We start from the raw sequence: 57671 nt of genomic DNA, 5'->3' as shown, positions 1-57671 counted from the left end.
CAGGGATATCTTTGTAAAGATGACTGTCAGAAAGAAAATCCAGTAATTCCCATCCATTTACATTTGGCATGGCGAGATCGGTAACGATCAGGTCGGGAACACCACCCTGGGAAAGATAAGCCATCGCAGCAAGTCCGTCAGGAGCAGAAACAACGTTGAAATGTTTCTTGTAAACAGCTTCCAGCAGGAACCGGATGGGTGTGTTGTCGTCAATTATAAGTACTGTTTGTTTCATTGCCTTCTAATTATTTTTTCTTTTTTTACAATTCCCGGTTCAGACATCACATCTTTACCAAGGGTTAGAAGGTTTTTTTACTGGATAAGGCTACAAATGAAAACTAACAGTTTTTCAGGGGATGATGGTGAGGATCGGGTTATTCAATAATCTGCTGCTCAAAAATACTTCATAATAATGATATTCTAATATGAAGCCGCAGTTAATTTATTCACATTTACGGGTGTAAAAATAGTAACAACTAGCTGAAAAGGCATACTTAATTTCGTGAAAAGCGGTTTTTTCGCAGTAAACGCGCAAAAAAACCAAATGAATGGCAGAAATCACCCTTTCCCCGGTGAAGAAGCTGATTGCTCCATATTATAATATGGTACATAGACCCTTTCCGGGGCGGAAAAATCCTGTTTCCATCAAAAAGATGGCGTTTACCAATAAAAATGTCCCATTGGCGAAAAAAAATTATGTGATTTGTAAATTGCTTTCTACTTTTGCGCTGAAATCGGATACACTAAATTTTGACCAGGCAGGCATTCCGCCGCTTACCCCAAATTCACCCGGTTTCCTCGTGAATTTTTTAACCTGATCCTTCGCAAAGCCTGCATACATTAATTGTACTGCAATTTTCTAACGTTAATTATCGTGTTTCTCTGCCGCGCTGCGAACATACCTGAGCGTTCCCGGCATAGCAGATCAACAAAGCACTACATCATGATCCTTTAAAGTTCAAGTCCGGCAATAACCGGTTTTTTTAAGGGCTTATGATTGATAAAAATAAATAATTGATATGGATGTAGTATATTATATCAAGGCTTTGATGAAGAAGAAATGGTTGATCATCATCGGTACCATTCTGGCTGTAGTGGCGGCGTTCTTCTTTACGATGAACAAATCCCGGCTCTACGTATCCAACGCGCAGATGTCCACCGGCTTTACGATCAAGGACCAGATCACCCTTCGCGACGAGAACGTAAGCCTGTACGAGGCGGACGTAAAGTTCGAGAACGTAATCCAGAGCATCACTTCTCCCATAGTGATCGGCCAGCTGTCTTACACCCTGCTGCTGCACGATCTTACCAGCAACCGCCCTTTCCGCTACCTCACGGAAAAAGAGCTGAAAAGCGACGAGTATAAAGCTTTCAACAAAGAAACGGCGCTCCGCATATGCGAGCAAAAACTGGATTCCATCCAGGTGCTTACTTCCTACAACCCCGAAGAACGCAAGGTGTTAGAGTACATGAAGCTCTGCAAATATGATTATGAATCTATCCGGAAAGCACTGCAGGTAAAACGCCTGCAACGGACAGACTATATTGATATCACTTACCGGTCCGAAAACCCGGAGCAGTCCGCCTTTGTGGTAAATACGCTCTACCGGGAATTCACCCGTTACTACAGAAGCCTCCGCTCCGAAAGGACCGTGGAGAACGTGGGAACTTTCGAAGAACTGGTGCAGAAAAAGAAAGACGAGCTGGACCAGAAAGTGGAAGCGCTCAGGATGTACAAGTCATCGGAAGGGCTGTTGAATATTGAAGCAGCCAGCGGATCCGAGCTGAGCCTCATCAGCCAGCTGGAAAAATCTCACCTGGACGAATCGGCGAATAACAATACGATCCGTTCCTCCCTTCAGACGGTGGAGGAGCAACTACGGATCATCAGCCAGGGCAAGCCTGCTTACACCAACAACGAGGAGATCGTGAACATCCGCAAGCAGATCAACAAGCTGAATGACGAATATATCCGCACCGGCAGCAACGACCATGACCTGGAACAGCAGATCAAGACCCTGCGCAAGCAATACCAGGCCGCCATGGCCAGCACCGGTTCCACATCCGGCACGCAGGTAACGAAAGAAGAACTGCAGCAGAAAAAGATACAGCTGGAATCCGAGCTGAACGCTTCGGACATGAACCTGCAAAACCTGAAAAGGAAGATCGGTTCCCTCAGAAGCTCCGTAGGCTCCTATGCCAACAAGGAAGCCAACGTAGGCACTCTGCAGCAGGAAGTGCTGCTGGCGCAGGACGAGTACAACAAACTCAAGGAAAAGCTCAACTCCGCCATCGACAACCGCACCGTGCCCACCGATAACTTCCGGCAAACGCTGAAAGGCCAGCCCGCCTTTGAGCCGGAATCTTCCAAACGGCTCCTCATCATGGGCGCTGCCGGCATCGCCGTGTTCTTCCTTTCCGCAATGTCTATCCTGCTCAAGGAGTTCTTCGATTCGTCGCTCAAATCGCCTTCCATCTTTGAAAAAAATATCGACATCAACCTGATCAGCACCATCAACCGGGCTGACCTGCATAAATACAGCATCCTGGAAGCATTGCAGCGCAGTCCCGGTGATACGGACGCTTCACTCCGTAAACGGCAGAACACCTTCCGGGAAATGCTGCGCAAACTGCGGTATGAGATCGAGGCCAGCGGCAAATCTGTTTTCCTCTTTACCAGCACCGAGCCCAACCAGGGAAAAACAACGCTGGTGCAGGCCGTGGCCTATAGCCTGAGCCTGAGCAACAAACGGGTGCTGGTGATAGATACCAACTTCTGTAATAATGACCTCACCGTGCAGCTGGAAGCCAAACCTACACTGGAAAAATTCTCCATTGAGCCGGAGCATTTCAGCATAGACAAAGTGCGCGACCTGGTCACTACCTATTCCATAGATAACATTGAAGTATTCGGATGCCAGGGCGGGGACTATACCCCCACCGAGATACTCCCCAAAAATCACTTGCTCAACTACCTGCCCCAACTGAAGGAGTATTACGACTTCATCCTGATGGAAGGCGCGCCGCTGAATGATTATACTGACACCAAGGAGCTGGCCGAGTATGCGGAAAAAGTGATCGTTGTATTCTCTTCCCATGCGTCCCTGAAGCAAACCGATAAAGAATCCATCCAGTTCCTGAACAGCCTGGATGACAAGCTCCTGGGAGCGGTATTGAACAAGGTAAGCGAAGACTACCTCGAACTATAAATGGAACAGCAGATCAATATAACAAGCCGGCTACGCCGGACAGCACAGTTCATCTTTGATTTCGGCGGAGGACCTTCCGGCCGGAATGCATGGGTGGACTATGCCAAGGGCATCGCGATCATTTTCGTGGTGTACCGGCATGTTATATTCGGGCTGATGTACAGCGGAGCATCTATCAATTCCATGATGATGGACGCCAACGAAATGTTGTACGGGTTCCGGATGCCGCTTTTCTTTTTCCTGTCCGGCCTGTTCTATGCCGGCAGCGTAAAAAAACGGGGCGGCAGAAATTACCTGGTATCAAAGGTCAACACCCTGTTATATCCTTACCTGATCTGGTGCGTGATCCAGCTTACTTTGCAGATACTGTTCTCCGACTTTACAAATGCCAAGCATACCTTCGCCAGTTATATTAATATTCTCATCCATCCCCGGACCATGCTGCAGCTATGGTATCTCTTTGCGCTGTTCAATGTGTCCATTCTCTACCTGGCAACGGACCGCCTGCTGAAGCTCGGGCCCTACGGGCAGATATTGTTCGGGCTCATCCTGCTTGCGCTGAAGCCGCTGGCCGGCGACATCAGCACCCTGTCTGATGTAATGATGCACTATATCTATTTCTGCATCGGCCATCTCTCCGCCCCTTTCTTCTTCAGGGAAAGCGTGCAGGCCAGGCTCACTTCCCCCGGGAAGCTCCTGCTGCTGCTGCCGGTGTTCCTGGTTGTACAGTACCTGTGTATGATCTATGCGGACATGAACATCTTCCTTTACTCTACCTTGGCGATGTTCGGCGGGCTGATCGTGATCATGCTGTCTTTCATTCTCGCAAAAACCGACCGGCTGAAATTCCTTCGTACGCTCGGCAGCTATTCACTATATATTTTCCTGCTGCATATCAGCATCGTATTCCTGATCCGGGCGGGATTCGTTTCCACCGGCATCATTTCAAACACACCACTGGCTACTTTTCTGCTGGTGACATGCGGCATTTTCTTTTCGATCGTGCTGTACAGGATCTGTCTTTTACTACACCTCCGGTTCTTGTTCGTAGGGCCGCTGAAGGAAACAAATAAAATAGTATCTCCCTCATGAAACCGAACATGATGAAAAAAGAAAAAAAGATCATCAGCGAAGGGCTGCACGAAGCACTGGTTCTCATTTTCGTGGGAATAGTCCTTGTTTTTCTTTTAATCAAAACGGTATTTCTCTAACGGTCAATGTCCAACGCACTTAAATATACCATCCGCTTCACTACTTACCTGCTCTGGGCATTGATGATCCCGGGAGTGGCTTATCTCGCGTCGCTGGACTTCAAGATCAGCGTTGCCCTCGTTGGCGGCATCGTGGGATTGGGAGTTGTTGCGCTGTGCCTGCTGAATTTCAAGCTCGGCTATTATATATATATCACCATCACGTTGATACTGCCCATGCTGGAAAAACTGTACGGCACGCAGATCAGCGGAGGCGTGGTCATGGACCTGCTGCTGCTCTGCACGCTGGCCGGTTCCATTTTTGACCAGCGCAAAACCGGTATTAAAAAGATCCAGTGGGGAAAAGATCCCTACCTGATATGCACGTACCTGTACATCCTGGCGCTGATGATACAGATTGCCAATCCTTACGGCGCCAACATCTTTGCATGGCTTTTCTTTATGCGCGTAGTGCTCAGGGCGTATATTTTTCTTTACCTGGGATTGCGCGTGTTCAGCAACCGGGAGGACGTTAAAACCTTTTTCAAGTACTGGCTGACGATCTGTACGCTGGCAGCGATATATGCCTGCATACAGCAGCACTATGCGCTGTTGCCGTTTGAAAGAGCTTTTGCGGCCAAATATCCGGAGCTGTTCAAAACAACGATCATCCTGGCCGGGATCAGGATATTCTCCTTTATGTCAGACGCCGCGGCGTTCGGCATTATCATGGCCTGCAACATTGTGGTCATTGCCATCCTGCTGACGGCGAAGTTCGCAACGATCGGGATTTCACGGAAACTGTTGTTGCTCGTATCGCTGGCGCTGCACTTCCTGGCGCTGGGGTATTCCGGCACCCGCACAGGGTACGTGATGGTGCCCGTGGGCATGATGCTGTTCTTCCTGGCGAACATGCAAAAAAGAAATACGATCCTGATCGCGATGGGCGCCAGCCTCGTAGCGCTGGTGATCCTGTTCGGCCCGTTCCATGGCAACCCTACGATCGTTCGCGTGAGAACGGCTTTCCTGGGTAAAAAGCAGGATGCTTCCATGGACGTGCGGGATGAGAACCGCCATAAAGTGCAACCTTACATTTATTCCCATCCGATCGGCGGCGGCGTAATGACTACCGGCGTCAATTCCCTGAAGTTCCACCGCGGGCATCAGAATGCCAACGTGCAGACTGACAACGGCTATCTCCGTGCTGCGCTGGAAACAGGCTGGCTGGGAGTACTGATGCTGGTAGCGCAATTTTTCTTTCTTATCCGGATGGGCGTCCGCAACTTTTTCCGGCTGGAAAATGAGCTGGACAAGCTGTTCATGATAGGCATTGCCGCCGCGATCTTCGAAATATCACTGGCTCAATATACGCAGGAAGCGTCTACCCTGATAGAGTCCTCTATCATGTACAACGCCTTCATCGCGATTCTGTTAAAAATGAAATATCTATACACCTTAAATGCGTAACAAATGAAAAGAATTCTTGCCGCCATCCTCTTCATGGCAATATATTCTACCTCCTGGGCGCAGATGTCGGACACATCTGTTTTACTGAAGCTGCCGGCAGACCGGTACTCGGTGGCCCGCTTCAAGGAAAAGCTGGTAGAACTGGCTTTGAAGCATCCCAGCATCACGGAGTTCTCCGTCAGGAAGGAAATGAACAAATATGACAAACGGATCGCTACTTCCGCGTGGCTGGACCGGTTTACCGCAGCGGGCAACCTGAACGAGTTTACCATCAACAAGAACAGTGCTCCTGACCGGTACAACTTCTTTCCCCGTTATAACTTCGGCGTACAGCTCCCGCTCGGTCACCTCATCTCCATACCGAACAACATCAAGCGCACAAAGGCCGAAGGCCGCCTGCTGGACAAGCAACGGGAGAGCGACCAGCTGGCCATCAAGGCAAAAGTGCTGCAGCTGTATGAAGAATATGCCGCCAACAAGATCCTGTTCGAGCTGCACATTCCCATCCAGGAAGATGCTTTGCTGAGTTTTACCGAAATAGAAAGCAAATTCAAAAAAGGTACGGACGGCGTTACCATCGATCAGTACAAGGAAGCCTACAATCTTTACAACGGAGCAATTACCAAAAAAGTACTGCTTGAAAGGGATCTTCGCAAGTCAAAATTACAGCTGGAAGAAATAGTTGGAATGACTTTGGAAGAAGTAATGCTCCAAATCTAGTTCCATCATGAAACTGAAACTTATCAGCCTCCTTTGCCTGTTGCTGACCTGGTTCAACGCCAGCAGCCAGCAATATGGTCCGATGACCCGGACAGACCTGCACGTCAACAAGTACCGGACTTTCCAGGCGCTGGTGTATATACCGGAAATGAAGGACGCCCGTCAGAAATTCCCGCTGATCCTCTGCTTTCACGGCAGAAGCATCGCGGGTAAGGACCCGTCCAAAATCTTTCGCGAGGGCGTAACGCGCCAGATGAAGGAAGGCCGCAAAATTGAAGCAGTCAACAAGGCAGACGGCAAAAAATATCAATTCATTGTAGTGGCGCCGCTGGTGGAAAGCTGGTCTTTCCGCCCCCAGGACCTCAACACCGTACTGGACGACATCATCAAAAAATATCCCGTAGATGTGGACCGCGTTTACCTGACCGGCTACAGCGCAGGCGGGTGGGCCGTTGAATCCGCCAAAACGCACGACGCCACCCTTTCCGCGCGCATTGCGGCATGCATCACCATGTCTCCCGCCATGATAGACGCAGATCACATTAAAGGGTTCAAGCTGGCGGCCGATGCGAATATCCATACCTGGTATTTCACCGGAAAAAAGGAAGCGCATTTCAACGCCAACACCAAGCAGTTCATAGACAGCACCAACAAGTACAAAACCGGACTTACAAAGCTGACCGAGTTTGACGGAGGGCACTGCTGCTGGCATAGCTTCTACGATCCTTCCTACCGGGAAAACGGTATGAACATCTACGAATGGTTGCTGCAATTCAAAAGAAAGAAATAAAAGCATTTCGCATGAACAGGCGTAAAGCGATCCGCAATATTGCATTATTCACCGGGGCCGGAGCCGCCGCTGCCGGCGGTTTTGGCTACTTCAAATTCTTCAGCAGGCCCAACCTGGCTTTGCTGGAGAACGAAAAAGACCTGATCTCGGCGCTGGCGGATACCATCATCCCGGATACCGATACCCCCGGTGCAAAAGCCTGCGGGACCGGTGATTTTATTACCCTGATGCTGAAAGACTGCACTCCCCGGAACGCACAGAACCGTTTCCTGGACGGCCTTCTTGATGTAAAAGCTTATGCGGACGATAAATACGGGAAGCCGTTTGAAGCGTGCAGCATGGCGGAGCGGGGGGCTATCGTATCTCATTTTGAAAAAAGAGACCGCCCCTACCCTTCCATCGCCGGGAAAATATCCAAACGGCTGATCGGAGATCCCTTTTTCGTGACCCTGAAGCGGTATACCATCCTGGGATATTGCACCTCGCAGGGCGGCGCTACCAAAGCAATGGCCTATGACTATATTCCAGGTTCCTACCAGGGCTGTATTCCCCTGCAGCCCGGCCAGAAATGCTGGAGCACGTCCTGATCCCTTAAACAATTGTAATGACAGCTATCTACCTTCTGTTCTTCCTGAGCGCATTCATACTTTTCTATAACTATGCCGGTTACGGCATACTGCTGCTGCTGCTTACGCGCATCAAAAAACGGTTCTCCCCCGCTTCAGCGCCGGACGCATCGTTTGAGCCGCATGTATCGCTGGTAGTAGCTGCCTATAATGAAGAAGCAGATATGCCCGCCAAGATCGCCAATACCCTTGCGCTGGACTACCCGGCGCACAAGCTCGAGATCATTTTCATTACGGACGGGTCTACCGACAATACGCCGGCTATCATTGCCCGCGAAAAAAGGATCAGGCTGCTGCACGAAGACATCCGCAGCGGCAAAACCGCCGCCATCAACCGCGCCATGCAGCATGTGACCGCTCCGGTCGTTATTTTTTGCGACGCCAATACCATGCTGAACAGGGAAGCCGTCCGCAACATCGTTAAGCATTACGCGGACGACAGCGTGGGCGGCGTGGCCGGTGAAAAAAGAGTGATGAGCAGGGACACCGCCGGCGCAGCGGCCACGGAGAACCTTTACTGGAAATATGAATCCTTTCTCAAGAAGCTGGATGCGGACCTTTATTCCGTGGTAGGCGCTGCCGGCGAGCTGTTCTCCGTGCGCACGCAGCTGTACAGGCCGGTAGAAGAACAGGTGATACTGGACGATTTTGTGATCTCGCTGCGCGTTAATATGCAGGGCTACCGCATTGCCTATGCGCCGGACGCCTATGCGCTGGAAGCTCCTTCTTTTTCTATAACGGAAGAGCATAAACGGAAAGTGAGGATTTCGGCGGGAGGGTTTCAGTCCATCGTAATGCTGAAAGGCCTGCTAAACTTTTTCAAATACCCCGTACTGTCTTTCCAGTACATCTCCCATCGTGTACTCCGCTGGACGCTTTGTCCATTGAGCCTGCCCGTGCTTTTCGTTACCAATGCGGCGCTGGCTGTTCTTACCCCTTATGTTATTTTCAAATGGCTGCTGGTGGCGCAGGTGCTTTTTTATGTGCTGGCCATGGTGGGATACGCGCAGGCGCTCCGTCAAAAGAAATCAAAACTTTCTTATATCCCGTTTTACTTTCTCTTCATGAATGTGGCGGTGTACCAGGGTTTTTCGCGGTATATGAAGAAATCCCAGTCCGCCGTATGGGAGAGGTCTAAACGTAGTTAATTCCACAAAATCTGATCAAAATGAATTTAAATCCAGCGATCGGCGTAACGACCGTCAATAATATCACAAACAGCAGGTATATCCCTTATATACACAGTTTCCGCGGCATAGCCATGATGTTCATTGTTGGAGCGCATATTCTCGTAAAATGGCCCAGCCAGTCCGGCTGGAATCATGTAATGGAATCAATCTGGCAAAATTCTACCCTGCTATTCCTTTTTATTTCAGGATATTTATTTCAGCATCTTTCCCATAAGTTCGAGTACAAGGATTACCTTTCAAAGAAATTCCGGTTTGTTATTACGCCCTATCTGATTTTGTCGGTTCCAATTATCCTTTACAGGATTTTATACCAGGATATACCTGGCTTTGCCATAGATGACCGCCCTGATTTTGCGACCTGGTCAAAGCTGGAGCAGGCGGCTTATTATCTTTTCCATGGAGCGCATCTTCAGCCATTGTGGTTCATTCCCATGATCACACTATACTATCTTTCGGCGCCGTTATTCCTTTATATTGACCGCCATCCGCGGCTTTATTATATATTGATCCCATTGTTTGCGCTTTCCCTCATAATTCCCAGAAGTGTACTGAGTGACATCCTTATCATGTCTTTACATTTTCTGCCTGTTTATCTTTTCGGGATGTTTATCAGCCATTTCAAAGACGCTTTCGACCGGTTCGCGGAAAAATATAAAATCCTGATCACCATTTTGCCCTTCGTGTTCCTTGTTGGTACATATTTCTGTCCACCCGAAATGTACGACCGCTTCAGTTTCACGCACAAAGTACTGTTCTGTCTTTTCTTCCTTTACTGGCTGAACCGCTGGCAAAACTACATACCGAAATGGATTGACACACTGGCTACACTTAGCTTCGGCGTGTTCTTTCTCCACTATTTCTTTGTCTTATTTGTAAGGGGGTTGGGGTACAAGTTCCTGCACCAGGAAATACCGGGGAATGTTTTTACATGGACCGCTTCTTATGTTCTTGTAATGGTATTGACGATGCTGGCCGTACTACTGGCGAAGAAGGTACTTGGTAAATGGAGCCGTTATATAATTGGTGCATAATTTTACAGGCCAAATTCCATCTCCGCATTTTTTAAAGTATTTAGAAGAAATATATTATATTTATAAAAGTTGGGGAGAACCCTGGAAGGTTCTTCAGTTTGTAGCCAAAGAAATATACCCTTGCATTTTATTCGCTATTTAACAAGAGAATTAAAATATTCAGTCAGATTTTTGTTGCCGATTTTTTTGTAAAAACCCTTTTGAATTAATTGTCCTATATCATGAAGCAGCTTTATGTCATTCTTTGTGCCCTGCTCCTGCAGTCTCTTTCAATTTTCGCCCAATCCGCTCTACAGGTGAAGCAAGACACTGTCAAAGTCCGCAATGCCGAACTAATCATCGAGAACAACTCCCGCAACGTACAAGGCGTCCTTCACAACGCTGGCAATGGCCAGGTAACATTTCAACGGCTTCAGCTGGAGAAAATTGGCGACACCGCAATTGCCATTACCGGACATGATACGCTTAATATAAGGCTTGGTGCAGGAAGTACAGGCGGAAGTCAGGAACTGCATCTTTCCGTCCGTGCCATTGACGCCACCCAGCAACAATTGAAGTGGTGGAAGGCCCCGCAGGACCTTTACACCGCTCCGAAGGTAGGTGTAATTGGCGGCAGTCAGGGCAAGGGAGCGTATACCAGCACTTATGCAAACTCTATCATAGGCCGGCTGGAAGGTTACCTGCAGCAGGTGGCTTCCGGCGCGGTGGTGACCAATTATTGCCAGAATGGCTACAATACACGCCGGTTAATGCCCGATGGGTCCAATCAGTGGGTAGATGTTACACGTAATATTACAAAAGCACTATCAGATGGTAATAAGATCATCATTCTTGTAACGCCGAGCAATGATGCCGATCCGAATAACCCCTGGGGCGGCGCCACTACGCTTACGGAAACGATGTCAAATATCGCCGCGATTGATGATGCCTGCAACCGGGCAGGCGCTACGCTGTTCGTTTTCAGCGGATTTCCGAGGCATGATTTTGCGATGGCTGCCCGTATTCAGCAACTGGATCTCAGTTATCTTTTACTTGAAAAATTTGGTAGCCGCTGCGCATTTGTCTACAAGCTACTGGAAGATCCCGCTAATCCTTATCAAATCAATCCAACTCTTCATACAGGTGACAAAGCACATTTAAACGACCAGGGCGCGCTTATTGCGTATATCCCAATGCGTGATGTATTGGTGGGCCATTTCACATCAAACACACTTATCTCGAAGTATGTGCTGCAAAGGACGCCGTCCTTGAGCACGGAATTTACAGACTTCCAGGTACTTGCCACCCCGGATGTAAACTTTTATAATCTTTCGCTGGACAATTATTTTTATCGTGTACGATACTTTCATCATGACGGTGTATACTCTCCCTGGAGCAATATTGTACAAGGTATCGGATCGGTTTCCGGGCAGTTCCCTGTTGTAAATGCCGGTGCGGACCAGACGATAAACCTGCCTGCGCCACTGACGCTTTCCGCTACGGCCAGTGATCCGGTCGGAACAATTACCAGCTACCAATGGATAAAACTCTCCGGCGGTACGGCCACCATTGCAACACCGGGCAACGCCCAAACCGCCGTAACGAACCTTGCGCCGGGAGTATATGTTTTCCGTTGTACCGTCACCAACAACAGCGGGCTTCAATCGTCTGACGATGTACAGGTGACCGTTACAGGGTTGACGATTGCTAAAACCGCCCGCTTCAACTTCAGTCTGACATCCAAACCGGTTAGCGGCTACAACAATCTCTATGGACATCCGCATAGCGCCGTTCACACGGCCACCGATGCTACTACTGGCATAGGTCTGAATACCGTGGCAACTTCCGCATGGGAACCGAATGGTTCCTCCAGTGCATTGGATAACCTCAATGTTGTGAATGACGGCGGCGGATATATTGTGGATCAGGCTACGTTGGCAAATGTATTCTTTACAGGAAGTGAAACAGCCGTCGATAACCTCCGGATCACGGGGCTTACTGCGGGACGACTATGCCGTATATTGGTAACAGGGAATGCAGTGTCCTCTCCGCGTACGACAAGGGTGATGATAGACAGCGAAGTAAAGCAGTTTAACGCTACCGGTAACAGCAGCAAGGCCGCGATATTTGATTACTTCACAGTTCCCGCGGGGGGAGAGATCAATATAGCCATATACGCGGATGAAACAAGCGGATCGCCGTTTGGTGTGGTTTCGGCGGTGGTGGTGGATGAATACCAGGATGATAATTCCAATCCTGATAATGAGCTGCCGACGGTAAATGCCGGCAGCGATCAGTCGATTACGCTTCCGACTGTACCGACGTTGACCGCTACCGCCAGCGATCCGGATGGTACTATTTCGAGCTATAGCTGGACGAAGATCTCCGGAGGCAGCGCTGTTATCACGTCCCCCAATAATGCATCAACAACAATTTCAGATCTTTCAGCAGGCGTCTACGTATTCCGTTGTACGGTCATGGACAACGACGGAGGGACCGCTTATGACGACGTGCAATTGACTGTAACCGCACCAGCCGTGGCAAGGACCGGCAGTTTTAACTTCAGTCTTACCAGTAACCCCGTTACAGGATTTGTAAATCTATATGGTGCGCCGCATACCACTGTATTATCCGGTACAAGCGCTTCCGGAATAGGAATAAATACAATATCCACTTCCGCCTATGCACCAAACGGATCGGTGAGTTCGCTGGATAATATTGCTGTAGAGGATGATGGTGGAGGATTTATTGTTCCGCAGAATGTATTAAGAAGCATCATTTTCACGGCAACGTCCATTCCAACGGATAACTTGCAGATCACCGGCCTTACGCCCGGCAGATACTGTAAAATAATGCTGACGGCAAACGCTTTCTCTACACCCCGAAACAACAGGGTGCGCGTAAACGGGGTCGTTAAGCAATTTAACGCCACAAAGAATAGTAGTAAAGGCGCCATCTTTGATTTCGTGCTGGTGCCGGCAGGAGGAACGATCAATATTGCATTTTACGCGGAGAACACAACCTCCTTCGCGGGGCTGGCTTCTGCTGTAGTCGTAGAGGAATATGCAGAAGAGTAATTATAACATTTCAAAATCGGGGAGTATTCCCCCCGATTTTGAAATGTTGAAAATGCGAATTTTCTATAGTTAGTTGAACAACAATGATAATTTATTATTATTCAACATATGAATAAACCGATACAGTCAAAGCGCTTATCTCCGTTTTACTGCAATTCACCAACAAAAAAACGCCATTTGCCAAATTTCTCATGCCAGCATAATATTTTTCTCTAATTTGCACTGAATTTAGTTTTTAGTCCCTAAAAAGGACCTCTCACCTTACCATCTCCTCTGCAAAGCTGTTCGGCTATCAGCCGCATATTTTTAGCCACGTATATCCAACGTAAAACTTGCTCAGCATGCCGTTATTGTCATTTGACAATATAAGTCACGCTATGAATGTCCGAACACCTTGATACATACATATATGAAACAATTCTACCTATTACTTAAATTGTTCCTTCTGCTCAGCGTGCACACGGCCTGGGCACAGGTATTGGATCCGAATGATCCCGTTGTGGTTTACAATCCCGCCGCCCCTCCCACAGAGCCTGTTTACGGGCAGATAGGGAAATGGGTGAAGACCAACCGGGTTAACTGGAACACGAGCTCCTACAAGGCATACATTTACAAGGGTATGCAGTTCCGCCTGAAATGGCCGGCCAACTATGATCCCAATAAAAAGTACCCCATGATCATTTTTTTCCATGGTCTGGGTGAAAAGGGTTCCAAGTATGACAACGAATACCAGCTGTATCACGGCGGGCAGACACATATGAACAAGGTGGATAATGGCAGCTTTGACGGATTTCTTTTTTATCCCCAGAATACTTCCGGCTATTTCGGCCCTTCTTTTTCCAACGCTATCGACGAACTGATCAATAACTTTTTCAGGCCCCAGCTGAATGTTGACCCTTACCACATCATTGCGGAAGGGTTATCTGCCGGTGGTACGGCAACCTGGGACTTCATGGTAACCAAGCCAAAGCTGGTAGCAGCTTTAGGTCCTATCAGCGCTGCGAATGGTAATTTGACCAATTCCATCAATACCTGGAAATATACGCCTATATGGTGGTTCCAGGGCGGCTCCGATCCCAATCCTGCGCCGGCGATCGCACAAGGTGTCTATGACAATGCAGTAAATGCAGGCGCCAATATCAAGCTGACCATTTATCCCGGTCAGGGTCACGGCGTATGGGGACTTGCATGGGGAGAATCCGACTTCTTTCCCTTTGCCATGCGGGCCTATAAATCCAATCCCTGGCCTTTATTCGGCAGAACTGAATTTTGCCCCGGCGACCCGGTGAATGTTACATTGGGCCTGACCGCAGGATTCAATCAATATGAATGGAGAAAAGACGGCGAAATCATTTCCGGTGCTACCTCCAATACATATACCGCTACGAGCTTCGGTAGTTATGACGCGCGCATTTACAATGGCACGGTATGGTCCGACTGGTCACACACACCTGTTGTGATCAAGCTGAAAGATCCGACTGTAAGTCCGGATATCGCTGTTTCCGGTCTCATGAGTAATGTGCTGCCCACCCCTGCAGGTTCCGATAGCGTAGTGCTTGAAATTCCGACGGGTTATTCTTCTTACCTCTGGAAGAAAACGAGCGATCCCGCCACCCTTAGCACCACTAACAAGCTGACCGTTCGCCAGCCCGGTGATTATGTGGTAAAAGTTACGGAACAATTCGGCTGCTCCAGCGACTTCTCCGCTCCGTTCAAGGTAATTGACGCGAGCGGCGCAAACGGACCTGATGCGCTGACCAGCCTTATTGCCACTACAATGGGCAGAACACAAATAGTGCTGAACTGGAGTGACAAACCCAATCCGGCGAACAATGAAACGTTCTTTGAAGTTTATCGTTCCAATGCAGCTGAAAGCGGTTACAAGCTCATCGCGAAAGTAAATGCCGATGTGCTGACCTATACTGACAACGGCCTCAGCGCCAACACTGCATATTATTATAAGGTGCGGCCTGTGAACAACAATGGCGCCGCCACTGTTGGCGCGGCAGTAACAGCTACCACGCTTGCAGATGGTACCCCTCCTACCGCGCCCGGCAACCTGACGATAACAGGCGTTAGCAGAAATACTGTAGCCCTGTCATGGACGGCTTCTTACGACGAAGTGGGTGTTGACAAATACGAAATCTATATCAACGGCATCCGTGCATATACCATCAATGGCGATCAGACATCTTTCCTCGCCGCAAGCCTCAACTACAGGCAGGTATATTCTTTTGTGGTAAAAGCAAAAGACGCTACCGGCAATACTTCCATCGCCAGCAACCAGGTAAGCGCCGCCACTGTGAACAGTGGCCTGAATTATAAATTCTATACCGGTACCTGGAGCACATTGCCCGACTTCAATACGTTAACACCTGTTAAAACAGGCAACACGCCGACCGCTGACATCAGCGTGCGGACGCAAAACGACCGCTTTGCATTCCTGTGGGAAGGATACATCAACATTCCAGTAACCGGGAACTACACATTTGAAACTTACTCCGATGACGGCAGCAAGCTGTACATTGGTCAATACAGCCATACCGCCACCGCTGTGGTGAACAACGACGGTGCGCACGGCAACCAGTACCGCGAAGGCACTATTCACCTGACAGCCGGCGCTCACCCGATCGCCATTACCTACTTTGAAGCTACGGGTGGAGAGAACATGCAGGTATACTGGAAGAACACTGCTCATGGTGTTACCAATCGCCAGCTGATCCCCGCACAGTACTTTGTGGATACCATTACGCTGCCGGATACAGCTCCTGTTGCTCCGACCGCCATCAATGTTCAGGCAGTATCGCATAACAAGCTCAATGTATCCTGGACAGATAACAGCAGCAATGAGTCTGGCTTTGAGGTATATCGCTCCGCCACTTCAAATGGTGCATACAGCATCGTTGCTACTGTTGGCGCCAACACGGCCAGCTTTACCGACAGTGCTTTAAACCCGCAGACTACTTATTATTACCGCGTACGGGCCATCAACAATTATGGCAATTCCGGTTTTGCACTTACGGAATATGACGGGTTGAAGTATGATTACTACGAAGCGACCAGCTATACATCGCTGCCTGATTTCAACGCTATCACGCCGAAGAAATCCGGTACTGTTGCCACGGTTGATATTACGCCGAGAGACCGCAATACCCAGTTCGCGATGAAATTCGAAGGCTGGATCTATCTGCCAACAGCCGGCAACTATACTTTCTACACCACTTCAGATGCAGGCAGCAAGCTCTACATCGATGGATTTACAAACAACGAGCTGGTGGTAAGCAATGACCACCTGAGCGGATCAGTTGAAAAATCAGGTACGCGCAATCTGACAGCAGGTTATCACAAACTGATCGTTACCTATTTTGAAGCAACAGGCAGCCGTTCCCTGGCCGCGAGGTATGCAGGCCCTGGAATATCCAAGCAGGTCATTCCTGCAAGCGCGCTGCTCAACCCCTACATAAAAGGTACAACGCTTGCTGCTCCAACAACTCCGGCCGCGCCGTCAGCTCTGGAAGGTTCTGCGCTTTCTCCTTCCGTTATCCGGATGAAGTGGGCAGACAATGCCGGTAACGAAACAGCATATGAGGTATACCGCTCAACTGCCGTAAATACAACCTATGCATTATTAAAATCGCTTCCGGCAAATGCTGGAGATACCGCGGTATTCATTGATTCCACCGTATCTGCCAACATCACTTATTACTATAAGGTAAGGGCTGCCAATGAAGGCGGAAACAGTGCTTACTCCAATGAAGTTGCCATCACAGCAGGCAATAACGCGCCGGAAATCGTGGAATTGAACAACAGGGGCATGCGGTATGAAACAACGCTGGAAGTGCAGGTGTCCGCAAGCGATGAAGACGGTGATGCGCTCACACTCACTGCTTCCAATGTACCGGCATTTGCGACCTTTACAGACAACGGCGATGGTACCGGTAAATTTACTTTCTCACCTGGCACCACCAACCTTGGTACCTACGCAGGTATCACCGTTACCGCTAATGACGGGCATAATGGCAGCGCCGCAACATCGTTTACACTGACGGTGGACGATAACTTCCAGCCGGTGCTCGGCAATGTTTCCGGCATATCACTGGCGGAAAACACCGCAGATACCATCCACATGACCGTTACCGACCAGAATGCCGGCGACATCATTACATGGACTGCTACCGGCCTGCCGGCCTTCGCAACACTCGTATCTGACGGCAATACCGCATATATCAGCCTGGCTCCCGGTTATACGGATAACGGCGTTTACAATGTGACCGTAAAGGTAGATGACGGAAAAGGTGGTGAAGACGCTAAAACGTTCGCATTAAATGTGACGGATGTTGACCCGAATTTCAAGTTGCAGATCAACTTTAACGAAGCTGCATGGCAGTCAGCCGCCCAATGGAACAATCTGAACAAGAAACCGGTACAGGGAGATGTTTTTGCAAACCTGCTGGACGTGCAGAACCAGAATACGGGCATGTCGCTCAGCATTGAAACGCCATGGCAGAATATCAACAATACCTATAATACCAATAACTTCGGATATTCTACCGGTAACAATTCGGGCATTTACCCTGACGTGGTGACCGCCAGCAACTGGTTTACACAGAATGCCATACAGGTAATGAAGCTGTCCGGCGTGGATACGAATTACCAGTATACCTTTACGTTCTTCGGAAGCCGTAACGGAATTGGAGATAACCGCCTTTCTATTTACCGGCTGAATGATACCGCTTCCGCAACGCTCAATACTTCCAACAACCAAAGCACAACGGTAACCCTGCACAACATCAGGGCCAATGCCAATGGCGAAATCAAAATGGAACTGGCGCCTGTTACAGAATATGCATACCTCGCCAGCGTAGTGATCCAGGCAACGTACTATGACGGAAAAGCGCCTGCCAAAGCCGGGGACCTGCATGCCAGCGTGCTGCCGGCCGGTGTGAAGCTTAGCTGGACCGACAGGGCGTTTAACGAAGACGGATACCGTATTTTCCGCAGCGCGGCTGCGAGCGAATTCTCCCTGCTCGCCACCGTTAACGCTAATGATACAGTATATACTGATGCGGACGTGACCGGCAACACCACTTATCGATATTTTATTGAGACCTTCAATACCAGCGGGTCCAGCCTGTCAGATACCATCAGCACAACACTCCCGAACAGAGCACCGCTGCTGAATGCTATCGCAGATGTAAGCATGAAGACGGACAGCGTGGTCACTATCCAGCTTTCAGCGACCGATGACACATCAGATGTCATTACATTAACGGCCAGCAATCTTCCATCTTTTGCCGTGCTGCATGATAATGGCGATGGTACCGGAACATTAACACTGTCTCCCGGAAGCAGCCACACCGGCAAGTTTGACATTACAGTTACCGCTTCGGATAACAATGGCTTACAAAGCGACCGCACGTTCTCTGTACAGGTAGCAGACAAGAACATGACTGCTATTTATGTGAACTTCAACAGAACATACCCGGTGGCAACTCCATGGAACAGCTTCAACAGCTTGCCCAGCGCGGGTGCAAATATCTCTAATCTCAAGGATGGCCTGGGTAACTCCACCGGTGCTACGATCACGATCGTTGACGCAATGACAGGAGACAATGAATTTGGTGCCGTAACGGGAGACAATACCGGTGTATTCCCCGATGACGTGATGCGCACTGCGTTCTACGATCAGACCGCCACCTCAAAGAGGATCAGGATCAGCAATCTGAACGCGGCCTATAAATACAACCTTGTATTCTTTGGCAGCCGCGGACAGGTAGCTGATAACAGGAATACCACCTATAGTGTTGGTGCTCAATCCGTAACGCTAAACGCTGCAAGCAACACATCCAATACTGTACAGCTTAATGGCATCAGTCCGGATGGAAGCGGCAATATAGAATTCAGCATAGTACGTGCATCTGGCTCTACCTATGCTTACCTGAATGCAATGGTCATCCAGTCTTATATCGATAACGGAATTCCGTTGTCACCAGACAACCTTTCCATATCAGGCAATGCACAGACAAGCCTTAAACTGACATGGGCCGACAAGGCAAGCAACGAAACAGGCTACGAGATCTATCGTTCCGCTTCCCGCAACGGCACCTATGCGCTTATACAGACGGTGGCAGCCAATACAACAACGTATACGGATGCTGGTCTTTCCAGCAATACCATCTACTATTACAAGGTAAGGGCTGTTGCAGATACGTTGTATTCCGACTACAGCAATATTGCTTCCGGCGGTACGCTGGCATATGCGGCATACTTCAATTTCAATACAGCCAACCCTGCCCCTTCACCGTGGAACAATACCAACACCCTGCCATATGAAGGACAGACGATGACGAATCCGCTGGATGCAACAGGTTCTCCTGTAAGCTTCTCATGGACAATTGAACAGGGCTTCACCGGAACAAATCCGGCGGGCGTACAGACAGGAAACAACTCCGGCGTTTTCCCGGACCTGGTTTTAGCGGAATCCTACTACGTGGAAACAGGTGATACAGCCCGGATGAGGTTCTATGGCCTTGATCAATCCAAAGAATACTCCTTCACTTTTATGGCAAGCCGTAACGGTGGCGGATCAAGGATCACGCATTACCTCATAGGCGGGAAGTCAACAACACTTGATGCCAATAACAACTCTACAAACACAGCTACAATCGAGAACCTTGTTCCCGATGAAAATGGCGAGTTGTTATTAACGCTCTACGCGCAGGCAACTTACGGATACCTGAACGCCCTTGTAATCAAGAGCTACCCGAGGGAAGTTACAGCAGGACCTAACGGTCTGATCGCCCGCACGAGAGGCGGACAGGAGCAGCAGGCGCTTGTAATATCAGATATGAATGTGAAAGAGGATCACGCTGCCGCTACTCCTGAACCAGGCGTTACGGTTGAAAAAGTATTCCCGAATCCGTTCAGTTCCTTCTTCAATCTGTCTATGCACCTCGGCCAGGCCGGCAAGATTGTGGTAAACATGTTTGACATCAGCGGACGCCTCGTGCTGGTTAAAGACCTCGGCAATCTGCCACAGGGTTACTACCAGCAAAGGATAGATGCTCCAGCCGGCACCGGCAAGGGTATCTACCTGCTGCAAGTCACAATTGACGGCAAACCTGCAAAAACAGTGAAGCTTATCCGTACTAACTGATCTTTTTAAAAGATACCCACAGAAAAAAATCCGGTCTGCATGACCGGATTTTTTTTAAATTGTCAATGTTAACGATCGTACATGAATCTTAATTTAAAGGCTGCCGCAATACAAACCTACGACGCCATCGTCATCGGCTCCGGCATCAGCGGAGGTTGGGCGGCCAAAGAACTATGCGAAAAAGGGCTCAAAGTATTGCTGCTCGAAAGAGGCCGCAACGTGGAGCATGTGAAAGACTATACCACCGCTACCCTCAACCCCTGGGATTTCCCCCACAGGCTGGTGAACAGCGAGCAGGACAAAGCGGACGATCCCATCCAGAGCAATGTTTACGATGAAAGCAACAAGCATTTCTTTGTACGGGACAAAGAGCATCCTTACATACAGGAAACACCTTTCAGCTGGGTACGTGGCTACCAGGTGGGCGGCCGGTCCCTTACCTGGGGCAGGCAGTGCTACCGGCTCAGCGACCTCGATTTTGAAGCGAATGCAAAAGACGGGCACGGGGTTGACTGGCCGATTCGTTACCGGGATATTGCGCCCTGGTACGATTACGTAGAGCAGTTTGCGGGGATCAGCGGGCAGGCGGAAGGACTGTCACATCTGCCGGACGGGCAATTTCTCCCGCCCATGGAAATGAACTGTGTGGAAAAGCACCTGCAGGAAAAGATCCGCGAACAGTATGCCGACCGACTGATCACCATCGGCAGGGTGGCGAACCTTACCCGTGGATGGCATGACCGCGGCCCTTGTCAATTCCGCAACCTCTGCCACCGCGGCTGCCCCTTTGGAGGATATTTCAGCAGCAACGCCGCTACCATTCCCGCCGCCATGGCTACCGGGAATCTCACGCTCCGCCCCTTCAGCACCGTGTCTGAAATACTGTATGATAAAGACCGGAAAAGAGCTTCCGGCGTAAGGGTCATCGATTCGGAAACAAAAGAAGTGACCGAGTTCCATGCGCGCATCATCTTTCTGAACGCTTCCACTGTTGCCTCCGCCGCCATCCTGCTCAATTCCACTTCAGACGCATTTCCCAACGGGCTCGGCAATAACCATGACATCGTTGGCCGCCACCTGATGGACCATCATTTCAAAGCCGGCGCCATGGGCCAGATAGACGGGTTCAAAGACCAGTATTATAAAGGCAGACGCCCCACCGGCATTTACATTCCCCGCTTCCGCAATATCGATGCGCGTACAAAACGGGATGATTATGTACGTGGATTCGGCTACCAGGGATATGGCGAAAGGGAAGCGTGGAACGACCTGTATGCGGTAGAAGGATATGGCGAATCCTTTAAAAAGGAGCTGACCAGTCCCGGTAAATGGGCGATGTGGATATCCGCCTGGGGGGAAACACTCCCCTATGCGGATAACCGCGTGACGCTCGACAAAAACCGCCTGGACAAGTGGGGCATCCCCATGGTAAAGATCCGGTTCGAGCTTGGGGAAAATGAAAAGAACATGCGGAAAGACATGCAGGCCAGCGCCGTGGAAATGCTGCAGAAAAGCGGGTTTACCAACGTCAATGGTTTTGATTACAAGTACATCGGCGGGGAATGCGTACATGAAATGGGCACAGCGAGAATGGGCAGAGATCCTAAAACCTCCGTGCTCAATCAGTGGAACCAGGTGCATGATGTGCCCAACCTGTTCATCACAGACGGCAGCTGCATGACTTCCTCCGCCAACCAGAACCCTTCCCTCACCTACATGGCCCTGACCGCACGCGCATGTGATCATGCAACGCAGGAAATGAACCGGCAGCATCTGTAACTTCATAAAAAAAGGGAGCGTATCACATTTGATACGCTCCCTTCTTATATATCAACGTTATATTACAGTCCAAACGCCTGCTTCACCTTCTCCACATAATCCAGCTTCTCCCAGGTGAACAGCTCCACTTCCACTTTCTTCTCCGTTTTCTTACCGGCGTTGAACACCTTCGTCACTACCTTATTCTCGCGGCCCATGTGCCCGTAAGCAGCGGTTTCGCTGTACATCGGGTTACGCAGTTTCAGGCGTTGCTCGATGGCGTAAGGGCGCAGGTCGAAGATCTCTTCCACTTTCCGGGCGATCTCGCCGTCGTTCAGCTTCACTTTAGCGGTGCCGTAAGTGTCTACGAACACGCCGCAGGGTTTTGCTACACCAATGGCGTAGGAAACCTGTACCAGCACTTCGTCGCAAACGCCGGCTGCTACCAGGTTCTTGGCGATGTGGCGGGTAGCGTATGCTGCGGAGCGGTCTACCTTGGAAGGATCTTTACCGGAGAATGCACCACCACCGTGAGCGCCTTTGCCGCCGTAGGTATCCACGATGATCTTGCGGCCGGTGAGGCCGGTATCGCCATGGGGACCGCCGATCACGAACTTGCCGGTGGGGTTGATATGATAAGTGATCTTGTCTGTGAAGAGGCTTTGCAGCTCGGGTTTCAACTGCGCTTTTACACGCGGGATGAGGATGTTGATCATGTCCTGCTTGATCTTGTCCAGCATCTGCTGATCCGCGGCAAAGTCATCATGCTGTGTGGAGATCACGATGGTATCGATGCGCACGGGTTTGTTGTCATCACTGTATTCGATCGTTACCTGGGATTTTGCATCGGGGCGCAGGTAGGTGATCTCTTTATTTTCGCGGCGGAGGGCGGCCAGCTCGATGAGGAGCTTGTGTGCCAGGTCCAGCGCCAGCGGCATATAGTTTTCAGTTTCGCGGGTGGCATAGCCGAACATCATGCCCTGGTCGCCGGCGCCTTGTTCCTCGGGGCTTTTACGCTCAACACCCTGGTTGATATCAGGGGACTGTTCGTGAATCGCGGAGAGGATGCCGCAGGAATTTGCTTCGAACATGTATTCGCTCTTCGTGTAACCGATCCGGCGGATCACTTCACGGGCAATGTCCTGTACGTCCAGGTAAGCATCTGATTTTACTTCGCCTGCCAGTACTACCTGGCCGGTGGTCACCAGCGTTTCGCAGGCTACTTTGGAAGAGATGTCGTATGCAAGGAAATTGTCGATAAGAGCATCTGAGATCTGGTCGGCAACTTTATCAGGGTGGCCCTCAGAAACAGACTCTGAGGTAAATAAGTAAGGCATAAAACGTCGATTCTGATGATTATAGTTGAGTGTAAATGATCCTTAGTTTGATGTTGGCCGGTGGTGCAGCATTACCGCCGCCGGCCCTTACACCGCGCATGTCAATGTTATACCTGCTGGAAATGGCTTCCAGTTTAAATACTGAATTTTCCAGCTTTCTGTCCACAATGAACTGCAGATGCCGTGCAATATTAAACTTATATTGAACAACTTTGATGCCTCCCGGCAGATCTATGACAGTTCTGTTACCGCCGTAGTAAGCGAGATCGGGATTGGAGGGGTTGCCGTAATCGATGATATAGCCGAGGCTGTCATGCGTGATATACCTCCAGAGGAAAAGGCGCTCGGGCTCCGTGAATACGGTACTTGGCTCTGTGCCGGTGGAGATCTGCGTAACAACGAGTTCCGCCTTGTTGATAATGGATTTCGGGAAGTTCTCCAGGTTGGGTATCTGCAGCTGAGAGAAAATACCGGGAGCTTCCTGCAGGTAAATGCGGTTCTCTCCTTCCGGTTTGTTGGTATTGATATACGGCGCTGCGTCAGACCCGGTGTAGTTGCGGGTGAAGTAGTTGGCGTGAGCGCTGGCATATTGCTGGAAGGGGAAGTTGGCTGTCAGGGAGTCGTCCGTAGAGTTCTTGTAATAAACGGTGAGGCGGGTGTCTCCGCTGTTGAGGTTCGGGAACAGCATGGTCCTGTTATTCGGCAGCGAAGTATCCGGAACGATGGCGAAGCCTTTCAGGAATACGCGGAAGGCGGAGTCCGTTTTGAAGGCGCCGTCCGCCCGCTGTTGCAGCATTTCGTTACCGAAAGTGTTGCTCAGCTTGAAGCGCAGCTGCGGCGCATATTTTTCGCCGTAGATGGAAAGCGAGTCATTCGGATGCACGGGGCCGATGGTGGCGGTGCCGAGCAGTTCCGCGGGATCATAGCTTAAAGGTCTTGTATAGCTGTAATTGGAATCGATCTTGAAATCAGGCTCGTTCATCCGGTAAATGCGGAAGGTAAGCGGGGCATCCGCTCCGTACCATACGGTATCGCAGCCGATATACAATACTACCGAATCCAGTACGTGACCGGTTCCCGCAAAGGTGTATTCGCTGGAAGAAAGACCTACCTGTGTATACAGGAAACCATGTGACTTCCCGAAAACCGGGTCGTTGGTAACGCTGCCCATGGTAGCGCGGTAGTTACCCTGACCGGTGCGTATGCTGGAATCCGCCAGGTATACGTTGGAAGTGATCAGGTTATCGAGCGTGGTATCTTTTACATTCACTTTATCTGTGCCGGGAATGAGGTCCTTGCCCAGAATGGTGGATTCGTTACAACCTGAAAATGCGTACAATACTGTCGATAGAGCAGCTACACAGCCAAGGTTCCTGAAATTGATCTTCACGTAATTTGGTTTGAACGATTTGGTAGAATTGTCTTTAATGAAAAGTTAAAAATAGGAAGTTAAAATCAGTATCAGGAGTGCGACTGCAAGTTTTAACTTTTCATTTTTACTTTCGTTTCCGGCCGGTTATTTGGCGCCCAGTAATTGTTGATAAAGCTGCAGGTAATCTGCAAGATCTTCATTCTCCTTTTTAAAAGGCACCACGATCTTGCCTTTTTCGGCTTTCAGCTCTTCTACCAGTTTCTTGTCTGCCTTGTCGCTGGCGAGTACCACGGCATCGGCATATTTGCTGGCGCCCTTGTTGAGGGCTGCGTTGGTTCCGTCTTTATACAGCTCCAGGTCTTTTTCCTTGATCTGGTTGCTGATGATCGCTTTTTTAACGAAGGATGCGCCCAGCTTCTCCTTGAAGGAGTTCGGCTCGAGGGAGAACACCGTTTTTGAATGGGCGAATACCGGTTCCTTTTTATAAGCGGTTTTAAGATAAAGGGGGATCAGGGAAGTCATCCAGCCGCTGCAATGGATAATATCCGGCGGCCAGCCAAATTTCTTAACGGTTTCCAGGGCTCCCTTACAGAAGAACACCTCGCGGGCCGCATTATCTTCGTAAAACTTGCCGTCATCGTCATGAAACACCGCTTTGCGCTTGAAATAATCTTCATTGTCCAGGAAGTAAACCTGCAATCTTGCATTCGGCAGGGAGGCTACCTTAATGATAAGCGGGTAATCATCCCCGTCGATCACAATATTAATGCCCGATAAACGGACCACTTCGTGCAAGCGGTGCCTCCGTTCATTAATGCTGCCAAACCTCGGCATGATAACCCTCACTTCAAGACCGGCCTCATTAGATTTGATCGCCATTTTATTAACCATTGCCGCATAATCACTCAATTCCAGATAAGGCGACATCTCTTGGGCTATAAAAAGAATTCTTTTCTTTGTGGACATTTAATGCTGATTATTAATGCAGTTATTTTTAATTTGGCTTGCAAAACTACGAAATTTTTAGGTAAAAAGGGCCAATTTGTCACTTTTAACATCCTTTTAAGCACACCTTTATGTACTTGTTTAAAGAAATTGCCCGTCTGCAGGAGGCATTGGAACAGGAAAAAACGGCAGGCAGACGGATCGGGTTTGTTCCAACCATGGGCGCACTGCATGAAGGTCATCTTTCCCTTATCCGCGCTGCGAAAGCCGCCACTGACGTTGTTGTCTGCAGTATTTTTGTCAATCCTACACAATTTAACGATCCGAAAGATTTCGAGAAATATCCGGTCACTATAAAAGAAGATATCCTGAAACTGACCGGCGGCGGAACAAATATTCTTTTTCTGCCCTCCGTAGCCGAAATGTACCCCGAAGGCGTAAACGGCCGGCAGCCGCACTACGATTTCGGCTACCTGGAAACCGTGCTGGAAGGCGCCCACCGTCCCAACCACTTCCAGGGGGTCGGTATTATTGTGCATAAGCTGTTACAGGCCGTTCAGCCGGATGATCTTTTCATGGGACAAAAAGATTTTCAGCAATGCATGATTATCAAGCGTTTATTAGAGATAACGCAAATTCCGTCTAAATTACACATTTGTCCCACCCTGCGGGAAAAAGACGGTCTTGCCATGAGCAGCCGCAATATGCGCCTTGATCCCGCCGCGCGACAAATTGCCACCCGCATCAGCCAGGCGCTCGGCTATGTAAAGGAAAATATCAGGTCACTGCCTTTTAATATAATAAAGGAAAATGCCAGTAAGCAATTGCAAGATGCTGGTTATCAGGTTGATTATATTGAGATTGCGGATGCATCAGATTTGCAGTTATTAAAGGAGCCAGTGGACCGGAACATGGTGGTGCTTGCCGCGGCCAAACTCGGGGAAGTGCGGCTGATCGATAATATGATCATCGCATCTCCGGGGCATGCGGGGAGTTAAACCGGGGATTACCCATGGATTATCCATGGATCATCCATAGCATATCCATGGCATACCCATAGATACCCCCCGGTACCCTCTCCATAGGTACCAGCCGGTAAAAGCGTAACAAAATGATAAATCCTCCCGCCGGCCTTCCTGTTAATTAAAATTCCTCTACCTTTGCGGACTACACCAGAAATATGTTGATCGAAGTACTCAAATCAAAGATTCACAGGGCGGTTATTACGGAAGCCAATCTGAACTACGTGGGCAGCATCACGATTGATGAAGACCTGATGGATGCGGCCAACCTCATTCAAAATGAAAAAGTACAGGTGGTGAACGTAAATAACGGCGAACGCCTCGAGACCTATGTTATCAAAGGCAAACGCGGCTCGGGCGTGATCTGCATGAATGGTCCCGCTGCCCGCCTGGTGGCTGTGGGCGACATCGTGATCATTATTTCCTACGCCACGATGGATCTGGAGGAAGCCAGGCAACATACGCCCATCGCTGTTTTCCCGAAGGAAGGCAACAAACTGTAAACCAGCCGCCACTGCTCATGCCCAAGACGCTGAAAAACATCCTTAAATTCCTGGCCTTTTTGAGCATTGGCCTGTTCATGATCTGGCTGGCCGTCAAAGACATGACGCCGGAGCAGTTCCGGGACGTAAAGAATGCCTTTCTCAGCGGCAACTACTGGCTGGTCATCCCCGCATTCATTATCGGCATCGGCAGCCACCTTTCCCGTGCGCTGCGCTGGAAAATACTGATCTCCACCCAGGGCTACCGCCCCGGTACCCTGAATACCTTTTTTGCCGTGATGGTCGGCTACCTTGTGAACATGGGGGTGCCCCGCCTCGGGGAGATCGCCCGTTGCGGCGTGCTGGCCAATTATGAAAAGATTCCCGGCGACAAGCTCATCGGCACCATGATCGCGGAAAGGGCGCTGGACCTCGTGTGCCTGATGCTCGTATTCCTGCTTTGCCTGTTCCTGCAGCTGGACCTGGTTACCGGTTACCTCTCCGCCGAAGTATGGCCCTCCGTGAGAACCAAGCTCGCCAACGCGGATGCCACGCAATGGCTCATCATCCTCGCCATCGCCGCCGCCGTTGTTGGTCTTGTCGTTTTCCTGCTGAAGAAATTCGCCGCCTCCAAAGCCGCCATTAAGATGAAGGCCCTGCTGAGAGGCGTGTGGGACGGCTTCTCCTCCATCGGGAAAATGGACGGCAAAAAGCTCGGCTGGTTCCTCTTTCATACCATCTGCATCTGGTTCCAGTACCTGGCCATGCTGTACGTTGGCTTCCTCTGCCTCCCCGCCACAAGGGAACTCGGCTTTACCGCGGCGCTGACCGTACTGGTGCTTGGCAGTGTAGCCATGATCGTTAGTCCCGGCGGCATCGGCGTATACCCTTTCCTCATTCAAAAGACCCTCCTGCTCTACAACATACCCGAAACCACCGGCGTAGCCTTCGGCTGGATCATCTGGGGCGCGCAGACGCTGCTGATCTGCATCCTCGGGCTGCTGTCTTTCATCTGGCTGCCCATTCACAACAAAAAGTCGTAATTTAATATTAAGTTAACACTGGCAGTATAGCCACTCGCAGGCTTTTTTATAACTTTTGCAGTTGTATTCCTATGCCATTGTGGGATACATGTAAATCATGTGAATATGAGTATGGATCAGACTGCCCTCGCTATAAAGCCGGTAAAAGAAAAAAAAGCACCGGTGAAACGAATTACAAAACAGCGGATCACAGTAAAAAAGAGAAAGACCATTGTACGGGACATCAGCTGGCTCTCCTTCAACGCCCGCGTACTGCAGGAAGCGGCGGACACCACCGTTCCCCTGCTCGAAAGGCTCCGCTTCCTCGGCATCTTTTCCAATAACCTCGATGAGTTCTTCCGCGTGCGCGTGGCCACCCTCAAACGTATGAGCACCGTGGGCCGCAGCGCCAGGATGCACCTGGAAGAAAATGCGGACCAGATACTGGAAGACATCCAGCGCACCGTGATCAGCCAGCAGCAAGAGTTTAACCGCATCTGGAAAGAGATAGAAGACGAGCTGAAACGGGAAAAGATTCACCTGCTCACGGAAAAGCAGCTCAACCGCGAGCAGCAGAAATTCGTGACCAGCTACTTTAACGAAGAAGTGCGCACCAATATCATCCCGCTGATGCTCGAAAGCATCCCGCAAATGCCTTATCTGCGCGACAAATCCATCTACCTCGCCGTGGTGCTGGCCAGGGAGGATAATTCGGTCAGACAGAAGTTCGCGCTGATAGAGATCCCCACTTCCACCCTGCCGCGCTTCATCATCCTGCCGGCAAAAGAGGACGAACATGCCATTATTCTGCTGGAAGACCTGATCCGCTTCAACCTGCCGCATGTCTTTTCCTATTTCGGATACGACAAGTTCTCTTCACATATCATCAAAGTAACGCGGGATGCGGAGCTGGACATCGACAACGACGTGTCCACCAGCCTCATCCACCAGATAGAAAAAGGTCTCAAGGCGCGCCGGAAAGGCAAGCCGGTGCGTTTTATATACGACCAGCAGATCGATGCGCTGCTGCTGGAATACCTCATGCGCCGCATGGGGCTTTCGAAAAAGGACAACCTGATCCCCGGCGGAAGGATCCACAATTTCAAGGACTTCATCAACTTCCCCGAACAGGTGTTCACGCGCGAGCGCACCCGCCGCAAAACCTTTATCCATCCCCTTTTCCAGAATGCGCCGAGCGTGATGCAGGTCATCGCGCAGCAGGACGTGATGCTGCATTTCCCCTACCAGTCCTTCGACACGATCATCGACCTCCTCCGCGAAGCGGCCATGGACCCGAATGTGACCACGATCAAGATCACGGCGTACCGGCTGGCGAAGAACAGCCGCATCATCAACGCCCTCATCAACGCCGTACGCAACGGCAAACAGGTGGTGGTGGTGCTGGAGCTGCGCGCCCGCTTCGATGAGGAAGCCAACCTGAAATGGAAGGAAAGGCTCGAAGAAGAAGGCGTAAAGGTATTGTACGGCATCCCCGGCATGAAAGTGCACGCCAAGCTCTGCGTGATCAAAAAGCGCCTGGGCAACAAAACCGTGCAGTACGGCTTCGTCAGCACCGGCAACCTGAACGAAAAAACGGCCAGGATTTACGGCGATCATTGCCTGCTGACCACCAACCGCAATATCATGGCGGACATCAACCGTATTTTCAGCTACCTCGAAAACAGCCGTCACGATGAGAAAGTGCTGCAGGCATGTAAAACGCTGGTGGTTAGTCCATATAACATGCGCAGGCATTTCATCCGGATGATAGACCGCGAGATCCGCCATGCGCGCAGAAAGAAGCCCGCCTCCATCATCCTTAAAATGAACTCCCTTTCGGACGAAGAGCTGATCGGCAAGCTGTACGACGCGGCGCGGGCAGGCGTGGAAGTAAAGCTGGTCATCCGTGGTATCTGTTGCGCCTATACGGAAAATAAAAAATGGAAAAAGAACATCGAAGCCGTCAGCATCGTAGACGAATACCTGGAACACGCCCGCGTGTTCATCTTCCACAACAACGGCCATGAAAAGGTATACATCGCCTCGTCCGACTGGATGGTGCGCAACCTGGACCACCGCGTGGAAGCGGCGGTAGCCATTGAAACGCCCTCCATCCGGCAGGAGCTGATAGAGATCCTCAACATACAGCTGAACAGCAATGTGAAGGTGCGGGTGCTGGACAATGAGCAACAGAATGCATACAAGCATTCCAGCGGCCGCAAGGTCCGCGCGCAGGTGGAAATTTATAAATACCTCCACGAAAAAACATACCTTTGACGCAATTGCGGATTGGTTCATTTCCGTAATTAAAAATGTACAATCCGTATTTGAGTTATGAAGCTGGCAGCAATAGACATCGGTTCCAATGCCGCACGTTTATTAATTTCTGATGCATCCCCCAAACCCAATGGGGAAATGGACTTCACCAAAGTGAACCTGGTGCGTGTACCGCTGCGTTTAGGCATGGACGTGTTTGCCGGCGGCAGCATTTCGGAAAAACGCGCGGAAAGCCTGCTGAAGACCATCAAGGCTTACAAGCTGCTGCTCGATGTATATGAAGTGAAATACCTCAAGGCCGCGGCTACTTCCGCCATGCGCGATGCATCCAACGGCATGCAGATCCTCGAAAAAGTAAAACAGGAAACGGGGGTGGACATCCGCGTGATAACGGGGCAGGAAGAAGCCTCTTATATTTACGAGAACCATGTAGCCGAGAACCTGGACAAGACCAGGAGTTATCTTTATATCGATGTGGGCGGCGGCAGTACCGAGCTGACCTTCTTCAGCGGCAACCAGCTGGCATTCAAGGAATCTTTCAACATCGGCACTATCCGGCTGCTGCAGGGCGTGGTAACGGACGAACACTGGCAGCAGATGAAGGATTTCCTCAAGCAGCAGCTGCGCCCCTTCTCCCAGCAGATCACCGCTATCGGCTCCGGCGGCAACATCAACAAGGTATTTTCCCTCTCCAAAAAGAAAGAAGGCAAACCGCTTACCTTCGACCAGCTGAAGGACTACTATAAGGAATTCAGCAGCTTCAGCGTGGAAGAACGCATCCATCTTTACAACCTCCGGGAAGATCGTGCAGACGTGATCGTGCCTGCGTTGCAGATATACGTGAACGTGATGCGGTGGACGGACATCCAGGAGATCTACGTGCCGAAGATCGGCCTGGCGGACGGTCTTGTACGCTCCCTCTATAAAGAAATCGGGGCACTAAGCGCCCGCTGATCAAAAAATAGTTCTAAAAGTGGATTTATATTGTAACCTTTGCTGTTTAGCTAATTGTTATTCATAATGTCTGCTGTAAATAAAGAGATCAAGCGCATCACCACGCACATCCTGCAAAAGATGAAAACAGACGGAGAGCGGATCTCCATGCTCACCGCCTATGATTTTTCCATGGCCAGGATATTTGACGACGCGGGTGTGGACATCCTGCTGGTAGGCGACTCCGCCTCCAACGTTATGGCAGGCCACGAAACCACCTTACCCATCACGCTCGACCAGATGATCTATCACGCCGCTTCCGTTGTGCGGGCCATCCGCCGGAGCTTTGTGGTGGTAGACCTTCCCTTCGGCTCCTACCAGGGCAATTCCAAGGAAGCCCTCAGCTCCACCATCCGCATCATGAAAGAAACCGGCGCGCATGGCGTCAAGATAGAAGGCGGTGAGGAGATCATCGAATCCGTGAAAAGGATCATCTCCGCGGGCGTTCCGGTGATGGGCCACCTGGGGCTTACTCCCCAGTCCATCTACAAGTTCGGTACTTATGCCGTACGCGCCACGGAAGACGCGGAAGCCCAAAAGCTGCTGCAGGACGCCAAACTCCTGCAGGAAGCAGGCGCCTTCGCCATTGTGCTGGAAAAAATTCCCGCGCTGCTCGCCAAACAGGTAGCGGAAGAACTCACCATTCCCACCATCGGCATCGGCGCCGGCAAGTATGTGGACGGACAGGTGCTGGTGATGCACGACATGCTCGGCATCAACAAGGAATTCAAGCCGCGGTTCCTCCGCCGCTACCTCAATCTTTATGACGACATCTACAAAGCCACCCAGGAATATATTCACGACGTGAAGAGAAAAGATTTCCCGAACGACCAGGAACAATACTAAAACCGGAACGGGAGTTTTAACAAAATTCAAAGTGTTAAACTCCCGTTTCCCTTTTGAAAAGCCTTATATTCGCTGTAATGAACGCATTGTTGAACATACAGCTTTCCCTCCTCTCCTTTCTGCGCAGCACCTGCTCGCATGTTCCATGATCGCGCATTTTCCCCCGGCCCTTTTACAACATATCTAACCATCAAAAAAGAAACATGACAACGCTGGAAACAGTATTGGATGGCCTTATGAGCCGTTATAAGGATCGCGTTCCCGATGTGGGCGCCATCATCAGCGCCATGATCGCCGAAGGCATCATCGGCAAGGCATCCGACATTGAAAATGATCATATCGCTTTCCGCACCCTCGGCGTGGAGCACCTGGGCATACAGTCCCTCGAAAAGATATTTCTCCATTACGGCTATACGAAACGCGACTACTACAACTTCCCCGAGAAAAAGCTGGATGCATACTGGTATGCGCCGCCCTCTGAACAATATCCGCGCATCTTCATCAGCGAGCTGCGCGTAAAAGACCTCAGCGCTTCCGCGCAGGAGATCATCCGCAGCTACACCAGCGAAGTGAAGCGCGACCCCGTGGAGGGGCTGGACCTGGATAACGGCGCGGCGGTAGACACCTTCCTGCACAGCGCGCTCTGGCGTACGCCGGCGCTAAAGGACTACCAGGCGCTGGCCGCAGAAAGCGAATACGCCGCATGGGTGATCTATAACCGCTACTACCTGAACCATTTCACGGTAAGCGTGCATAATCTCAAACCGGGATACAATACCATAGCGGATTTCAATGCTTTCCTCGAAAGAAAGGGCTTCCGCCTGAACGATGCCGGTGGCAAGATCAAGACCAGTCCGGATAACGGCCTGCTGCAAAGCAGCACCGTGGCCCGGATGATCCCCGCCACCTTTGCGGGCGATGAAATGTCCGAGATCGCGGGGTCTTATGTGGAGTTTGCGGAAAGACGGGTGTTGCCGCAGTTTGCGCACCTGCCCGCACAGGAGATCAAAAGGGCGCACCGGCGCGAGGGTTTTGAAGCGAATAATGCGGACAAGATATTCGAGAGCACGTATTCGGCGCAGACGGGGAAGCAATGACCGTGTGGCTGTACAATCACAACGACCGTTCGCCCGTGCCGCGCCGGGTGCCGCCGCAATCACAACCATCATTCGCCCGGACCTGGTGCCGCCTAATGCGGCAGCTTCTCCTTCACCCGCCCGTACACCCAGGTCCCCGCAATAGCGCTGAGCAGCGTAACGATCACCACAGTAAAACCGCTGCCCACCTGCGCGAACAAAGGCCCAGGACAGGCGCCCGTAATAGCCCAGCCCAGTCCGAACAGCAGTCCCCCGTAAATATTTCCTTTGGTAAATACTTTTTGAGGGATCACCACCGGATCGCCGGAAAGCGTGCGGATATTGAATTTGCGGATCAGCAGCACGCCCAGCATGCCTGTTATCACCGCACTGCCGATCACGCCGTACATGTGAAAGGATTCCAGGCGGAACATTTCCTGGATGCGGAACCAGGAGATCACCTCCGATTTTACGAGGATAATGCCGAACAGGGCGCCCAGCAGCAGGTATTTCACATTTTTCATAACAACCATTTCATCAGGTGAGGCAAAACAAGATTCGTCATAATGAAACCACCGGCCATAAAACAGATAGTCGCCACCAGGGAAGGCCACTGAAGCGTGGAAAGCCCCATAATGGAATGCCCGGAGGTGCAGCCGCCGGCGTACCGGGTGCCGAAGCCCACCAGGAAGCCGCCGAGGATGAAGAATACCAGTCCAGCCGGACTGGCCACCCGGCTCCAGTTGAAGATATCGCCGGGCATCAGCTCGTCGAACTCCTGTACGCCGGAAGCCTTCAGCGCCGCGATGGTGGCGGGGTTCAGCTGTACCGGCTGGTTGTTGTAAAAGAAGACCAGCGTAAGGGCCGCGCCGAGGCAAACGCCGCCTACGAAAAATAAATTCCAGCTTTCTTTTTTCCAGTCATACTGAAAAAATGGAATTTTGCCGGGAAAGCAGGCAGCGCAGATATGGCGGAGGGAAGACGAAATGCCGAAGGCTTTGTTGCCGATGAGCAGCAACAGCGGCACGATCAGTCCGATCAATGGCCCGGCAACATACCAGGGCCAGGGTTGGTGTAGGAAATTCATTTTTAAATTTACAAATTATCGGCCATGCCGGTAGTGAAATTGAAACGATATGCAAAACATCCTGAAACAGTTTAACATCGAAGCAGTCAACAGTGGTGCGTCCACCGGATCACAGTGGCTGGCAGCCGGCGGGCCGGAGCTTGTGTCCAGCTCCCCGGTAGACGGAAAGGCCATTGCGGCCGTGCGCACCGCTACCCGCGGTGACTATGACGCCGTGGTGCAAAAAGCGGCGGAAGCCTTCCAGGCATGGCGGCAGTGGCCCGCGCCGCGCCGTGGCGAAGTAGTGCGGCAGGTAGGCGAAGCCCTGCGAAGCAGCAAGGAAGCGCTCGGCCGGCTTGTATCTTACGAAATGGGGAAAAGCCTGCAGGAAGGATACGGCGAGGTGCAGGAGATGATCGACATCTGTGATTTTGCCGTGGGCCTCAGCCGGCAGCTGCACGGGCTGACCATGCACTCTGAAAGGCCCGGCCACCGGATGTATGAACAATGGCATCCCCTTGGCATCACCGGCATCATTTCCGCCTTTAACTTCCCGGTGGCGGTGTGGAGCTGGAATTCCATGCTCGCCTGGGTTTGCGGCAACGTCTGCATCTGGAAGCCCTCTGAAAAAACACCGCTTACCGCCATCGCCTGCCAGCAGATCACCGCGAAAGTGTTTGCCGCGAACGGCGTGCCCGAAGGCGTATCCGGCCTCATCATCGGGGAACGCGAAGCCGGCGCCTGGATGGCGGAAGATCCCTGCATCCCGCTGGTGTCCGCCACCGGCTCCACCCGCATGGGCAAAAGCGTGGGCGCCGCCGTGGGAGCACGTTTGGGAAGAGCGCTGCTGGAACTGGGCGGCAACAACGCCATCATCATATCCAAAGAAGCGGACCTGGACATGAGCCTCATCGGCTGCGTATTTGGCGCCGTGGGAACGGCCGGCCAGCGCTGCACCTCCACCCGCCGCCTCATTATCCACGACAGCGTGTACGATTCCTTTAAAGACAAGCTCGTGAAAGCATACGGCCAGCTGCGCATCGGCAACCCGCTGGATGAACAGCACCACGTTGGCCCGCTGATAGACAAACAGGCGGTAGACATGTACCTCGCCGCCATTGAAAAATGCAAGGCCGAAGGCGGGCGCTTCCTGGTGGAAGGCGGCGTACTGGAAGGCCAGGGCTATGAATCCGGCTGCTACGTGAAGCCCGCCATCGCGGAAGTGGAGAACGGCTACAGCATTGTGCAGCACGAAACATTCGCGCCCATTCTTTATCTCATCCGGTACAGCGATCTTGACGAAGCGATCGCTTTACAGAACGGCGTGCCGCAGGGGCTTTCCTCCGCTATCATGACGCTGAACCTCCGCGAAGCAGAGCTGTTCCTGTCGCAATCAGGCTCTGACTGTGGTATTGCGAACGTGAATATCGGTACCTCCGGCGCGGAGATCGGCGGGGCGTTCGGTGGTGAAAAAGAAACGGGAGGCGGGCGCGAAAGCGGCTCTGATGCGTGGAAAGCCTATATGCGAAGGCAGACCAACACCATCAATTACTCAACAAAATTACCATTAGCGCAAGGAATAAAATTTGACCTGTAACAGTTGCGGGGAGAAGTAGCGGGGTTGGAGAACCCCGCTTTTTCGTTAAACGGAAACCATGCTTATGAGAAAGTGCGCTTGGCACTCTCTGGTATAAATATTATACTTTTTTTTGGAAATTCATATTCAACTTTTGTGCTACTGCTTCTCCGAACCACCAGACGTTCACCAGCAGCACTTCGTTGAACGTTCCCCGGCCCGTTTTCAGCGCTTTTTCCTTAATGCCGAGCATGCCCGCCATTACCTTGATACTGGCCGCAGGCGCGCAGATCACAATGGTTTTGCCCTTGTGTTTTTCCATCATCACATCCAGGATATGCTTCATGGCGTCGGGCGCTTCGGTAGTGGCGTCCCGGAAATATTCCACTTTGCGGCGCTGCGCGCTGGCCAGCGGCTGCACGGTTTCTACCAGGCAGTTTTTAAAAGGCGCATACACCGCGGCCACTTCCATGTCCGACAGGAAAGCCGTTAACGCCCCCGCCTGTTCATGACCGGTGGCGCTGAGCTTTTCATCATTGCCGGTGGTTTCGGCGCAGTGGATGAAAATAAATGTGGTGATGGAGCTTTCCGGAAAACCGGGGCCGGCTTGAAATGTGTTGCCGGGATGAGTGGCGGCACCCGCATGCGCGGCGCTCCACATCAGCAAAAGAAATAAAATGATTTTTGACATGGCGGAAAATTTAATATGTAAAAAAAAAGAATGGTCAACAGATTAGTGAAACTTATGTTAAAGCCATGCAGCTTTACGATTTTAAACAGAACTTTGCCCTTTTCCCGGAGATTTGGCTGATGGGCTCGATCAGAAAGATGGTTGAGGTCAACTTAAAAGTACGGGATAATCAGGATGCCCGAAGGGGATTATGACAAAAGGCGCAGGGAATGGCTGGAATAACGTAGCTGGATAAGTAAGGGGGCTCTATTTTTCTAGTGCTCCGAAGACCAATGGTCACACTGCTACGCCGCTCACCACATCAAAACACCTGTTATAACGCATTTATCATATTTTTAACCAATTGTGGTACCTGAATTGTAATCTATAGGAAAATTATACAAAATGAGATTTATCTGCAGAGAGCTGGCACTTGTTGCATGTGTTGTAATGTTAACGTCTGCGCAAAGTTTCGGTCAAAATTTCAGCCAATCGAGAATTTCCGTTCCGAAAAACTGGCAATTGCTAAGCTATGACACCGACAGTGTATATGGAATAGGCGCCGAGAAAGCGTACCGCGAATTATTAGAAGGCAAAAAAAGCCACACCGTCATCGTAGCGGTAATCGATTCAGGTATCGACACTACGCATGAAGATCTGAAGCCCATCCTCTGGCACAACCCGAAAGAGATTCCCGGCAACAATATTGATGATGACGGGAACGGTTATGTAGATGATGTGAACGGATGGAATTTCCTTGGCGCGAAAGACGGCAGCAGCGTGAAAGAAGATTCGGACGAAGCTACCCGGGAATATTTCCGCATGAAAAAAAAGTACATCGATCCTGATTCCGCCCTCGCGCCGGACAGCAAGGAATTCGCTTACTGGACCCGCCTCAAGGACCGCATCGAACGGCCATCTTCCCAGAACAAGGCGAACTATAAAATGATGCAGAAAGTGCAGGAAAACCTGCTGCACTGCGAAGCCATCCTCAGCGAATATCTTAAAACGACCGACTTTACGTTGCAGCAGCTGGACACGATCCGCAGCAATGACCAGGACGTGATGCTGGCCAAGAGCTTCGCGCTCCGCCTGCTCAACAGCACCGGCGAAGAAGGCATGACCTACCAGGCCCTTAAAACAGACCTGGCCGAATACATCAAGGACCTGAAGCGTAAAGCCGAGTTCTCCGGCCAGGAGCCGCAGGACAAACGCGCCACCATCGTAGGCGACGACCTCAGCGACATCAACGACCGGTATTATGGCAACGCGGATGTAATGGGACAGTTCGCTACGCACGGCACACACGTGTCCGGCATCATTGCCGCAGTGCGCGGTAACAACGTGGGCATCGACGGGGTGGCGGACAACGTGCGCATCATGGCCGTAAAGGTAGTGCCGGAAGGCGATGAGCGCGATAAAGACGTGGCCCTCGGTATCCGCTATGCGGTAGACAACGGCGCACAGATCATCAACATGAGCTTTGGTAAAGGCTTCTCCCCGCAGAAAGCCTGGGTAGACGACGCCATCCGTTACGCGGAAGAAAAAGGCGTGCTGCTCGTTCACGCAGCCGGCAACGACGGCGCCAATAACGACGAAGTAGAGAACTACCCGAAAGATACTTACAACAACGGCAAGGAAGCCAATAACCTGATCACCGTAGGCGCCATCGGCAACGGCCGCACCGGCAGCAAAGTAGCCGGTTTTTCCAACTATGGAAAGAAAGAAGTGGATGTTTTCGCGCCCGGTGTGCAGATCTATTCCACCGTACCCGGCGGCAACAAATACAACAACGCCAGCGGCACCAGCATGGCCTCTCCCGTAGTGGCCGGCGTAGCCGCGCTGATACTTTCCTACTACCCGGACCTCAGCGCGCGCCAGCTGAAACAGATCATTGAAAAAACAGCTTCTCCCCTGCCGGATAACATGGTGAACAAACCCGGTGCAAAGGACGAAACCATCGATTTTTCGGAGCTGTCCGTTTCCGGTGGTATTGTGAATGTTTACGAAGCGCTGAAGCTCGCCGAAAAAACAAAAGGCGAGAATGCAAAGGAGAACAGGAGAAAAGCGAGGATGTCGGCCGCGTCAAAAGACTAAGAAAAAATCAGTATGAATAAAAGAGGCTATATCCGAAAAACCGGTATAGCCTCTTTTCTGTTAAACGCACTCCTCAATTATTTGATCAGCCGCAGGCTCACCGGATAACGGTAATGCGTGCCCTTGTTCGCCGTCACCGCGGCAATGATCGAAAAGATCACATTTGCCAGCCACAGCAATTGCAGAATACCTACCAGGGAGAAAAACTGGTATCCCCAATGCGGCTGGTTAAAAATATTTTCCCCATTCAGCACCCGCCCGAAAGTCCAGATACCCCACTGAAACCCGTTGATGATCGTAATCACCACCTGTATGATGCTGATGGTGATCTGGAAGTTCATCGCCTCCTTGCCTTCCTGCTCTATAAAAGCAGATTCATTTCGTTTCATCAGCCAGATGATGAGTGCGCCAAGAATGTTGCCCACACCGGGTATCAGTACCTGTCCGATAAGGCCGCCGAGATGCACGAGCGCGCCCCAGGTCCTGTCGTCTTTTAATTGTTGCTGTTTGCGGAGTTCTTCGAATTGCTGTTGTTGTTCCATGGGGATAAAGATTTGGGTTGAAAGGTTGAAGAGTAAGGTAAAACCACCCGGTACAGCGTATAAGCCGGATTCTGTATCCCGGTTTGCACCGGAACTGCTATCATTTATCTGCGGCGCCCATCACTGGAACGCCTGTATCTGCCTACCCTCGGTCATCGGACGGGCAGCCCTCAAACGACCGTATACATGGCATTTCAGCACGCAAGGTTTACCCGCAATAACAGTTACCTGCTACTGCCGTGGGCTTTTACCCCACATTTTCACCCTTACCCCGGATACCGGGGCGGTTATTTTCTGTGGCACTGTCTGTTACCCCGCTTTCGCGGAGCACCCACCCGTTAGGTGGTGCGTTGCCCTGTGCTGTCCGGACTTTCCTGCCTTCCGTTACCGGAAAGCCGATAGCACGGCTGTACCGGGTGGCTTTACCAATCTGCAAAGTTACTTAAAAAATATCTCCGTAGCCCCGTAACCGTAGAAAGGATGATACTGGTTCACGAAATACTTCACTTCCGGCACCGTTTTCAGTATCTCATGCACTTCGTCCCGCAGCTTGCCGGAGCCGATGCCGTGGATAACGATCATGCTGCGCTGGTGCTGCGAAATGGCCAGGTCCAGGTAATGCTGGAACTCATTGAGCTGGATGCCGAGCATTTCCAGGTTCGTCAAGCCTTTCCAGTCATCCGTCAGCCTTTCAATATGCAGGTCCACTTCATACTTTGCGGTCACCGGCGTTGTATCCTTGATGGAAAGATGAGAGGTAAGCGTGGAAAGCTTTTTCAGGTCCTGCGGACTGAAACCGTAAACGTCTTTTTCCTGGCGGAGCGGGTATTTGTCGAACAACAGGTAATCGATCGTGGCTTTCTGCTGCTGTTGCAGCTCGGCAAGCTGCTGGAAAAGCTGCTTCGCCTTTACCTTCCAGGTTTTCTGGTAAGAGGCCGCCAGTTTCAGGTCAGGCTCCTTCGGAACAAAGGTGAATTCAAAACGGGCTTTATCGTTCAGCTGATCGAACTGCAGGTCCGCCAGGTAGGTATGCTGAAAAGGTAGCACTTCCTGTTTCAGTTCCAGGAAAAGCGTATTGTTCAGCCATATTTCAAAGTGATAGCTGTAACTGCTCTTTGTTTCGTTCAGCAGGTGAAATTTGAGGGTAGACACGGCATCGTCCATTCCGTCGAACTCAAATACCGGCAGCATGCTGAGGAACATGCCCTTTTCCGGCTTGTTTACGGCCGGCGCGGGCTTCTCGCGGCGGATTTCCTCACCCGGGGTCCTTTTGGCCGGTAATGGCGCCTTTTTCTGCGAAAAGCGGTGAAAATAGGGAAAGTCTATCTGGTCAAGGTACACCGGGAAGCTGGTGCCGTTGATCTCTACCATCACCATTTTATCATTGATGATATCCACTACTGTGCCCTCCTCTTTGGAATGCAGCAGTAAGATCCTGTCGCCTGTTTGATACTTCATAGCAGGCAAAAATACGACAACGTTGATTTATACGGGCGTTTTCTCCGGATGACGCCGTATATAGTCATCAACGGACAGTTTGCCGCTGCCCTCTACCAGGAAGAACAGCAAAAGGAACAGCACCAGGATGGACAGCGCCAGTTCGGAGTGTACGGAAAATAAATGGGTCGGGGAATTGACAAAAAATACCGCGCCTATGAGGATGGGAATATTGGCGATCACGGCAACACGGGTGATCATGCCCAGCGCTATCAGCAGGCCGCCAACGAAATGCGCGAAAACGATCAGGTGCGCCACCCAGAATGCTACAACGGTCAGAAACGGCTGCTCGGTAATGCGCGCTTTAAGGAGATCAATGTTTTGTACGAACTGTATGCCTTTCCACATCAGGACCAGTCCGAGCAGAATTCTTAACCCGTCTATCCATTTGGGATGATGCGTTTCACCCCAGCGATCTATGCGTTGCAGGAGGTTCATAACATAAGTTTTAAATGATCAAAGAGCAGTGTATTACCTGTAAGGTACGAAAAAAACGCCTTACGGGCGTTGCGGCGCAAGTTTGCTCTTCCAGTAACCGTACAGGAAATAAACGATCAGTCCGCCTCCCATCCAGGCGAAGAACACCAGCCAGCTTTTCACCGGGATCTCTATCATCAGATACAGGCAGCAAAGCATGCCCAGTACCGGTATCAGTGAATAACGCTTAATGAACGTGAGCACGGAAATAACAGCGCCGAGCACAATGAAGATCATGAACAGGATATGCTCGTGGTCGAAAACGTCCAGGTTGATCTTTTTCCGGAAGAAATAACAGAAGATGATGAACAGTACGGGAATAATAAACTGTCCGTTGATATACGGCAGGTTGAACTTTTTTGTGCTTTTGTCCACTTTCGGCAATAGCAGCACGCCGCCACATACCAGCACGAATGCAAACAGGGTGCCGATGCTCGTAAGGTCCGTTACGATGCCGCTTTCCACGAACAGCGAAGGTATGGCAACGATAAAGCCTGTTACTATGGTGGAGAAGCCCGGCGTCTGGTATTTGGGATGCACTTTGGCAAAGCGCTTCGGCAGCAGTCCGTCGCGGCTCATGCTCATCCAGATGCGGGGCTGCCCGATCTGGAACACGAGGATCACGCTGGTAGCGGCTACCACAGCGCTGATGGAGATCACATAACCGACCTTTTCCATGTTCAGCTGGTCGAATACATATGCCAGGGGATCTGATACGTGATTGAATTCGGAATAGTTCACCATGCCGGTGATCACCAGCGTGATCACTACGTAGATCAGGGTACAGATGATGAGTGAATAGATCATCGCGCGCGGCATGTCCCGCTGCGGATTGGCGCTCTCTTCCGCGGTGGTGGAGATCGCGTCGAAACCGATGTAGGCGAAGAAAACGGCGGACACGCCTTTCAGCACGCCTTCGAACTGGTTGGGCAGAAAGGGCGTCCAGTTATCCGTATTGATATGAAATACGCCAATGGCGATCACCACCAGCAGCACCACGATCTTCAGCCCCACCATGGCGTTCGCGCTGCGTTTGCTTTCGCGGATGCCGATGTAGGCCACGATGGTGATGATGACCACGATCAGGAATGCGGGTATGTTCATGATCACGCGCCAGCTGCCGAGCAGCGGTGCGGTGGTCCAGGCCAGCGTATCTACCGCTCCGCCTGTTGAAGTCACGTGTTCAAACTGCGCTTTTGCCGTCTGGAAATCCGTTGTCAGCCAGGCCGGCAGATGGATGTTCATGCCTTCGAGCACATTATTGAAATAGCTGCTCCAGGAGATCGCTACCACGATGTTACCGATGGAATATTCGAGTATCAGCGCCCATCCGATGATCCAGGCGGCCAGTTCACCGAAGGTGACATATGAATATGTATAGGCGCTACCGGCTACGGGCACACGCGAAGCAAATTCCGCGTAGCAAAGTGCGGTGAACCCGCAGGTAACGGCCGTGAGTATGAAAAGGAATATTACGCCGGGACCGCCGTTATAGGCGGCCTGCCCGATGGTGGAAAAGATGCCGGCGCCGATCACCGCCGCTACGCCCATCAGCGTAAGATCGCGTACGTTCAGTACTTTTTTTAAACCGGAACTGCCGTGAGCATCAGCAACACCTTCCCTGGCGTCCTGCAGGATTTTGGTCAGTGACTTCTTCCTGAAAAGCGAGTTGGACATTCGTTGATTTTAGTGGTTGATATGCGTGTACGCGGTCAAATATAACATTTCTGACTAATCAATGCTGCCTTGTCAGGAGAAAATCTGCCAGCTCACGCAGCGGCTCCTTGCGTTTGGAGAGCACGGCAATATCGTCCAGGTGCCCGAACGCGATGTTGCAGAAACGTTCTTTTTCCTTTTCCGCCCAGGCGTCTACCTTGCAGTCATGGAAAACCTGCAGCACTTCGGCCACTTTGTTGTCCGGGTTCCGCTCCATCAGGTCGTGGAGGTGCGCTTTCTGTGCGGGGGTGCATAGTTCCAGGGCTTTCAGCAGCAGGAATGTTTTTTTATTAATAAGGATATCTCCCCCCTGCTGCTTCCCGAATTTTTCCGGGTCACCGAATGCATCGAGATAATCGTCCTGTATCTGGAAGGCGATGCCCACGTTTTTCCCGAATTCATACAGATGCCCCTGGTTGCCGTCGCTGCCGCCGCCGATGATGGCGCCGAGCTGCAGGCTGGCGGCCAGCAGCACCGATGTTTTCAGCGCGATCATGTTCACGTAGTCCGTATAATTCACCTGTTCCGGCCGCATCTGCTCCATGTCCATGTCCAGCTGCTGCCCTTCGCAAACTTCGCGGGCGGCTTTATTGAACACCACGGTGACCTTTTGCTGCAGGCGCAGCTGTATCTTGTTCAGGTAATCGTAACAGTGGATCAGCATTACATCGCCGGCCAGTATGGCGGCGGGCTCGCTGTATTTCGTGTGCACGGTAGGCTTGCCGCGGCGGAGCGGCGCTTTGTCCATAATATCATCATGGATGAGGGTGAAGTTATGGAACAGCTCGATGGCGTTGGCGGCATGGTAGGCATCCGCGTGTATCTCGTCGAACAGTTCATTTCCCAGCAGCGTCAATACCGGCCGGATCCTTTTCCCGCCAATGCCCAGGATGTACTGGGCGGGATCGTAGAGGTTAGGGGGAAAGTCCGGAAATTGTCTTTTGCCAAACTGTAATTCAAATTTTTCTGATAGCGCTTTAAATGAATGCATGACGGATGATTTGTTACTTCTTTTTCCTGGATGTTTTAGGTTTCCTGCCGCGGGCCTGCCCGGTTTTCGCTTTCGGCTTTCCCCTCGTGGCGCCGCGTTGCGTGGAGCGGTCTGTGGCGCGGCGCTGTGTGGAGCGGTCTGCCGCACCGCCGTCCACCAGGTCATAGTCCAGTTGGCGCTTTGCCAGGTTGGCGGCGACAACGCGGATCTTCACTTTATCGCCTATACGATATTTCCGGCCGGTCTGCTGACCGATCAGTGCGTATTCTGATTCTGAATGTTTGAATTCTTCGGGCAGGTTGTGGAGGCTGACCAATCCTTCGCATTTGGCATCCACCGTTTCCACCCAGAAACCGAAATGCGCCACGCCGCTGATTACGCCTTCAAACTCTTCGCCGAGGAACTGCTGCATGTACTCCACCTGCTTGTACTTGTTGCCCGCGCGCTCGGCTTCCATGGCCTTGCGCTCCATGTCCGACGAATGTTTGCAGCGCTTCTCCAGCAGCTTGTCTATCTTCACTTCATCCGCGAGGCACTGCGCCAGGATGCGGTGCACCAGCACGTCCGGGTAACGCCGGATGGGCGAGGTGAAATGGCAGTACTGCATGAAGCCGAGGCCGTAGTGGCCGATGTTCTCGGTGGTATATACCGCTTTGGCCATGGTGCGGATGCCCAGGGTTTCCAGCACGTGCTGTTCCGGTTTGCCCTGCACCAGCTGCAGCATGCTGTTGAAAGATTTCGCGATGGATTCCGGGGTGTTCACATCGAACTTGTGCCCGAATTTGCTGGCGAATACGGCGAAGACATGCATTTTTTCCTCATCGGGCGTATCGTGCACACGGTAAGGGAACGGCACGGGCTGACGGTTCACCCGCTGTTTGGACACATATTCCGCCACCGTGCGGTTGGCGAGCAGCATGAACTCTTCGATCAGCTGATGCGCTTCCTTGCTTTCCTTGATCATCACGCCAATGGGCTTGCCGGTGGCATCCAGCTGAAAGCGTACTTCCTGCGAGGAAAAGTTGATGGCGCCTTCTGAAAAACGTTTCGCGCGCATGGTCTGCGCCATTTTGTTCAGCAGCAGCACTTCCTGTTCGTAGGGCCCCTCTCCTGTTTCAATCACATCCTGCACTTCTTCATAGGTGAAGCGGTGCGCGGAATGGATCACCGTGCGCCCCAGCCAGAACTGTTTGACCTCCGCCTGTTCATTCATCTGGAAAACGGCGGAGAAGGTCAGTTTATCTTCATGCGGACGCAGCGAGCAAAGCTCATTGGATATTTTCTCCGGCAACATGGGCAGCACGCGGTCCGGCAGGTACACGGACGTTGCGCGTTTCTCTGCCTCTTTATCCAGCGCCGTGGCGGGCAGCACGTAATGGCTGACATCCGCAATGTGTACGCCCACTTCATACAAACCACTTTTCAGCCTGCGGATGGAAATGGCGTCGTCAAAATCCTTGGCGTCCACCGGGTCTATCGTGAAGGTGAGTATTTTGCGGAAGTCTTTCCGTTTTTTGACTTCGGCGGCCGTGATCTTTTCCTTGATGGCGGCCAGTTCGGTGATCACTTCTTCGGGATAATTCAGCGGAAAGCCGCATTCGATGAGGATCTCCTTCATCGCGAGATCGTTGGTGTCCGTAGCGTCCAGTATCTCTATGATCTCCCCTACCGGCTTGCGGGTCTTTTCCCCCCAGGCCACGATCTTCACCACGGCCTTGTCGCCGTCTTTCGCATCTTTGAGCGAGTTTTCGGGAATATAAATGTCCGGCAGGAACGCGCCTTTTTCCGGAACGAGGAAAGCAAAATTCTTGTTGAGCTGGATGGTGCCGGTAAATTCTGTTTTCTTTCTTATCAGCACATCGGTCACATGGCCTTCCATACGGCCCATGCTGCGGCCCTGGCGGATCACGTCCACCAGTACTTCATCGCCGTCCAGCGCGGTGTTGAGATTTTTCTGTTTAACGAGGATATCACTGGTCAATCCTTCCACAGCCACAAATGCCATTCCCGAACGGGTGACATCCACAATACCTTTATAGGTCTTTTTCTGGCTACTGTCTTTTTTGGGTTTCTTCTTTTTTGTCATGGTTTGTTTTTTGGGTGCCGGCTTACTCCTGTTCAGCCGCTAACATGGCCTCAGCAACGTAGTCAAAAATATAACTATTAAATGAATCCGCTTCATTAAAGAGGAACTGCACTTCCACCGGCACAACGGCAATGGGCAGTTGCATGGCTTCGATATTTTCTTTCAGCAGATGCAGGCGTACGGCATCTTTTTCTGTTGTGAGGATATGTTTTATGCCGCCGTCCATCTGGTCCAGCTCCAGTTTGATCTTGTCCAGGTCTTTCTGCGTGTAATAGTAATGGTCCGGAAAGGAAAGCAGGTGAACGTTTGCGTAGTGTTCCAGCAAATGATGTACCAAAGGCTCCGGCCTTGCGATGCCGCATACAACGAGGATGCTGGCGGAGGCGGGCGGCGGTGGAACGGATGCTGACAGCATATCATATGGCTGCCCGTACCGCAACGTGGTAAAGAACAGGCGCTGATGCGGCAGCGGCGCGATCTCCTGCCGGATGGCGGCGCGGCGCGGTTCTGAAAGGTCCGGCGGGCATTTGGATACGATGATGGCGTTGGCGCGGTGAAAACCTTTTCTGCCTTCACGCAGGCGGCCGAAGGGCACCACGTGATCGCGGGTGAAAAGGCGGCTGAAATCCGTTACCATCAGGTTCATGCCCGGTTTGATGGAGCGGTGCTGGAAGGCGTCGTCCAGCAGGATGACCTGTGTTTCCGGGCGGTCTCCCAGCAGCTGGGGCACCGCCAGCATCCTTTCCTCTCCCACGCAAACGGTGATATCCGGGAATTTCTGATGGAACTGCATGGGTTCGTCGCCGATGTCTGCCGAAGTGGAATCCGCTTTGGCAAGCAAAAAGCCCCGCGTGCGGCGGTTATAGCCGCGGCTGAGGGTAGCGGTGCGATAGGTGTCTTTCAGCAGGCGGATCAGGTATTCCACATGCGGCGTTTTACCGGTGCCGCCTACGGAAAGGTTGCCCACGGCGATCACGGGCAGGTCGAATTCCACGGCTGTGAGCATACCATTATCGTATAAACGGTTGCGGACCCACAATACGAGGCCGTATAAAAGCGAGAAAGGATATAACAGATAATTCAGATAGCGCCACACTGGCTTCAGGTTTAAATTAAATAATGTTTTGCCGGCTGCATATGGTAGTATCGCTGCGCGACGGGTAAATGCTTTATGAAAACTGCCAGATCCTGAACGGCGTCACCACCACATCCAGCGCCACGTCCCCTTCATACACATCTTCAATAGCAGGCAACGGCGGAAACAGGCACAGCCCGATCTTCCGGACGTTGTCCCTGCACTGCCGCAGGAAAGCATCGTACATCCCCTTGCCGTATCCTACGCGGTGGCCCTGCTCGTCGAACGCCAACATCGGCACAAATACCAGGTCGATCTCTTCCGGCGCCACCAGCCTGCCGCTTTCCGGCTCCGGGATACCGAGGGAATTCGGCACCAGCCGGGTATCCGCTTCCCAAAGATAATGCTGCATGTCGCCGGTGGCGAGGTAAGAGCGGGACAGCGCCAGCTGTAAACCCGGATACCGCTCCCGCAGCCACTCCGCCAGCGGATAGGTATCGATCTCCTTTTTAGTGGCGATGGGCAGGAACAGGTGCGCGATGTTCACATCATCCAGCGGCAGTTGCCGGCATTGTTCCAGCAAAGCGCTGTTCAGCGCTTCCGCCTCTTCTTCCGTGAGCGACAGCCGCTTTGCAAGATAGGCTTTTCGTATATCCTTTTTAGTGACCATCACCGGAAAGGTATTGCAGGAGGGCTGGTTGCAGCAATTCCGCCTGCATGCTCACAAATTCACGGGTTACTTTCCGCACCCGCGGAATGCGGGCGATACGCGGGTATTGGCTCCAGCCGACGATATCGTCTTCATTGGAATGATGGTCGCCGCTGAAGATCCAGCCGATGACGGGTATCTCCGCCTGCCTGAGCGCCATGGCCGTCAGCAGGCAATGGTTGATGCTGCCGAGGTAGTTTTGTGCAACGATGATGGTCCTGGCGCCGAGGGCTTTGATCAGGTCGATGGTGAACACTTTCTTGTTGAGTGGCACCATGAGGCCGCCCGCGCCTTCGATCACCAGCGGAACGTCCGGTTGCTGCAGCTCCTGCGCCCGCTGCACGATCCGGTCTTCCTGCAGGGTGATCCCCTCCCGCGCGGCGGCGAGATGCGGGGAAGCAGGCATGCGCAGCCTGTACAGCTCTTCCTTGACGCGGGTGTTGTCGCTCAGCAGGGCGCGCAGCGTCTGGGAATCCGTCACATCCTGCAAGCCCGCCTGTACAGGCTTCCAGTAATTAGCGCCGAGCGCTTCCGCAACACAGGCCGATGCAATCGTTTTACCTACGCCTGTGCCGATACCGGTGATGAAGATGTTGTTCATAAAAGCAAATATAAACCATCATTCAACCAATTACCTTAATTTCGTTGACAAGCATCAAGATTATGAAGTACTGTGAAAATATACTGGAAACGATCGGACATACGCCGCTGATAAAACTGCATCGTGTAACATCCGGACTGCCCTGCACCGTGCTGGCAAAAGTGGAATTCTTCAATCCCGGCAACTCCATCAAAGACCGCATGGCCCTGAAAATGGTGGAAGAAGCCGAAAAACAGGGATTGCTGAAGCCCGGCGGCACCATCATTGAAGGCACGTCAGGCAACACCGGCATGGGCCTCGCCCTCGCGGCCGTGATCAAAGGGTACAAGTGTATTTTCACTACTACCGATAAACAATCCAAGGAAAAGGTAGACATCCTCAAAGCCGTAGGCGCCGAAGTGATCGTATGCCCCACCAATGTGCTGCCGGAAGATCCCAAATCCTACTACTCCGTTTCCCGCAGGCTCAGCAAGGAAATTCCCAATTCTTTTTACGTCAATCAATACGATAACCTCGCCAACCGCGACGCCCATTACGAGCAGACAGGCCCGGAAATATGGGAGCAGACGGAAGGAAAGATCACTCACCTCGTAGTAGCCACGGGCACCGGTGGTACTATCACCGGCACCGGCAAGTTCCTGAAAGAAAAAAATCCCGCCATACAGGTCTGGGCGATCGACAGCTACGGTTCGCTGCTGAAAAAGTTCCATGAAACCGGCGAGCTGGACATGAGCGAGGTATATCCCTACATTACCGAAGGCATCGGTGAAGATTTCGTGCCGCAGAACTACGATATGAGCGTCATCGATCACTTTGAAAAAGTGACAGATAAGGACGGGGCGGTGATGGCCCGGCGCATCGCCAAGGAAGAAGGCATTTTTGTGGGTTATTCGGCAGGATCTGCCATAGCAGGACTGGTGCAGCTGAAAAGCAGGCTTAAACCGACGGACGTAGTGGTGGTGGTATTCCACGATCATGGCAGCCGTTATGTGGGAAAAGTATATAACGATCAGTGGATGATGGAACGCGGCTTCCTCGATGTAAAGACCGTCAAGGACATTGTGAACAGCCGCCGCAACCTGCCGCTGGTAACGATCTCGCCGGACGAAACCGTAAGCGAAGCCATCGCGAAGATGAAGAAATTCGATATCGAGCATCTGCCCGTTGCCCGGAACGGAGATTATATCGGCGCCATTTCCGAAGGCGGTCTTTTCAACAAGCTGATCGATCAGCCTGATCTGAAGGAATCATCCGTCAGGAACGTGATGCAGAAAGCGTTTCCACAGGTGTCTATGGATACGCCCATCGAAAAACTGACGATGTACATCAATAAGGAAAATGGCGCTGTATTGACGAAAGACGACAGCGGCAACGCGCACATCGTTACGAAATACGACATCATCCAGGCGCTCGGAAGCTGATATGTTATTCACCGATCAATTAGGCCGTACCATCACGATCCCTGCTCCCCCGCAGCGGATCATATCCGTGGTGCCCTCACAAACGGAGTTGCTGTACGACCTCGGCGCCACCGTTACCGGCATCACCAAATTCTGCGTACATCCGGAAAGCTGGTTCCGCAGCATTACCCGTGTGGGCGGCACCAAGCAGCTGAACATCGACCTGATCACATCTTTACAACCAGACCTCATCATCGCCAATAAAGAAGAGAACGAACGCGCGCAGATAGAAACCCTCGCGGCAAAATTCCCCGTCTGGATCAGCGATATCCAGTCCCTCGAAAACGCCTGCAACATGATCGTTTCCATCGGCGATATCCTCCGGAAAACGGACAAAGCACAAGCCATCGCGGCCACCATCAGGGAAAGGTTCGCGCGGCTGCACCCCGCTCCCACCACCATTCCCACCGCCTACTTCATCTGGCGCGATCCCTGGATGATCGCCGGCGGCGATACCTTCATCCACGAAATGATGCATGCCTGCGGCTTCCGCAATGTATTCGAAGATCTTCCCCGTTATCCTTCCATATCCCTCGCGCAGCTGGCTGCCAGCGGCTGCAGGCTGGTGTTGCTTTCCAGCGAGCCTTACCCTTTCAAAGAGAAACATGTGGCGGAGGTCAGGGAATATCTGCCCGATGCGGAGATCCGGTTGGTAGACGGCGAAATGTTCTCCTGGTACGGCAGCCGCCTGCTGCACGCCCCCGCGTATTTCCAGGAGCTGATCAACTCACTGGGATCATAAGGCAACCTTCGCACATTCCGCTCCGTATCCTTCCCGAAAACAAACCACTCAATTTATGGAAAGAAGAGATTTTTTGTCCACCATGGGCATGACCCTTGCTATTGCCTGTGCGGGCGGTATCGCTGCCTGCAGCAAAGGCGGAGATTCCCCTGAACCAGATCCAAATCCAAATCCGAATCCCAACCCGAATCCCGGAACAAGGCTGACCGTGAACCTTAATTCACAGGTGCAGAACGTAGGCGATTATCTCATCAGCGGCGGCGTAGTGCTGATAAGGATCGCCGCGGGCAATGTACCGGCTTCTTTCTCGGCGGTCACCAGTACCTGTACACATCAAGGCTGCACCTTGTCCGGCTACAGCGGTGGCAAGATCGAATGCGGCAGCTCCTGCGGGCATGGCAGCCGTTTCAATGCGGACGGCTCGGTGAGCAACGGCCCGGCTACAACGGCCCTGGCGAAATACACGGTGGAGATCAGCGGCACTACATTGACAGTGAAATAGTATGCATACCAGGCTGACCGGAAGGCTCCTTTCCGGTCAGCTTCAAAACCTATCCCTCCCATCCACCTTAAACAATAACCAAAAAACACCCCCTTTTTTTAGCAATTTCAACCGTTTGCAAAGCCTTTTATTGGCATTCTCCTAAAAAAAAGCCCCCCTCGCCGCAAAATCTTGCAAAAATGCAAAATTTGAAATCCCTATATTTGCTTTCCTTAAAATCAAACGAAACATATCATTTATGGGAAAGTACAAAGCCGGCGTATTATTCGGTGAAGAGCTGGAAGCGCTCTATAAAGATGCCAAAGAAAATGAATTTGCGATGCCTGCGGTGAACGTAGTAGGCACAGACTCCGTGAATGCCGTGCTGGAAACAGCCGCGAAGGTCAACTCCCCGGTGATCATCCAGTTCTCCAACGGCGGCGCCCAATTCTTCGCCGGTAAAGGAATGCCCAATGATAAGCTCCAGGCGAACATCTCCGGTGGCATATCCGGAGCAAAACACGTACATGAAGTAGCTAAATATTATGGCGTGCCCGTAGTGCTGCACACCGACCATGCCGCCAAAAAATGGTTGCCCTGGATCGACGGACTGCTGGACGCGGGTGAAACCTTCCTCAAAGAAAAAGGCCAGCCCCTCTACAGCTCCCACATGCTCGACCTTTCCGAAGAACCCATCCACGAGAACATCGAAATATCCAAAAAATATTTCGAAAGAATGAACAAGATGGGCATGAGCATTGAGATAGAGCTGGGCGTAACCGGCGGTGAAGAAGACGGTGTGGACAATTCCGGCGTGGAAAACTCCCTGCTGTACACGCAGCCGGAAGACGTTGCCTATGCTTATGAGCAGCTTTCCCAGGTAGGCCCCCGCTTCACGGTAGCCGCCGCTTTCGGCAACGTGCACGGCGTATACAGCCCCGGTAACGTGGAGCTGCGCCCCGAGATCCTGAAAAACAGCCAGGACTTCATCGAAAAGAAATTCGGCACCGCTAAAAAACCCGTATACTACGTATTCCACGGCGGTTCCGGCTCTCCCAAGAACCAGATCAACGAAACCCTCGGCTACGGCGTTATTAAAATGAACATTGATACCGACATGCAATGGGCTTTCTGGGAAGGCGTACTGAATTACTACAAGAAAAATGAAGGGTACCTGCAGGCACAGCTCGGCAACCCCGAAGGCGAGAACAAGCCGAACAAAAAATACTACGATCCGCGCGTATGGCTCCGCAAAGGCGAAGAAACCTTTGTATCCCGCCTCACGGAAGCATTCACCGACCTGAATTGCATTAACCGTAACGCATAATATCAGATATCTTTAGATAGCAACAGGCTGGTCTGGCAACAGGCCGGCCTTTCTTATGCATTGACGTAACGCCCTATCTTTTCCCTTTGAACGTAGTAGGCGATACCCCCAGCTTGCTCTTGAACACCGTGGAAAAATAAGCCGGCGACGAAAACCCCGTCTTATACGCCACTTCCGCCACCGAAAAATCTTCATGCTGCAGGAAATAGCGCGCCTTCTGCAAACGGGTATTCAGAATATATTCGTTCACGTTAGTGCCCATCAGCGTTTTCACTTTCCGGTAAAGCTGCACTTTGGAGATATTCATCTGTTTATAAATATCCTCGATTGAAAATTCTTCGTTCCCGATATTGCTTTCCACGATGGACGTGAACTCCGAAACAAAGCGGAGGTCCGTTCTGCGGGACGCCGTGCCTCTCAGCCCGGCGGGGATGTCCGCCGTGAAATGTTCCTTCAGGTGGCTGCGGTTGGCCAGCAGGCTGGTGAGCGTATGTTGCAATATTTTGAAATCGAAAGGTTTTACGATGTAGGCGTCCGCTTTGTTCTGCAGCCCCTCTATCTGCTGGTCCGGCGTCACCCGCGCCGTTAGCAGCACCACGGGAATGTGGGCCGTACGCACATCCGCCTTGATCTCCTTCAGCAGCGCATGCCCGTCTTTCACCGGCATCATCACATCACAAATGATCCCGTCCGGCAGGTATTCGAAAGCCATCTGCAAGCCCTGCTGGCCGTTTTCAGCTTCCAGCACCTCGTAGTCGTCCGCCAGCCGGTGCCGGATGAAGCTCCGCAGTTCCGGGTTGTCTTCCACCAGCAGCACAACAGACCTTTTATCATGCACGCCCGTTTCTTCCGGCCCGTTCTCCACCGGCAAAAGGTCCGCCATATAAAACTGCGGCTCTTCTTTCGTGGAAGATTCGCTCAGCTCCGCCGGCTCAAAATGCCGGTTGCCCAATGGCAGCAAAACCGTGAAAATGGTGCCCCGGTTCTTGCCGCTGTTTGCCGAGATAGTACCGTGATGCAGCTGCACCAGCTCTTTGCAGAGCGCCAGCCCCAGCCCGGAGCCTTTATGATTGTCCACATCGCCCTGGTAAAAAATATCAAAAGCATGCTGCATCACTTCGGGAGACATGCCGATGCCCGTATCCTGCACCTGGATCACCGCTTCTTCCCCGCGCTTTTCCAGCTTGATGAGCACCGCGCCCTGGTCAGGCGTGAATTTGAAGGCGTTGGACATCAGGTTGAACAACACCTTGTCCATCATCCCGGTATCCATCCACACCGGCAAGGTTCTTTCCGTAGTCACCAGCCGGCAGTCGATCCCCCGCTTGCGCGCGATCTGCTGGAAAATCTCCACGATCTCATGGCAGAAAAGCACCAGGTCGTTTTCTGATGCGCGCACCTGCATTTTGGAAAATTCCAGCTTGCGGAAATCCATCAGCTGATTGACAAGATGCAGCAGGCGCCCCGCATTTTTTCTGACAAGCGACAGCTGCTGCCGGTCGCCGCCCTGCAGGCGCGCATGTTGCAGTATTTCGTCAAGCGGACCAAGAATAAGCGTCAGTGGCGTTCTGATCTCGTGGGAGATGTTGGTAAAAAAGGTGATGCGGGCTTCGTTGGCCTGCGCCGCGGCGGCGCTCATTTCCATCAGCTGCTTGCTTTGACGGCTGATCTCTTCGTTCTGCAAAGCCAGCTTGCGGTTGATCTGCTTGTTAAGGTTGCGCGAATACCAGAGCAGCCCCGCGAAGATCACCGCCGCGCCCAGCGTGATGCCGAGCACGTACAACATGGTGCGCTGGCTTTTGTACACGCGCAGCTGCTCCGCGATCATGCCCTGCTGCAGCTCGATGTCTTTCTGCTGGTTGAGGATCTTGTCGGTTTGCAGCTGCATCATTCTCACATTCGTGGAATCCACCACCAGTGTTTGCAGAAAAGTTTCCTTCGGCAGCGCTGTTTTGTTGAGTATGCTGATGGCGTTCCGGATAGCTTCGGTGCCGCCGGTAGGATATAACAGGGACGCGGTGAGCACTTTGCCGGACACCATTTCCAGCCCCGCCCCTTTGCCGGGCAGCGCATCCACGCCGATGATCTTCATGGAACGCGCACCGGCCTTGATAGCGGCATTACGGGCGCCCAGCGCCATCACGTCATTATGGGCAAATACCAGGTCTGCCTGCGGCAGGATGTTGCGGATGCTGTCCAGCGCCGATTCCGATTTCTGTTTTACCCAGTCGCCATGCACCTGTTGCAGCACATGAATCCCCGGATACCGGCTGATCCCGTCCTGGAACCCGCGCTTCCGTTCGATGGCGGGAGAAGATGCGGGCAGTCCCACCACTTCTATCACATTCCCTTTTCCCTTCAGCAAAGCGGCCACATATTCACCGGCGATCCTGCCAAGCTCATAATTATCCGCGCCGATGTAATTGGTATAGCTGGTGGAAGCGATCTTCCGGTCCACTACGATCACTGGTATGCCACTATTATATGCTTCCTCCACCACCGGCGTCAGCGGCCGGGCCTCATTCGGGGAAATGATCAGCAGGTCGATGCCCTCCGCCATCAGCTCCTGCACCTGCTTCACCTGCAACTGGCTGTTGTCGTCCGCCTGCTTGTAGATCAGCTCTATACCGGGATGGAAGGAAAGCTCCCGTTGCATTTCAGCCAGCATGGACTTTCGCCAGTGATCGGCATCACCGCACTGCGAAAAACCGATCCTGAAATGGCGCGGCTCCGGCGATTGCCTGCAACCAGCCATTACAATTAGCAGCAGGAGCAGCCGGCATAAAGATGTCCTCTTCCACATCGCCGGAAATTTTGGCGGTACGGGCGCCGGAAGCTGCGGCGGTAACCGGTTCAATACGGTGGAATTCATATTCCAATGTAGAATTTTTCTTTCAACTGCGGACAGGAATCGCATACGAAAGCCCTCAAAAATGATCCGGAATTGAAAATATCCTGCACCAAATCTAAAAATCAAATCGAATTAAAAATATTCAACCTGTTTAATCGATTTAAAAACATCCTATTGAAAAAATTTCAAAATGATACGATTTTATAACTGATTGAAACGGGTATTCACGCCTGACGGCGGGAACACTTGTAAGTTGGATGAAATTCCACACGATATATGAAAAACAAAGTTTTCTTCTGGAGTATTACGGTAGCCCTTGGCGGTTTTCTTTTTGGCTTTGATACGGCAGTGATTTCCGGTGCAGAGCAGTCTATTCAAAAATACTGGAGCCTGGATGGTTTCGAGCACGGGCTCACCGTGTCCATCGCCCTCATCGGCACGATCCTCGGTTCCATGCTCGGCAGCATTCCATCGGAAAGGCTTGGCAGAAAGAATACATTGATATTGATCGCGGTGTTATACCTGTTTTCATCCCTTGGCACCGCGCTGGCCACCAACTGGTATGTTTTCCTTGTTTTCCGGTTCCTGGGCGGCATTGGCGTGGGCGCTTCTTCCGTAACGGCGCCGGTATATATTTCCGAAATATCGCCCGCGGCTTCCAGGGGTAAGCTGGTAGCGCTTTTCCAGTTCAATATCGTATTCGGCATACTGATCTCTTATTTGTCCAACTACCTGATCGGGCAGGGCGGCGAATCTTCCTGGCGCTGGATGCTGGGCGTGCAGACCTTTCCTTCCCTCCTTTTCCTGGTCATGCTGCGGTTTGTGCCGGAAAGCCCCCGCTGGCTGATGATCCGCAAAGGCGATTTTCAGCAGGCGGAAAAAACATTCCGGGTGATCAATCCGCAAGGATTTGAAAAGGAAATGGAGATGATCCGGAAAGATATGCAAAACAGTTTCGCCACGGCCGGTGAAACGCTGTTCTCCCGGAAAAACCGCTTCCCGGTGTTCCTCGCCATCGCTTTTGCGGTGTTCAACCAGGTATCGGGGATCAATGCCATCATTTATTACGCGCCGCGGATATTTGAAATGACGGGACTGGGCAAGCAGTCCGCTTTATTATCCAGTGTAGGCATCGGGCTGGTGAATTTCATTTTCACCTTGCTGGCCCTCAATTTCATTGACCGTTTTGGCAGGCGTACGCTGATGCTGATCGGGTCGGTGGGGCTGATCGCCACACTGGGCCTGGTGTCCCGCGCATTTTATCTCAACGACTTTTCCGGCCTGGCCGTAACGGTATTCCTGCTGGTGTACATCGCCTTCTTCGCTTTCTCGCAAGGCGCCGTGATATGGGTGTTCATCTCCGAGATCTTTCCCAACCAGGTAAGGGCAAAAGGGCAAACGCTGGGCAGTATGACGCACTGGGTGATGGCGGCCGTTATTGCTTTTGTATTTCCCATGCTGACGGAAAACCTCGGCGGCGGGAACACCTTTTTATTCTTCTGCATCATGATGGTACTGCAATTGATATTCGTCTGGAAGATCATGCCGGAAACAAAAGGAAAATCACTGGAACAATTGGAGGGTAGCCTCATCATGCATTCATAAATGTTCGACAACATGAAAATTCCACCGTCTATTCCACGTCACAGTATCGCCTGTTTTGGCGAAGTGCTCTGGGACCTGCTGCCATCCGGCCCCCAGCCGGGCGGAGCCCCCATGAACGTGGCCTATCACCTCCACAAGCTGAACCGCAACCCGGCCATGATCAGCCGTACCGGGAAAGATGAAAGAGGCCGCAAGCTGCTGGACATCCTGCAAAACAAAGGCGTTTGCACGGATTACATCCAGCAGGACGATACCGTGCCTACCGGCATCGTCAATGCACAGCAGCATGCAAATGGCGACATGACCTACGAGATCGTGGCGCCCGCGGCATGGGACCACATCACGGCCGACGATCGCACCGCCGCCATGGTGGAGCAGGCGGACTACTTTGTGTTCGGCAGCCTCGCCTGCCGCCATCCCGCCTCCCGTGAAACGCTGTTCCAGCTGCTGGAAAAAGCGCGTACCAAAGTGCTGGACATCAACCTCCGCGCTCCGCATTACGACCGCCCGCTGATTGAATCGCTCCTGCAAAAGGCG

The 57671-nt window shown here is 51.7% G+C and carries 44 protein-coding genes and 1 other RNA gene (2 of these 45 cut by a window edge); 27 read left to right on the top strand and 18 right to left on the bottom strand.

Going from position 1 to position 57671, the window contains the following annotated elements:
• Window positions 1-235, bottom strand: the 5' portion of a protein-coding gene (locus tag CCY01nite_RS23385; protein ID WP_146866852.1) for a response regulator. Its footprint begins 158 nt before the window's first position; 235 of the gene's 393 nt are visible here — the first part of the coding sequence; the start codon lies at window positions 233-235; its stop codon lies off the left edge, out of view.
• Between the two features lie 313 nt (window positions 236-548).
• Between CCY01nite_RS23385 and CCY01nite_RS23380 the strand changes: the two genes are divergently transcribed.
• From CCY01nite_RS23380 to CCY01nite_RS23325, 12 genes are all read left to right on the top strand, one after another.
• Window positions 549-818: a hypothetical protein gene (locus CCY01nite_RS23380; protein ID WP_146866850.1), complete on the top strand. Its 270-nt coding sequence runs from the start codon at window positions 549-551 to the stop codon at window positions 816-818.
• A 201-nt stretch (window positions 819-1019) separates the two neighbouring features.
• A complete protein-coding gene (locus CCY01nite_RS23375) occupies window positions 1020-3209 on the top strand; it encodes an exopolysaccharide transport family protein (RefSeq protein WP_146866848.1) in 2190 nt (729 codons plus the stop codon).
• On the top strand, window positions 3210-4301 hold the full coding sequence (locus tag CCY01nite_RS23370) for an acyltransferase family protein (RefSeq protein ID WP_146866846.1): 1092 nt from the start codon (window positions 3210-3212) through the stop codon (window positions 4299-4301). It abuts the gene before it with no gap.
• A 125-nt stretch (window positions 4302-4426) separates the two neighbouring features.
• Entirely contained in the window at window positions 4427-5866 is a 1440-nt protein-coding gene (locus tag CCY01nite_RS23365; protein ID WP_146866844.1) for an O-antigen ligase family protein, read from the top strand.
• A gap of 3 nt (window positions 5867-5869) precedes the next feature.
• Window positions 5870-6586: a TolC family protein gene (locus tag CCY01nite_RS23360; protein WP_146866842.1), complete on the top strand. Its 717-nt coding sequence runs from the start codon at window positions 5870-5872 to the stop codon at window positions 6584-6586.
• 7 nt (window positions 6587-6593) lie between these two features.
• Window positions 6594-7376 (top strand): carboxylesterase family protein, encoded by a 783-nt coding sequence (locus CCY01nite_RS23355; RefSeq protein ID WP_146866841.1) that lies wholly within the window; start codon window positions 6594-6596, stop codon window positions 7374-7376.
• A gap of 11 nt (window positions 7377-7387) precedes the next feature.
• Entirely contained in the window at window positions 7388-7963 is a 576-nt protein-coding gene (locus tag CCY01nite_RS23350; RefSeq protein ID WP_186831224.1) for a gluconate 2-dehydrogenase subunit 3 family protein, read from the top strand.
• 17 nt (window positions 7964-7980) lie between these two features.
• On the top strand, window positions 7981-9150 hold the full coding sequence (locus CCY01nite_RS23345; RefSeq protein WP_186831223.1) for a glycosyltransferase family 2 protein: 1170 nt from the start codon (window positions 7981-7983) through the stop codon (window positions 9148-9150).
• A 20-nt stretch (window positions 9151-9170) separates the two neighbouring features.
• Window positions 9171-10223 (top strand): acyltransferase family protein, encoded by a 1053-nt coding sequence (locus CCY01nite_RS23340; RefSeq protein WP_146866837.1) that lies wholly within the window; start codon window positions 9171-9173, stop codon window positions 10221-10223.
• 296 nt (window positions 10224-10519) lie between these two features.
• Window positions 10520-13279: a PKD domain-containing protein gene (locus CCY01nite_RS23335; protein ID WP_146866835.1), complete on the top strand. Its 2760-nt coding sequence runs from the start codon at window positions 10520-10522 to the stop codon at window positions 13277-13279.
• 409 nt (window positions 13280-13688) lie between these two features.
• Complete coding sequence (locus CCY01nite_RS23330) at window positions 13689-20435, top strand: fibronectin type III domain-containing protein (protein ID WP_146866833.1); 6747 nt, start codon at window positions 13689-13691, stop codon at window positions 20433-20435.
• An 81-nt stretch (window positions 20436-20516) separates the two neighbouring features.
• A complete protein-coding gene (locus CCY01nite_RS23325; protein WP_146866831.1) occupies window positions 20517-22214 on the top strand; it encodes a GMC oxidoreductase in 1698 nt (565 codons plus the stop codon).
• 62 nt (window positions 22215-22276) lie between these two features.
• On the opposite strand, the gene metK is transcribed toward CCY01nite_RS23325, so the two are convergent.
• From metK to CCY01nite_RS23310, 3 genes are all read right to left on the bottom strand, one after another.
• Entirely contained in the window at window positions 22277-23530 is a 1254-nt protein-coding gene (gene metK / locus CCY01nite_RS23320) for a methionine adenosyltransferase (protein ID WP_146866829.1), read from the bottom strand.
• A 19-nt stretch (window positions 23531-23549) separates the two neighbouring features.
• Window positions 23550-24920: a DUF4270 family protein gene (locus tag CCY01nite_RS23315; protein WP_186831222.1), complete on the bottom strand. Its 1371-nt coding sequence runs from the start codon at window positions 24918-24920 to the stop codon at window positions 23550-23552.
• Between the two features lie 126 nt (window positions 24921-25046).
• The gene (locus tag CCY01nite_RS23310) at window positions 25047-25868 is read right to left on the bottom strand and encodes a glycogen/starch synthase (RefSeq protein WP_146866825.1); all 822 of its coding nucleotides are present in this window, start codon (window positions 25866-25868) and stop codon (window positions 25047-25049) included.
• A gap of 110 nt (window positions 25869-25978) precedes the next feature.
• On the opposite strand from CCY01nite_RS23310, the gene panC reads away from it, so the two are divergent.
• From panC to CCY01nite_RS23275, 7 genes are all read left to right on the top strand, one after another.
• Window positions 25979-26845, top strand: a complete 867-nt coding sequence (gene panC, locus CCY01nite_RS23305) for a pantoate--beta-alanine ligase (RefSeq protein WP_146866823.1) — start codon at window positions 25979-25981, stop codon at window positions 26843-26845.
• A 182-nt stretch (window positions 26846-27027) separates the two neighbouring features.
• Entirely contained in the window at window positions 27028-27372 is a 345-nt protein-coding gene (gene panD / locus CCY01nite_RS23300; RefSeq protein ID WP_146866821.1) for an aspartate 1-decarboxylase, read from the top strand.
• 17 nt (window positions 27373-27389) lie between these two features.
• Complete coding sequence (locus CCY01nite_RS23295; RefSeq protein ID WP_146866819.1) at window positions 27390-28394, top strand: lysylphosphatidylglycerol synthase transmembrane domain-containing protein; 1005 nt, start codon at window positions 27390-27392, stop codon at window positions 28392-28394.
• Between the two features lie 105 nt (window positions 28395-28499).
• Complete coding sequence (gene ppk1 / locus CCY01nite_RS23290; protein ID WP_246130025.1) at window positions 28500-30650, top strand: polyphosphate kinase 1; 2151 nt, start codon at window positions 28500-28502, stop codon at window positions 30648-30650.
• Between the two features lie 57 nt (window positions 30651-30707).
• On the top strand, window positions 30708-31604 hold the full coding sequence (locus CCY01nite_RS23285; RefSeq protein ID WP_146866817.1) for a Ppx/GppA phosphatase family protein: 897 nt from the start codon (window positions 30708-30710) through the stop codon (window positions 31602-31604).
• Window positions 31605-31670: 66 nt separating this feature from the next.
• The gene (panB, locus tag CCY01nite_RS23280; RefSeq protein WP_146866815.1) at window positions 31671-32489 is read left to right on the top strand and encodes a 3-methyl-2-oxobutanoate hydroxymethyltransferase; all 819 of its coding nucleotides are present in this window, start codon (window positions 31671-31673) and stop codon (window positions 32487-32489) included.
• Window positions 32490-32692: 203 nt separating this feature from the next.
• A complete protein-coding gene (locus tag CCY01nite_RS23275) occupies window positions 32693-33586 on the top strand; it encodes a DUF1338 domain-containing protein (RefSeq protein ID WP_146866813.1) in 894 nt (297 codons plus the stop codon).
• 92 nt (window positions 33587-33678) lie between these two features.
• On the opposite strand, the gene CCY01nite_RS23270 is transcribed toward CCY01nite_RS23275, so the two are convergent.
• Together CCY01nite_RS23270 and CCY01nite_RS23265 are read right to left on the bottom strand one after the other, a co-directional pair.
• Complete coding sequence (locus tag CCY01nite_RS23270) at window positions 33679-34089, bottom strand: DUF6691 family protein (protein WP_246130024.1); 411 nt, start codon at window positions 34087-34089, stop codon at window positions 33679-33681.
• Window positions 34086-34652 (bottom strand): YeeE/YedE family protein, encoded by a 567-nt coding sequence (locus tag CCY01nite_RS23265; RefSeq protein ID WP_146866809.1) that lies wholly within the window; start codon window positions 34650-34652, stop codon window positions 34086-34088. The genes CCY01nite_RS23270 and CCY01nite_RS23265 overlap by 4 nt, the downstream gene beginning before the upstream one ends.
• A gap of 49 nt (window positions 34653-34701) precedes the next feature.
• Between CCY01nite_RS23265 and amaB the strand changes: the two genes are divergently transcribed.
• On the top strand, window positions 34702-36228 hold the full coding sequence (gene amaB, locus CCY01nite_RS23260) for an L-piperidine-6-carboxylate dehydrogenase (RefSeq protein ID WP_146866807.1): 1527 nt from the start codon (window positions 34702-34704) through the stop codon (window positions 36226-36228).
• A gap of 100 nt (window positions 36229-36328) precedes the next feature.
• Here the strand turns inward: amaB and CCY01nite_RS23255 are convergent, their stop codons facing one another.
• Window positions 36329-36898: a histidine phosphatase family protein gene (locus tag CCY01nite_RS23255; RefSeq protein ID WP_146866805.1), complete on the bottom strand. Its 570-nt coding sequence runs from the start codon at window positions 36896-36898 to the stop codon at window positions 36329-36331.
• Between the two features lie 501 nt (window positions 36899-37399).
• Here CCY01nite_RS23255 and CCY01nite_RS23250 point away from each other — a divergent pair.
• Entirely contained in the window at window positions 37400-38974 is a 1575-nt protein-coding gene (locus tag CCY01nite_RS23250) for a S8 family peptidase (protein ID WP_222614481.1), read from the top strand.
• Window positions 38975-39051: 77 nt separating this feature from the next.
• Here CCY01nite_RS23250 and CCY01nite_RS23245 read toward each other — a convergent pair whose 3' ends face one another.
• The 10 genes from CCY01nite_RS23245 to bioD form a co-directional block, all read right to left on the bottom strand.
• Window positions 39052-39516: a DUF4870 domain-containing protein gene (locus CCY01nite_RS23245; RefSeq protein WP_146866801.1), complete on the bottom strand. Its 465-nt coding sequence runs from the start codon at window positions 39514-39516 to the stop codon at window positions 39052-39054.
• Window positions 39517-39560: 44 nt separating this feature from the next.
• An RNA gene (gene rnpB, locus CCY01nite_RS23240) (RNase P RNA component class A) lies at window positions 39561-39931 on the bottom strand.
• Between the two features lie 23 nt (window positions 39932-39954).
• The gene (locus CCY01nite_RS23235) at window positions 39955-40974 is read right to left on the bottom strand and encodes a Smr/MutS family protein (protein WP_146866799.1); all 1020 of its coding nucleotides are present in this window, start codon (window positions 40972-40974) and stop codon (window positions 39955-39957) included.
• 27 nt (window positions 40975-41001) lie between these two features.
• Window positions 41002-41451: a DoxX family protein gene (locus tag CCY01nite_RS23230; RefSeq protein ID WP_146866797.1), complete on the bottom strand. Its 450-nt coding sequence runs from the start codon at window positions 41449-41451 to the stop codon at window positions 41002-41004.
• A gap of 60 nt (window positions 41452-41511) precedes the next feature.
• Window positions 41512-43167, bottom strand: coding sequence for an amino acid permease (locus CCY01nite_RS23225; protein ID WP_146866795.1), 1656 nt, complete (start codon window positions 43165-43167; stop codon window positions 41512-41514).
• A gap of 58 nt (window positions 43168-43225) precedes the next feature.
• Window positions 43226-44197, bottom strand: coding sequence for a polyprenyl synthetase family protein (locus tag CCY01nite_RS23220; RefSeq protein WP_146866793.1), 972 nt, complete (start codon window positions 44195-44197; stop codon window positions 43226-43228).
• Between the two features lie 13 nt (window positions 44198-44210).
• Entirely contained in the window at window positions 44211-46283 is a 2073-nt protein-coding gene (rnr, locus tag CCY01nite_RS23215) for a ribonuclease R (protein WP_146866791.1), read from the bottom strand.
• 22 nt (window positions 46284-46305) lie between these two features.
• Window positions 46306-47379: a tetraacyldisaccharide 4'-kinase gene (gene lpxK, locus CCY01nite_RS23210; protein WP_146866789.1), complete on the bottom strand. Its 1074-nt coding sequence runs from the start codon at window positions 47377-47379 to the stop codon at window positions 46306-46308.
• A gap of 73 nt (window positions 47380-47452) precedes the next feature.
• Window positions 47453-48028, bottom strand: a complete 576-nt coding sequence (locus CCY01nite_RS23205) for a 5-formyltetrahydrofolate cyclo-ligase (protein WP_146866787.1) — start codon at window positions 48026-48028, stop codon at window positions 47453-47455.
• Window positions 48018-48668, bottom strand: coding sequence for a dethiobiotin synthase (gene bioD, locus CCY01nite_RS23200; RefSeq protein WP_146866785.1), 651 nt, complete (start codon window positions 48666-48668; stop codon window positions 48018-48020). Before bioD ends, CCY01nite_RS23205 begins: the two co-directional genes overlap by 11 nt.
• 62 nt (window positions 48669-48730) lie before the next feature.
• On the opposite strand from bioD, the gene CCY01nite_RS23195 reads away from it, so the two are divergent.
• From CCY01nite_RS23195 to fbaA, 4 genes are all read left to right on the top strand, one after another.
• Window positions 48731-50089 (top strand): pyridoxal-phosphate dependent enzyme, encoded by a 1359-nt coding sequence (locus CCY01nite_RS23195; protein ID WP_146866783.1) that lies wholly within the window; start codon window positions 48731-48733, stop codon window positions 50087-50089.
• Window position 50090: 1 nt separating this feature from the next.
• Complete coding sequence (locus CCY01nite_RS23190; protein WP_146866781.1) at window positions 50091-50870, top strand: ABC transporter substrate-binding protein; 780 nt, start codon at window positions 50091-50093, stop codon at window positions 50868-50870.
• Window positions 50871-50925: 55 nt separating this feature from the next.
• Window positions 50926-51372, top strand: a complete 447-nt coding sequence (locus CCY01nite_RS23185) for a QcrA and Rieske domain-containing protein (RefSeq protein ID WP_146866779.1) — start codon at window positions 50926-50928, stop codon at window positions 51370-51372.
• Between the two features lie 238 nt (window positions 51373-51610).
• Window positions 51611-52678, top strand: coding sequence for a class II fructose-bisphosphate aldolase (gene fbaA, locus CCY01nite_RS23180; protein ID WP_146866777.1), 1068 nt, complete (start codon window positions 51611-51613; stop codon window positions 52676-52678).
• A 73-nt stretch (window positions 52679-52751) separates the two neighbouring features.
• On the opposite strand, the gene CCY01nite_RS23175 is transcribed toward fbaA, so the two are convergent.
• Entirely contained in the window at window positions 52752-55481 is a 2730-nt protein-coding gene (locus CCY01nite_RS23175) for a substrate-binding domain-containing protein (RefSeq protein WP_246130023.1), read from the bottom strand.
• A 324-nt stretch (window positions 55482-55805) separates the two neighbouring features.
• On the opposite strand from CCY01nite_RS23175, the gene CCY01nite_RS23170 reads away from it, so the two are divergent.
• Both CCY01nite_RS23170 and CCY01nite_RS23165 read left to right on the top strand, forming a co-directional pair.
• Entirely contained in the window at window positions 55806-57134 is a 1329-nt protein-coding gene (locus CCY01nite_RS23170; RefSeq protein ID WP_146866774.1) for a sugar porter family MFS transporter, read from the top strand.
• Between the two features lie 12 nt (window positions 57135-57146).
• Window positions 57147-57671: the 5' portion of a carbohydrate kinase family protein gene (locus CCY01nite_RS23165; protein WP_246130022.1), read on the top strand. 387 nt of this gene lie beyond the right edge of the window; only the first 525 of its 912 coding nucleotides appear in the window; it begins with the start codon at window positions 57147-57149; its stop codon lies beyond the right edge, outside the window.

The organism is Chitinophaga cymbidii (assembly GCF_007992715.1).
Classification (GTDB): Bacteria; Bacteroidota; Bacteroidia; order Chitinophagales; family Chitinophagaceae; genus Chitinophaga; species Chitinophaga cymbidii.
This window is presented reverse-complemented; position numbering and strand designations above follow the sequence as displayed.

Coding starts and splice junctions, on each gene's coding strand:
- rnr (WP_146866791.1), bottom strand. CDS start 46,283: ATGACAAAAAAGAAGAAACCCAAAAAAGACAGTAGCCAGAAAAAGACC.
- CCY01nite_RS23205 (WP_146866787.1), bottom strand. CDS start 48,028: ATGGTCACTAAAAAGGATATACGAAAAGCCTATCTTGCAAAGCGGCTG.
- CCY01nite_RS23365 (WP_146866844.1), top strand. CDS start 4,427: ATGTCCAACGCACTTAAATATACCATCCGCTTCACTACTTACCTGCTC.
- CCY01nite_RS23375 (WP_146866848.1), top strand. CDS start 1,020: ATGGATGTAGTATATTATATCAAGGCTTTGATGAAGAAGAAATGGTTG.
- CCY01nite_RS23175 (WP_246130023.1), bottom strand. CDS start 55,481: ATGTGGAAGAGGACATCTTTATGCCGGCTGCTCCTGCTGCTAATTGTA.
- amaB (WP_146866807.1), top strand. CDS start 34,702: ATGCAAAACATCCTGAAACAGTTTAACATCGAAGCAGTCAACAGTGGT.
- panD (WP_146866821.1), top strand. CDS start 27,028: ATGTTGATCGAAGTACTCAAATCAAAGATTCACAGGGCGGTTATTACG.
- CCY01nite_RS23310 (WP_146866825.1), bottom strand. CDS start 25,868: ATGTCCACAAAGAAAAGAATTCTTTTTATAGCCCAAGAGATGTCGCCT.
- CCY01nite_RS23380 (WP_146866850.1), top strand. CDS start 549: ATGGCAGAAATCACCCTTTCCCCGGTGAAGAAGCTGATTGCTCCATAT.
- CCY01nite_RS23285 (WP_146866817.1), top strand. CDS start 30,708: ATGAAGCTGGCAGCAATAGACATCGGTTCCAATGCCGCACGTTTATTA.
- CCY01nite_RS23360 (WP_146866842.1), top strand. CDS start 5,870: ATGAAAAGAATTCTTGCCGCCATCCTCTTCATGGCAATATATTCTACC.
- CCY01nite_RS23295 (WP_146866819.1), top strand. CDS start 27,390: ATGCCCAAGACGCTGAAAAACATCCTTAAATTCCTGGCCTTTTTGAGC.
- metK (WP_146866829.1), bottom strand. CDS start 23,530: ATGCCTTACTTATTTACCTCAGAGTCTGTTTCTGAGGGCCACCCTGAT.
- CCY01nite_RS23225 (WP_146866795.1), bottom strand. CDS start 43,167: ATGTCCAACTCGCTTTTCAGGAAGAAGTCACTGACCAAAATCCTGCAG.
- CCY01nite_RS23355 (WP_146866841.1), top strand. CDS start 6,594: ATGAAACTGAAACTTATCAGCCTCCTTTGCCTGTTGCTGACCTGGTTC.
- CCY01nite_RS23220 (WP_146866793.1), bottom strand. CDS start 44,197: ATGCATTCATTTAAAGCGCTATCAGAAAAATTTGAATTACAGTTTGGC.
- CCY01nite_RS23235 (WP_146866799.1), bottom strand. CDS start 40,974: ATGAAGTATCAAACAGGCGACAGGATCTTACTGCTGCATTCCAAAGAG.
- CCY01nite_RS23255 (WP_146866805.1), bottom strand. CDS start 36,898: ATGTCAAAAATCATTTTATTTCTTTTGCTGATGTGGAGCGCCGCGCAT.
- CCY01nite_RS23370 (WP_146866846.1), top strand. CDS start 3,210: ATGGAACAGCAGATCAATATAACAAGCCGGCTACGCCGGACAGCACAG.
- CCY01nite_RS23190 (WP_146866781.1), top strand. CDS start 50,091: ATGTTATTCACCGATCAATTAGGCCGTACCATCACGATCCCTGCTCCC.
- CCY01nite_RS23230 (WP_146866797.1), bottom strand. CDS start 41,451: ATGAACCTCCTGCAACGCATAGATCGCTGGGGTGAAACGCATCATCCC.
- CCY01nite_RS23170 (WP_146866774.1), top strand. CDS start 55,806: ATGAAAAACAAAGTTTTCTTCTGGAGTATTACGGTAGCCCTTGGCGGT.
- fbaA (WP_146866777.1), top strand. CDS start 51,611: ATGGGAAAGTACAAAGCCGGCGTATTATTCGGTGAAGAGCTGGAAGCG.
- CCY01nite_RS23195 (WP_146866783.1), top strand. CDS start 48,731: ATGAAGTACTGTGAAAATATACTGGAAACGATCGGACATACGCCGCTG.
- CCY01nite_RS23270 (WP_246130024.1), bottom strand. CDS start 34,089: ATGAAAAATGTGAAATACCTGCTGCTGGGCGCCCTGTTCGGCATTATC.
- CCY01nite_RS23245 (WP_146866801.1), bottom strand. CDS start 39,516: ATGGAACAACAACAGCAATTCGAAGAACTCCGCAAACAGCAACAATTA.
- ppk1 (WP_246130025.1), top strand. CDS start 28,500: ATGAGTATGGATCAGACTGCCCTCGCTATAAAGCCGGTAAAAGAAAAA.
- CCY01nite_RS23185 (WP_146866779.1), top strand. CDS start 50,926: ATGGAAAGAAGAGATTTTTTGTCCACCATGGGCATGACCCTTGCTATT.
- CCY01nite_RS23275 (WP_146866813.1), top strand. CDS start 32,693: ATGACAACGCTGGAAACAGTATTGGATGGCCTTATGAGCCGTTATAAG.
- CCY01nite_RS23265 (WP_146866809.1), bottom strand. CDS start 34,652: ATGAATTTCCTACACCAACCCTGGCCCTGGTATGTTGCCGGGCCATTG.
- panB (WP_146866815.1), top strand. CDS start 31,671: ATGTCTGCTGTAAATAAAGAGATCAAGCGCATCACCACGCACATCCTG.
- CCY01nite_RS23340 (WP_146866837.1), top strand. CDS start 9,171: ATGAATTTAAATCCAGCGATCGGCGTAACGACCGTCAATAATATCACA.
- panC (WP_146866823.1), top strand. CDS start 25,979: ATGTACTTGTTTAAAGAAATTGCCCGTCTGCAGGAGGCATTGGAACAG.
- CCY01nite_RS23325 (WP_146866831.1), top strand. CDS start 20,517: ATGAATCTTAATTTAAAGGCTGCCGCAATACAAACCTACGACGCCATC.
- CCY01nite_RS23350 (WP_186831224.1), top strand. CDS start 7,388: ATGAACAGGCGTAAAGCGATCCGCAATATTGCATTATTCACCGGGGCC.
- bioD (WP_146866785.1), bottom strand. CDS start 48,668: ATGAACAACATCTTCATCACCGGTATCGGCACAGGCGTAGGTAAAACG.
- CCY01nite_RS23330 (WP_146866833.1), top strand. CDS start 13,689: ATGAAACAATTCTACCTATTACTTAAATTGTTCCTTCTGCTCAGCGTG.
- CCY01nite_RS23345 (WP_186831223.1), top strand. CDS start 7,981: ATGACAGCTATCTACCTTCTGTTCTTCCTGAGCGCATTCATACTTTTC.